Origin of the sequence: Sphingomonas sanxanigenens DSM 19645 = NX02, from assembly GCF_000512205.2 — a bacterium.
Classification (GTDB): Bacteria; Pseudomonadota; Alphaproteobacteria; order Sphingomonadales; family Sphingomonadaceae; genus Sphingomonas_D; species Sphingomonas_D sanxanigenens.
In genome coordinates, this window is the sequence record NZ_CP006644.1 from 1 (window position 1) to 55719 (window position 55719).

The 55719-nt window shown below is 67.4% G+C and carries 57 protein-coding genes (1 of these 57 only partly in view); 30 read left to right on the forward strand and 27 right to left on the reverse strand.

The genetic code is table 11. The features are described 5' to 3' along the window. The first annotated feature begins 70 nt into the window (after window positions 1-70). The gene (gene dnaA, locus NX02_RS00005; RefSeq protein ID WP_039996333.1) at window positions 71-1465 is read left to right on the forward strand and encodes a chromosomal replication initiator protein DnaA; all 1395 of its coding nucleotides are present in this window, start codon (window positions 71-73) and stop codon (window positions 1463-1465) included. Window positions 1466-1567: 102 nt separating this feature from the next. Here the strand turns inward: dnaA and NX02_RS00010 are convergent, their stop codons facing one another. The 4 genes from NX02_RS00010 to secB all read right to left on the reverse strand — a co-directional run bounded on the left by NX02_RS00010 (window position 1568) and on the right by secB (window position 5499). Continuing rightward, window positions 1568-2221, reverse strand: a complete 654-nt coding sequence (locus NX02_RS00010; protein ID WP_025290161.1) for a DUF4136 domain-containing protein — start codon at window positions 2219-2221, stop codon at window positions 1568-1570. A 115-nt stretch (window positions 2222-2336) separates the two neighbouring features. Then, window positions 2337-3344: a tryptophan--tRNA ligase gene (trpS, locus tag NX02_RS00015; RefSeq protein WP_025290162.1), complete on the reverse strand. Its 1008-nt coding sequence runs from the start codon at window positions 3342-3344 to the stop codon at window positions 2337-2339. Between the two features lie 9 nt (window positions 3345-3353). Beyond that, window positions 3354-4934, reverse strand: a complete 1581-nt coding sequence (gene murJ / locus NX02_RS00020) for a murein biosynthesis integral membrane protein MurJ (RefSeq protein ID WP_025290163.1) — start codon at window positions 4932-4934, stop codon at window positions 3354-3356. Window positions 4935-4992: 58 nt separating this feature from the next. After that, window positions 4993-5499, reverse strand: coding sequence for a protein-export chaperone SecB (gene secB, locus NX02_RS00025; protein ID WP_025290164.1), 507 nt, complete (start codon window positions 5497-5499; stop codon window positions 4993-4995). A gap of 213 nt (window positions 5500-5712) precedes the next feature. Here secB and NX02_RS00030 point away from each other — a divergent pair, with 213 nt between their 5' ends. From NX02_RS00030 to NX02_RS00045, 4 genes are all read left to right on the forward strand, one after another. Then, a complete protein-coding gene (locus NX02_RS00030; protein WP_025290165.1) occupies window positions 5713-6366 on the forward strand; it encodes a Tim44/TimA family putative adaptor protein in 654 nt (217 codons plus the stop codon). 200 nt (window positions 6367-6566) lie between these two features. Continuing rightward, window positions 6567-7673, forward strand: coding sequence for a murein transglycosylase A (gene mltA, locus NX02_RS00035; RefSeq protein WP_047099872.1), 1107 nt, complete (start codon window positions 6567-6569; stop codon window positions 7671-7673). After that, on the forward strand, window positions 7670-8239 hold the full coding sequence (locus NX02_RS00040; protein WP_025290167.1) for a Smr/MutS family protein: 570 nt from the start codon (window positions 7670-7672) through the stop codon (window positions 8237-8239). Before mltA ends, NX02_RS00040 begins: the two co-directional genes overlap by 4 nt. A 108-nt stretch (window positions 8240-8347) precedes the next feature. Continuing rightward, window positions 8348-9394, forward strand: a complete 1047-nt coding sequence (locus NX02_RS00045; protein WP_025290168.1) for an alanine racemase — start codon at window positions 8348-8350, stop codon at window positions 9392-9394. 157 nt (window positions 9395-9551) lie between these two features. Here NX02_RS00045 and NX02_RS00050 read toward each other — a convergent pair whose 3' ends face one another. Together NX02_RS00050 and NX02_RS00055 are read right to left on the reverse strand one after the other, a co-directional pair. Further along, window positions 9552-10724 (reverse strand): acetyl-CoA C-acetyltransferase, encoded by a 1173-nt coding sequence (locus NX02_RS00050; RefSeq protein ID WP_025290169.1) that lies wholly within the window; start codon window positions 10722-10724, stop codon window positions 9552-9554. Window positions 10725-10776: 52 nt separating this feature from the next. Continuing rightward, window positions 10777-11637 (reverse strand): alpha/beta fold hydrolase, encoded by an 861-nt coding sequence (locus tag NX02_RS00055; protein WP_245648721.1) that lies wholly within the window; start codon window positions 11635-11637, stop codon window positions 10777-10779. A gap of 227 nt (window positions 11638-11864) precedes the next feature. On the opposite strand from NX02_RS00055, the gene phaR reads away from it, so the two are divergent. From phaR to NX02_RS00095, 8 genes are all read left to right on the forward strand, one after another. Beyond that, window positions 11865-12440: a polyhydroxyalkanoate synthesis repressor PhaR gene (gene phaR / locus NX02_RS00060; protein ID WP_025290171.1), complete on the forward strand. Its 576-nt coding sequence runs from the start codon at window positions 11865-11867 to the stop codon at window positions 12438-12440. 58 nt (window positions 12441-12498) lie between these two features. Then, complete coding sequence (nagZ, locus tag NX02_RS00065) at window positions 12499-13503, forward strand: beta-N-acetylhexosaminidase (protein ID WP_025290172.1); 1005 nt, start codon at window positions 12499-12501, stop codon at window positions 13501-13503. 49 nt (window positions 13504-13552) lie between these two features. Beyond that, entirely contained in the window at window positions 13553-14332 is a 780-nt protein-coding gene (locus NX02_RS00070; protein ID WP_025290173.1) for a segregation and condensation protein A, read from the forward strand. Between the two features lie 11 nt (window positions 14333-14343). Continuing rightward, window positions 14344-14940 carry an SMC-Scp complex subunit ScpB gene (scpB, locus tag NX02_RS00075; protein WP_425424051.1) on the forward strand — a complete coding sequence of 199 codons (597 nt, stop codon included), beginning with the start codon at window positions 14344-14346 and terminating at the stop codon, window positions 14938-14940. 70 nt (window positions 14941-15010) lie between these two features. Further along, window positions 15011-15241, forward strand: a complete 231-nt coding sequence (locus NX02_RS00080) for a twin-arginine translocase TatA/TatE family subunit (protein ID WP_025290175.1) — start codon at window positions 15011-15013, stop codon at window positions 15239-15241. An 89-nt stretch (window positions 15242-15330) separates the two neighbouring features. Beyond that, window positions 15331-15858, forward strand: a complete 528-nt coding sequence (gene tatB / locus NX02_RS31115) for a Sec-independent protein translocase protein TatB (RefSeq protein WP_025290176.1) — start codon at window positions 15331-15333, stop codon at window positions 15856-15858. Then, on the forward strand, window positions 15855-16619 hold the full coding sequence (tatC, locus tag NX02_RS00090; protein WP_025290177.1) for a twin-arginine translocase subunit TatC: 765 nt from the start codon (window positions 15855-15857) through the stop codon (window positions 16617-16619). Before tatB ends, tatC begins: the two co-directional genes overlap by 4 nt. Beyond that, window positions 16616-18340 carry a phospholipase D-like domain-containing protein gene (locus NX02_RS00095; protein WP_025290178.1) on the forward strand — a complete coding sequence of 575 codons (1725 nt, stop codon included), beginning with the start codon at window positions 16616-16618 and terminating at the stop codon, window positions 18338-18340. The genes tatC and NX02_RS00095 overlap by 4 nt, the downstream gene beginning before the upstream one ends. A gap of 85 nt (window positions 18341-18425) precedes the next feature. Here NX02_RS00095 and NX02_RS00100 read toward each other — a convergent pair whose 3' ends face one another. Continuing rightward, on the reverse strand, window positions 18426-18527 hold the full coding sequence (locus tag NX02_RS00100) for an entericidin A/B family lipoprotein (protein WP_425424052.1): 102 nt from the start codon (window positions 18525-18527) through the stop codon (window positions 18426-18428). A 285-nt stretch (window positions 18528-18812) separates the two neighbouring features. Then, complete coding sequence (locus tag NX02_RS34045; protein ID WP_425424024.1) at window positions 18813-19841, reverse strand: sensor histidine kinase; 1029 nt, start codon at window positions 19839-19841, stop codon at window positions 18813-18815. Here NX02_RS34045 and NX02_RS34050 point away from each other — a divergent pair. After that, a complete protein-coding gene (locus NX02_RS34050; RefSeq protein ID WP_425424025.1) occupies window positions 19743-20057 on the forward strand; it encodes a hypothetical protein in 315 nt (104 codons plus the stop codon). The two genes, NX02_RS34045 and NX02_RS34050, sit on opposite strands and share 99 nt — an antisense overlap. Window positions 20058-20435: 378 nt before the next feature. Here NX02_RS34050 and NX02_RS33425 read toward each other — a convergent pair whose 3' ends face one another. Further along, on the reverse strand, window positions 20436-20633 hold the full coding sequence (locus NX02_RS33425; RefSeq protein ID WP_025290181.1) for a NepR family anti-sigma factor: 198 nt from the start codon (window positions 20631-20633) through the stop codon (window positions 20436-20438). A 247-nt stretch (window positions 20634-20880) separates the two neighbouring features. On the opposite strand from NX02_RS33425, the gene NX02_RS00115 reads away from it, so the two are divergent. The 3 genes from NX02_RS00115 to NX02_RS00125 all read left to right on the forward strand — a co-directional run bounded on the left by NX02_RS00115 (window position 20881) and on the right by NX02_RS00125 (window position 22623). Continuing rightward, window positions 20881-21681 (forward strand): response regulator, encoded by an 801-nt coding sequence (locus NX02_RS00115; RefSeq protein WP_025290182.1) that lies wholly within the window; start codon window positions 20881-20883, stop codon window positions 21679-21681. 67 nt (window positions 21682-21748) lie between these two features. Beyond that, the gene (locus NX02_RS33045; RefSeq protein WP_025290183.1) at window positions 21749-21889 is read left to right on the forward strand and encodes a hypothetical protein; all 141 of its coding nucleotides are present in this window, start codon (window positions 21749-21751) and stop codon (window positions 21887-21889) included. A 2-nt stretch (window positions 21890-21891) separates the two neighbouring features. After that, window positions 21892-22623 (forward strand): sigma-70 family RNA polymerase sigma factor, encoded by a 732-nt coding sequence (locus NX02_RS00125; protein WP_025290184.1) that lies wholly within the window; start codon window positions 21892-21894, stop codon window positions 22621-22623. Between the two features lie 31 nt (window positions 22624-22654). On the opposite strand, the gene NX02_RS00130 is transcribed toward NX02_RS00125, so the two are convergent. The 6 genes from NX02_RS00130 to NX02_RS00155 all read right to left on the reverse strand — a co-directional run bounded on the left by NX02_RS00130 (window position 22655) and on the right by NX02_RS00155 (window position 27406). After that, window positions 22655-23194: a hypothetical protein gene (locus tag NX02_RS00130; RefSeq protein ID WP_025290185.1), complete on the reverse strand. Its 540-nt coding sequence runs from the start codon at window positions 23192-23194 to the stop codon at window positions 22655-22657. Window positions 23195-23317: 123 nt separating this feature from the next. Beyond that, window positions 23318-24406: a sulfotransferase gene (locus NX02_RS00135; protein WP_158013836.1), complete on the reverse strand. Its 1089-nt coding sequence runs from the start codon at window positions 24404-24406 to the stop codon at window positions 23318-23320. Next, window positions 24360-24743: a hypothetical protein gene (locus NX02_RS31950; RefSeq protein ID WP_025290187.1), complete on the reverse strand. Its 384-nt coding sequence runs from the start codon at window positions 24741-24743 to the stop codon at window positions 24360-24362. Before NX02_RS31950 ends, NX02_RS00135 begins: the two co-directional genes overlap by 47 nt. A gap of 7 nt (window positions 24744-24750) precedes the next feature. Next, window positions 24751-24993 (reverse strand): hypothetical protein, encoded by a 243-nt coding sequence (locus tag NX02_RS00145; RefSeq protein ID WP_211258265.1) that lies wholly within the window; start codon window positions 24991-24993, stop codon window positions 24751-24753. An 8-nt stretch (window positions 24994-25001) separates the two neighbouring features. Further along, entirely contained in the window at window positions 25002-26402 is a 1401-nt protein-coding gene (locus NX02_RS00150) for an arylsulfotransferase family protein (RefSeq protein WP_025290189.1), read from the reverse strand. Next, on the reverse strand, window positions 26402-27406 hold the full coding sequence (locus NX02_RS00155; protein ID WP_245648722.1) for an NAD(P)H-quinone oxidoreductase: 1005 nt from the start codon (window positions 27404-27406) through the stop codon (window positions 26402-26404). The genes NX02_RS00150 and NX02_RS00155 overlap by 1 nt, the downstream gene beginning before the upstream one ends. 66 nt (window positions 27407-27472) lie before the next feature. Here NX02_RS00155 and NX02_RS33430 point away from each other — a divergent pair, with 66 nt between their 5' ends. The 5 genes from NX02_RS33430 (at window position 27473) to NX02_RS30460 (ending at window position 32443) form a co-directional block, all read left to right on the forward strand. Then, the gene (locus tag NX02_RS33430; protein WP_025290191.1) at window positions 27473-27670 is read left to right on the forward strand and encodes a DUF1192 domain-containing protein; all 198 of its coding nucleotides are present in this window, start codon (window positions 27473-27475) and stop codon (window positions 27668-27670) included. 145 nt (window positions 27671-27815) lie between these two features. Further along, complete coding sequence (gene clpA, locus NX02_RS00165) at window positions 27816-30140, forward strand: ATP-dependent Clp protease ATP-binding subunit ClpA (RefSeq protein ID WP_025290192.1); 2325 nt, start codon at window positions 27816-27818, stop codon at window positions 30138-30140. Window positions 30141-30224: 84 nt separating this feature from the next. Next, window positions 30225-31247 carry a phosphoenolpyruvate carboxykinase (ATP) gene (locus NX02_RS00170; RefSeq protein ID WP_158013837.1) on the forward strand — a complete coding sequence of 341 codons (1023 nt, stop codon included), beginning with the start codon at window positions 30225-30227 and terminating at the stop codon, window positions 31245-31247. 55 nt (window positions 31248-31302) lie between these two features. Next, window positions 31303-31989, forward strand: a complete 687-nt coding sequence (locus tag NX02_RS30455) for a glycosyltransferase family 2 protein (protein ID WP_158013838.1) — start codon at window positions 31303-31305, stop codon at window positions 31987-31989. 22 nt (window positions 31990-32011) lie between these two features. Further along, the gene (locus tag NX02_RS30460) at window positions 32012-32443 is read left to right on the forward strand and encodes a PqqD family protein (protein WP_025290195.1); all 432 of its coding nucleotides are present in this window, start codon (window positions 32012-32014) and stop codon (window positions 32441-32443) included. On the opposite strand, the gene NX02_RS00185 is transcribed toward NX02_RS30460, so the two are convergent. Beyond that, complete coding sequence (locus tag NX02_RS00185; protein ID WP_025290196.1) at window positions 32419-33495, reverse strand: glycosyltransferase family 4 protein; 1077 nt, start codon at window positions 33493-33495, stop codon at window positions 32419-32421. The genes NX02_RS30460 and NX02_RS00185 overlap by 25 nt on opposite strands. Window positions 33496-33597: 102 nt before the next feature. Between NX02_RS00185 and NX02_RS31955 the strand changes: the two genes are divergently transcribed. Genes NX02_RS31955 through NX02_RS00200 form a run of 3 tightly spaced genes read left to right on the forward strand, consistent with a single transcriptional unit; the run spans window position 33598 to window position 36583 of the window. Further along, entirely contained in the window at window positions 33598-34377 is a 780-nt protein-coding gene (locus NX02_RS31955; protein ID WP_025290197.1) for a sulfotransferase family protein, read from the forward strand. Beyond that, a complete protein-coding gene (locus NX02_RS31960) occupies window positions 34374-35546 on the forward strand; it encodes a nucleotidyltransferase family protein (protein ID WP_025290198.1) in 1173 nt (390 codons plus the stop codon). The genes NX02_RS31955 and NX02_RS31960 overlap by 4 nt, the downstream gene beginning before the upstream one ends. Beyond that, window positions 35546-36583, forward strand: coding sequence for a nucleotidyltransferase family protein (locus tag NX02_RS00200; protein WP_025290199.1), 1038 nt, complete (start codon window positions 35546-35548; stop codon window positions 36581-36583). Before NX02_RS31960 ends, NX02_RS00200 begins: the two co-directional genes overlap by 1 nt. On the opposite strand, the gene NX02_RS00205 is transcribed toward NX02_RS00200, so the two are convergent. The 8 genes from NX02_RS00205 to NX02_RS00240 form a co-directional block, all read right to left on the reverse strand. Further along, window positions 36546-38264, reverse strand: coding sequence for an ATP-binding cassette domain-containing protein (locus tag NX02_RS00205; RefSeq protein ID WP_025290200.1), 1719 nt, complete (start codon window positions 38262-38264; stop codon window positions 36546-36548). The two genes, NX02_RS00200 and NX02_RS00205, sit on opposite strands and share 38 nt — an antisense overlap. Before the next feature lie 47 nt (window positions 38265-38311). Further along, the gene (locus NX02_RS00210; protein ID WP_025290201.1) at window positions 38312-39490 is read right to left on the reverse strand and encodes a vWA domain-containing protein; all 1179 of its coding nucleotides are present in this window, start codon (window positions 39488-39490) and stop codon (window positions 38312-38314) included. A gap of 163 nt (window positions 39491-39653) precedes the next feature. Next, window positions 39654-40499, reverse strand: a complete 846-nt coding sequence (locus tag NX02_RS00215) for an AAA family ATPase (RefSeq protein WP_025290202.1) — start codon at window positions 40497-40499, stop codon at window positions 39654-39656. A gap of 90 nt (window positions 40500-40589) precedes the next feature. Beyond that, complete coding sequence (locus NX02_RS00220; protein ID WP_084718157.1) at window positions 40590-41213, reverse strand: DUF6975 family protein; 624 nt, start codon at window positions 41211-41213, stop codon at window positions 40590-40592. 141 nt (window positions 41214-41354) lie between these two features. After that, complete coding sequence (gene rpoD / locus NX02_RS00225; RefSeq protein ID WP_025290204.1) at window positions 41355-43388, reverse strand: RNA polymerase sigma factor RpoD; 2034 nt, start codon at window positions 43386-43388, stop codon at window positions 41355-41357. 5 nt (window positions 43389-43393) lie between these two features. Beyond that, window positions 43394-45232 (reverse strand): DNA primase, encoded by a 1839-nt coding sequence (gene dnaG / locus NX02_RS00230; RefSeq protein WP_025290205.1) that lies wholly within the window; start codon window positions 45230-45232, stop codon window positions 43394-43396. A 2-nt stretch (window positions 45233-45234) separates the two neighbouring features. Next, window positions 45235-45645: a GIY-YIG nuclease family protein gene (locus NX02_RS00235; RefSeq protein WP_047099709.1), complete on the reverse strand. Its 411-nt coding sequence runs from the start codon at window positions 45643-45645 to the stop codon at window positions 45235-45237. A gap of 170 nt (window positions 45646-45815) precedes the next feature. After that, window positions 45816-46268 (reverse strand): GatB/YqeY domain-containing protein, encoded by a 453-nt coding sequence (locus NX02_RS00240; protein ID WP_025290206.1) that lies wholly within the window; start codon window positions 46266-46268, stop codon window positions 45816-45818. A 137-nt stretch (window positions 46269-46405) separates the two neighbouring features. On the opposite strand from NX02_RS00240, the gene carA reads away from it, so the two are divergent. From carA to greA, 3 genes are all read left to right on the forward strand, one after another. Then, a complete protein-coding gene (carA, locus tag NX02_RS00245; RefSeq protein WP_025290207.1) occupies window positions 46406-47569 on the forward strand; it encodes a glutamine-hydrolyzing carbamoyl-phosphate synthase small subunit in 1164 nt (387 codons plus the stop codon). Between the two features lie 63 nt (window positions 47570-47632). Continuing rightward, entirely contained in the window at window positions 47633-50968 is a 3336-nt protein-coding gene (gene carB / locus NX02_RS00250; protein WP_025290208.1) for a carbamoyl-phosphate synthase large subunit, read from the forward strand. 80 nt (window positions 50969-51048) lie between these two features. After that, complete coding sequence (greA, locus tag NX02_RS00255; protein WP_025290209.1) at window positions 51049-51525, forward strand: transcription elongation factor GreA; 477 nt, start codon at window positions 51049-51051, stop codon at window positions 51523-51525. Window positions 51526-51728: 203 nt separating this feature from the next. Here greA and NX02_RS00260 read toward each other — a convergent pair whose 3' ends face one another. Beyond that, entirely contained in the window at window positions 51729-51959 is a 231-nt protein-coding gene (locus NX02_RS00260) for a DUF4170 domain-containing protein (RefSeq protein WP_025290210.1), read from the reverse strand. 45 nt (window positions 51960-52004) lie between these two features. After that, entirely contained in the window at window positions 52005-53312 is a 1308-nt protein-coding gene (gene purB, locus NX02_RS00265) for an adenylosuccinate lyase (protein ID WP_025290211.1), read from the reverse strand. Window positions 53313-53504: 192 nt separating this feature from the next. On the opposite strand from purB, the gene NX02_RS00270 reads away from it, so the two are divergent. Beyond that, window positions 53505-53924, forward strand: coding sequence for an EF-hand domain-containing protein (locus NX02_RS00270; RefSeq protein ID WP_025290212.1), 420 nt, complete (start codon window positions 53505-53507; stop codon window positions 53922-53924). Window positions 53925-54003: 79 nt separating this feature from the next. Here the strand turns inward: NX02_RS00270 and radC are convergent, their stop codons facing one another. Next, a complete protein-coding gene (gene radC / locus NX02_RS00275; RefSeq protein WP_025290213.1) occupies window positions 54004-54717 on the reverse strand; it encodes a RadC family protein in 714 nt (237 codons plus the stop codon). Between the two features lie 198 nt (window positions 54718-54915). Here radC and NX02_RS00280 point away from each other — a divergent pair, with 198 nt between their 5' ends. Continuing rightward, a protein-coding gene (locus NX02_RS00280) for an intermembrane phospholipid transport YdbH family protein (RefSeq protein WP_025290214.1) crosses the window boundary here: on the forward strand, window positions 54916-55719 show its start. 2367 nt of this gene lie beyond the right edge of the window; 804 of the gene's 3171 nt are visible here — the first part of the coding sequence; it begins with the start codon at window positions 54916-54918; the stop codon falls past the right edge of the window.

Sequence of the window (55719 nt, forward strand, 5' to 3'; positions counted from 1 at the left end):
GCATTCGAACCGGGGTATGGCGCCGCGTTGTTGGCGTGCGGGTACAAGGGGTGATTTAAGGGTGGCAGAGTTGCGTAGCGTTGTGGTCGAGCCATCCGAAGACCCGGAACTGGCACGTGCCTGGTCCGCCATCCGCGAAGGGTTGCGGCGTGACTGCGGCGCGCGCCTGTTCGATCATTGGCTGAAGCCGCTGGCGCTCGCCGGTTTCGCGTCGCCCGGCGTGGTGCGGCTCGTCGTGCCCTCGGACTTCATGGCGAACTGGGTGAACACCCATTATGCCGAGCGTCTCGCGCTTGCCTGGCGCGCGGCGAACCCCGCGGTGCGCGACGTGCAGATCGAGCGCGCCTCCCCCTCGGCGACCCGCCTCTATTCGGTCGAGGCCGAAGCGGCGGCGGCGACCGAGACGCCGGCGCCGGCGGTCTCGGAACGGCCGCGCCTCTCTTCCACGTTCGAGGCGCGCTACACCTTTGAGCGATTCGTCGTCGGCGGTTCGAACCAGGTCGCGCGCACCGCGGCGGAGACGATGGCCTCGCCCGCGCGGCTGCCGTTCAGCACGCTCTATCTTCAGGGCGCAACGGGGCAGGGCAAGACGCACCTGATGCATGCGATCGGCAATGCGCGCCTGGCGCATGATCCCGACGCCGTCGTCCTCTATATGTCGGCCGAGAAGTTCATGGTCGAGTTCATCGCCGCGATGCGCGCGAACGACACGCTGAGCTTCAAGACCCGGCTGCGCTCGGCGGATCTGCTGCTGATCGACGACATCCAGTTCATCGCCGGCAAGGATTCGACGCAGCAGGAATTCCTGCACACGATCGACGAGCTCATCGCGATGGGCAGCCGGCTGGTGGTGAGCGCAGATCGCAGCCCGCATGCGCTGGCGGATATCGACGCCAAGCTGCAGTCGCGGCTGGCGCAGGGGCTGGTGGTCGATCTCAAGCCGGCGGATCTGGTGCTGCGGCGCGCGATCCTGGTGGCCAAGGCGGCGGCGTTGCCCGGGGGTATGATCGTACCCGATATCGTGCTGGATTGCCTCGCGCAGCGCATCTCGTCCAACGTCCGGGAGCTTGAGGGCGCGCTCAACCGGCTCGTCGCCTATGCGACGCTTACCAGCCGGCCGATCGATCTCGCCTTCACCGAAGAGGTCCTGGCCGAATCATTCAGCGCCAATCGCCGCCGCGTGTCGATCGAGGAGATCCAGCGCAAGGTTTCGGAGCATTTCGAGATCCGGTTGGCGGAAATGACTTCGGCGCGCCGCGCTCGCGCCGTCGCGCGCCCGCGCCAGATCGCGATGTACCTTGCCAAGCGCCTGACCCCGCGCTCGCTGCCCGAGATCGGCCGGCGTTTCGGCGGCCGCGACCACACGACCGTGATCCACGCCGTGCGGCAGGTGGAAAAGCTGCGCGCGAGCGACGCGGAGATCGATGCCGACGTGCGCACACTACTCCAGGCGCTGGGCGGGTGAGCCTGTGTTCCCCGCCGCTTGCGGGGAGCGGACCAACGAAAAAGGGCCCCGTGCGCTTCCGCCGGGGCCCTTTTTCTATTCGGGCGGATCGCTCCGCCGCAGTCACTTCTTCTCGGGGGCGATCGAGATCCGCACGGTCTCGCCGCTGTTGCCCGGGAAGCCGGTGAACATCGCATCGACGAGGTTCGGCACGATGTAGGTCAGGTTGTTGTCGCGCGAAACCGCCTTGGCGGTGCCCTCGAACAGGCGCTGGCCGTCGCGACGTTCGATCTGCATGTCGAGTTCGCTCGAGAAGATCGTGTAGCTGCTCACCTGGTTGTTCCAGCCCGCGCCATAAAGGAACGGGTCGTTGAAGCCGTAGATGAAGCCGCGCCGGCGCGGACCGTAGAAGCCGCCATAGGGCCAGCCGCCGCCCCAACCGCCACCCCAGCCACCGAAGCCGGGTTCGCTGACCACGCGTTCGCGGCCATTGTCGACGTCATAGTCCATCTTCACGATCAGGCTCGCCTGCGACGGATCGGATGCGGCGCGATAGCCGACCGATTCGAGCCGCTGCGCGACGAGCGATGCATATTGACTGAACTCCAGGCCACCCTGCAGCTTGGGATCGCTGGCGACGATGGCGAAGGTTTCGCCTTGCGGCGCCGGCAGCCGCTGGAAGCGCGACACGTCGGCCTTGAACGGCGTGGCGCAGGCGCCGAGCGACAGCAGCGCGACCGGAGCGGTCAGAGCGAGCAGGGTTTTGCCGATGGACATGAGAACGGACCCTCGAAAATTGGATCGGCAGAAGGCCGACATCTTTATGACGTTACCTAACGGCCGATCACTGAACCACGCTTGAACGCTTGGCCGACGATATCGCTCCGTTGGTCTATTTCGCAAGGCCTAGAGCGGCATAGGCGGCGGTCAGCGTCGGTTTTGCGATCGCTGCGGCACGCTCCGCCCCGTTTGCGAGGATGACATCCAGCGCCGCAGGATCGCGCCCCAGATCGTCGAGCCGTGCCTTGATCGGGCCCAGCGTCTCCACCATCAGTTCGGCCAATGCGGGCTTGAACGCGCCGAAGCCCTGCCCCGCGAACCGTGCGAGCACCTGCTCGCTGGTCCCGTCCGACAGCGCGGCGAAGATGCCGACGAGGTTCTTCGCCTCCGGCCGGCCCTCGAGCCCGGCCGGTTCCGAAGGCAGCGGTTCCGGATCGGTCTTTGCCTTGCGGACCTTCTGCAGCACCGTGTCGGCATCGTCGGTCAGGTTGATGCGGCTCATGTCCGACGGGTCGGACTTGGACATCTTGGCGGTGCCGTCGCGCAGGCTCATGATCCGCGCGGCGGTCGCGCCGATATAGGGATCGGGCAAGGTGAACAGCTCGACGCCATAATCGGCGTTGAACTTGATCGCGATGTCGCGCGCCAGCTCCAGATGCTGCTTCTGGTCGTCGCCCACCGGCACGTGGGTGGCGTTGTAGAGCAGTACGTCGGCGGCCTGCAGCACCGGATAGGCGAACAGGCCGACGCTGGCGCCCTCGCGGTTCTTGCCGGACTTTTCCTTGAACTGCGTCATGCGGTTCAGCCAGCCGATGCGCGCGGTGCCGTTGAGGAGCCAACACAGCTCGGCATGGGCGGGCACCATCGCCTGGCGGAACAGGATCGACTTGGCCGGATCGATGCCGCAGGCGATCAGGGCCGCAGCCATCTGGCGGATGTTGGAGGCGAGCGCCGCCGGATCGTTATAGACGGTGATCGCGTGGAGATCCGCCAGGAAGAACAGGCAATCGTCGCCGGCCGCGGCGGCCGCGTCCTGCATCTTCACCCAGTTGCGGATCGCCCCAAGATAATTGCCGAGATGGAGGTTTCCGGTGGGCTGGATGCCCGAAACGATGCGCATGTCTTCCTCTTAACCCTTCCTCAGAATTTCACGGCGCAGCTCGCCGGGCTTCACCGCGCCAAGCAGCACCGCCGCCGCGGCGTAGACCAATCCGCCCGCGCCGCACAGCAGGATCAGCGCGACCACGCGCTCGACCGTTCCTCCGGCCATGTACGGATCGAAATAGGGGTTGAGCAGCCACAGCACCGCGCCCATCGCGGCGCTGGCGGCGATGATGCGCAAGCCCCGCGCCTTCAACCGCGCGTCCATCTGCAGATGCTCGCGGCGGTGGAGCGCGACATAGAGCCAGATCAGATTGACCCAGGCGGCGGCGGCGGTGGCGATCGCGACGCCGACATGGCCGAACGGCCAGATCAATGTGAGGTTGCCGACGAGGTTGACCAGCATCGAGTACATCGCGATGCGCACCGGCGTCTTGGTGTCCTGTCGTGCATAGAAGCCCGGGGTCAGCACCTTGATCAGCACATAGGCGGGGACGCCCAGCGAGAAGGCGGCGAGCGCGCCGGCCGCGCCCAGCGTGTCGGCGGCGGTGAAAGCCCCATGCTGGAAGACGCCACGGATCAGCGGAGTCGCCGAGACCACCAGCGCGACCGCGGCGGGAAGGCCGAGCAGCAGCGCGAGTTCGAGCGCACGGTTCTGCGTGCGCGCCGCCGCCGCCTCGTCGCCCCCGCCGATGTTTCGCGAAAGCGTCGGTAAAATCGCGGTGCCCACGCCGATGCCGATCAGCCCCAGCGGCAACTGGTTCAGCCGGTCGGCATAATAGAGGTAGGAAACCGCACCCTGCGGCAGGAAGCGCGCGGCGAGCGAGGTGGAGATCAGCAGGTTGATCTGGATCGCCCCTTGGCCGATCGCGGCGGGGCCGATCAGCGCCAGCATCCGCTTCACGTCGGGAGAGAGGCGCGGCCAGCGCAGCGTGAGGACGATGCCCGCCCGCCGGCAGGCAAAAATCAGCCAGGCGAGCTGCAGCGCGCCCGAGATGGTGACGGCGATCGCCTGCGTCTCGGCGGTATCGACGCTGTTGTCGCCCCGGAAGAACAGAATTGCGCCGATCATCGTGATGTTGAGCAGGATCGGCGCCGCGGCATTGACCCAGAAGCGGCCGATCGAATTGAGGATGCCGCCCAGCAGCGACACCAGCGAGATCAGCGCCAGATAGGGAAAGGTGATGCGGGTGAGATGGGTGGCGAGCGCGAGCTTGGCTTCGCCGCCGCCCTCGGGGAACCCCCCGGTCATCGCCAGCACGACCGGAAGCGCCGCTGCCATCATCACCACGGTGAACAGCGCCAGGAAGGGGAACAGCACCGAAAGCACCTGGCCCGCGAAGGCGGTCGCCACGGCCATGCCGGTGCCGGGCTCCGCCGCATCGCCCTCGGCGATGCGGCGGTTGAACAGCGGCACGAACACCGAAGCGAACGCGCCTTCCGCGAACAGCGCGCGGAACAGGTTGGGCAGGCGCCACGCGATCAGGAAGGCGTCCGACGCGAAGCCGGCGCCCACATAGGCCGCCATCATCATGTCGCGGGCCATGCCGAGCAACCGGCTGACGAGCGTCAGCCCGCCGATCGTGCCCATCGCGCGAACCAGATTCATCGCCGGCCCCGTCCTGCCGGCCGCGCCGGCCTTGCGTCAGCCGCCCCCCCGAGCGTGATCACGCGCGCCCGACGACCTCCAGGTCTTCCATCTGGTTGGCCTGTGCCTGCTGCAGATAGAGACCGGTGAAATCGATGGGTTCGAGCATCAGCGGCGGGAAGCCGCCGTCGCGCACGGTGTCCGCCAGGATGCGGCGGGCGAAGGGGAAGATGATCCGCGGCGCTTCGGCGAGCAGGAAGGGCTGGAGCTGGTCAGCCGGGATGTTGCGCAGGCCGAAGAGGCCGGCATAGGAAAGGTCGACGAGGAAGGCGACGCCATTGTCGGTGTCGGCGCGCACCTCGATCTTGAGCACGACCTCGAACACGTCGTCGGCAACCGCCTGCGAACCGATGTTGAACTGTACGTCGATGCGCGGCTGGCCCTGCCACTGATAGACTGCCGGAGAATTCGGGTTCTCGAACGACAGATCCTTGACGTATTGCGAAATCACGCCGACCTGCGGCGTCGTGTCGGCGCCGTTGGACTGCGGTTCGTTGCCGGCGGTGAAGCCTTCTTCCTCGGCCATGAGAACTACCTTTTCATGCGGTTTCGGGTGCCGGTTCGGGCCGGCATGCGCGTCGGCGCGCCTAGCAGGGGGGCGGGGGCAGGGCAATGGTTCGGGGCACCGCGCAACGCTTCCGCACTTTCACGCGTTGTCGGGGCGGGTCGAGATGGGTCGCGGCATTTGAATCCTGACGCAAGCAGGCCTATGTTACCTCCATAGGTTCGGAGAATGATGTTGTACCTCGAGATCATCCTGCTGGCGGTGATTGCCGGTGTTCTGGCAGTCAGGCTGTATTCCGTGCTGGGCAAGCGCACCGGGCACGAGCAGCAGGTCGCCAAGCCGGCCGAGGAGCGGCTCGGCATGGGCGCGCCGCCGCGGCAGACGCCAGAGGTTCAGCCCGAACCTTCGAGCCTTGCCGACAGCATCATCGAGCCGCCGGCGCGCGCCGGCGTGCGTGCGGTGGTCGCCGCCGAGCCGGGCTTCGACGTCGCCCGCTTCCTCGATGGCGCGCGCGAAGCCTATCGGATGGTGCTCGAAGCCTATTGGAAGGGCGATGCCAAGGAATTGGGCTGGCTGGTCAGCGACGATGTCGGCAGCAGCTTCGCTGCCGCGATCGCGGAGCGCGAGGCCGCCGGCCACCGCCTCGACAATCGCCTGATCGCCATCGAGCGCGCCACCATCGCCAACGCCGTGGTCGAGGGCCGGATCGCGCGGATCACCGTGCGCTTCGATGCCGATATCGCCGCGGTGACGCGCGATGCCGAGGATCATGTCGTCGCGGGATCGATGACCGACGCGGTGCAGACGCACGATATGTGGACCTTCGAGCGGACCTTGCGCGCCGCCGATCCGAACTGGACGCTGGTCGATACCGACGAGGCGGCGTGACGCCCCTCTCTCGCGGGGCAACAGCCCTCGCGCTTGCTCTCCTTGTCGGCGCTTGCTCGGGCGGCATCGTTCCCCCGGGCGGTGCGCCGCGGGCGCCCGACGCGCCGCCGGCTGCCGCGCAACCCCGTCCCGCACCGCCGCGGCCCCGGCCATCGACCGCCTTACCCTCGACCGAAGTGCCGGATCCCGTCATCCGGCCGATGCCTGCGCGGCCGCTGCCGGCGGTGCCGGCGACCGAGATCCAGGGGGCGGCCAATGCCCGTGCGGCGGGTGTCGTCGCCGGCCCGCCGGTTTCCAGCCTGCGCATCGACGCTGCGCGTGCGCGCGCGGCGCTGACCGCGTTCAGGCTGAGCTGCCCGACTCTCGTCCGCCGCACCGATGCGTCGGGGCTGACGACGCAGGACGAATGGAAGCCCGCCTGCGACGCCGCGCAGCGTTTCACCGGCAGCGACGCGGCCACCTTCTTCGCCACCTGGTTCGAAACCGCGCAGATCGGCACCGGCGCGGCGCTCGCAACGGGGTATTTCGAGCCCGAGATCGCCGCCTCACTGCACAAGCGCGCCGGATATGATGTCCCGATCTATCGTCGCCCGCCCGACCTGATCGAGGCCGATCTCGGCCAGTTCAGCGATAGCCTGCGCGGCAAGAAGGTACGCGGCCGCGTCGAGGGGAGCGCGCTCGTGCCCTATTATGATCGCGGCCAGATCGAGGATGGCGCGCTCGCCGGCCGCGGGCTCGAACTGGCCTGGGCGGCGGATCCGGTCGAGCTGTTCTTCCTCCAGATCCAGGGATCGGGCCGGCTGCGCCTGCCTGACGGAACGATCGTCCGTATCGGCTATGACAGCCAGAACGGCCGCGACTATACCGGGATCGGCGCGCTGATGCGCGAGCGCGGGCTGCTGCAGCCCGGCCAGGCCTCGATGCAGGGGATCATGGCGTGGCTGCGCGCCAACCCGGCGGAGGGCGATGCGCTGATGCGCGAGAACAAGAGCTGGGTGTTCTTCCGCACATTGACCGGTGCGGGGCCGCTGGGTGCGCTCGGGCTCCCCGTCACCGGCAGGGTCAGCGCGGCGGCAGACCCTGCCTTCGTGCCGTTGGGGGCACCGGTCTTCCTCTCGCTCGATCGTACCGATGCGGCCGGGCTGTGGGTGGCGCAGGATACGGGCGGCGCGATCAAGGGCGCCAACCGTTTCGACACCTTCTGGGGCGCCGGGCCCGAGGCGCGCGCGACGGCCGGCGGCATGTCGGCACGCGGCACCGCCTTCCTCCTGCTTCCGAAGGGCAGCCTCGCCCGCATGGGCCGGTGAGCGGCCGGCGGCTGGACGCCGAGGAACGCGCGCTGTGGGCGCGCGTCACCCAGTCGGTCCGCCCCATCGATCCCCGCCGTGCCCGGCCCGCCATCCCTGCGGTGCCCGAGGCCGAACCCGCCCCCGCGCGCCGCGCCGCGCCGCCACCTGCCCGACCGCCCGCGCCGGCCGTCAAGCCGGTCGCTCCGCCGCCACGACCCGGCACCACGCTCGATGCCGGCTGGGACAAGCGGCTGCGCCAGGGCAGCGTCGCGCCCGACCGGGTGATCGACCTGCATGGCTATACCGTGGCGGATGCGCATGACCGGCTCCAGCAGGGGCTCGAGGAAGCGATCGCCAGCGGTGCGCGGCTGGTGCTGCTGATCGCGGGCAAGCCGCGGCCGGTGGTGCGGGGCGGACCGGGCGTCGCCGCGCGCGGCACGATCCGCGCCAAGCTGCTCGACTGGCTGGAGGTCTCCCGCCACGCCGGCGCCATCGCCGCCATCCGCGCCGCGCATCCCAGGCATGGCGGCGCGGGCGCGCTCTATCTGGTGCTGCGCCGGCCGAAGGAAGATCGGCGGCGCTAGGCCGTGAAGAGCCTCTCAGCCCCCGGATACGGCGGGCTGCCGACTGCGATCGCCGATCGCCGATCGCGCGCCTTGCCGTGCGGACGGGTGCGGCGTAGGCACCGCCGCGTGTTCCAGACGCCTCCCGCACCGCTCCGTCTCCGCCTCGATTCCGCAGCGCTCACCGCCAATTGGCGATGGCTGGCCGAGAGGAGCGGGGCGGCGCGCTGCGGTGCGGCGGTGAAGGCAGACGGTTACGGCCTGGGTGCCGCCGGCGTCGTCGAGCGGCTCGCGGCGGCGGGCTGCCGGGATTTCTTCGTGGCGACCTGGGGAGAGGCGGTGCAGATCGCCGATGCTGCCGCCGGGCTGTCGGTCGCGGTTCTGCATGGCGTGCGGGACGAGGATATGGCGACCGCGCGCGCGATGCCCGTACGCCCCGTGCTCGCCACGCCCGAACAGGTGCGGCGCTGGCGCGACGCGGGCGGTGGCGCGTGCGACGTGATGGTCGATACCGGGATGAACCGGCTGGGCGTGTCGGCTGCGGATATCGCGGCCGGGCTGCTCGACGGCCTCGCCATCGACACGCTGATGAGCCATCTCGCCTGCGCCGATGAAGACGTGCCGCTGAATGCTGCGCAGCGAAGCGTCTTCGCTGCGCTCGCCGGGCGCACCGCCGCCAGGCGGCTGAGCCTCGCCAATTCGGCCGGCATCTGCCTGGGGGCGGACTATGCGTTCGATCTCACCCGGCCCGGCCTCGCGCTCTATGGCGGCGTGCCGCGCGGCGAGGCGGCGGGCGCGATCCGCCAGGTGGTGACGCCCGAGGCGCAGATCCTGCAGCGGCGGCGCATCGGCCCCGGCGATCCGGTGGGCTATAATTCCACGTTCGTGGCGGACCGGCCGATGGAACTGGCGGTGGTCAATCTCGGCTATGCCGATGGCTATCTGCGCGGCTTCTCGGGGACCGGCGCGGCGCGCGCGGGCGATGCGCGGCTGCCTGTCATCGGCCGCGTCTCGATGGATCTCACCACCTTCTGCGTCGATGACGCGCCGGAGCTTGCCGAGGGTGACTGGCTGGCGATCGACTTCGACCTGCCGACCGCGGCCGCGCAGTCCGGCCAGTCGCAATATGAACTGCTGACGGTGCTCGGCCGGCGCTATCGGCGGCTGTGGGGGTAGAAAAAAAGCCCCTCCTCTTCAGAGGAGGGGTTGGGGTGGAGGCGAGCGCAGCGAGCTTCCGACAACGCCGGAAACAGCGTTGCGGAGGGCATTGAGCCCTCGCCAACGCTTCCCCACCCCCGGTCCCCTCCCCTGAAGGGGAGGGGCGATTGTCAGCTCAGCGCTCCACGCACATGGCGATGCCCATGCCGCCGCCGATGCACAAAGTGGCGAGGCCCTTCTTCGCGTCGCGCTTTTCCATTTCGTAAAGCAGCGTCGTCAGCACGCGTGCGCCCGAGGCGCCGATCGGGTGGCCGATGGCGATCGCGCCGCCATTGACGTTGACCTTGTCGGGATCGAGGCCGAGTTCCTTGCCGACTGCCAGCGCCTGCGCGGCGAAGGCTTCGTTGGCTTCGATCAGGTCGAGATCGCCGACCGTCCAGCCGGCCTTTTCCAGCGCGCGCTTGGTGGCGGGCACGGGGCCGAGGCCCATGATCGCCGGATCGACGCCGGCCGATGCCCAGCTGGCGATGCGCGCGAGCACCTTGGCGCCGCGCTTCTCGGCCTCCTCGCGGGTCATCAGCACCAGCGCCGCAGCGCCGTCGTTGAGGCCACTGGCGTTGGCGGCGGTCACCGAACCGTCCTTCTTGAACGCCGGCCGCAGGCCCGACATCGTCTCGATCGAGGCGTTGTCGCGGATATATTCGTCATTCTCGACCACGGTGTCGCCCTTGCGGCCCTTCACCGTCACCGGCGCGATCTCATCCTTGAAGCGGCCCGCGGCGCGCGCCGCCGACGCGAGGGTCTGCGAGCGGACGGCGAACGCATCCTGCTGTTCGCGCGTCACCTGGCACTGCTCGGCGACATTCTCGGCGGTGATGCCCATGTGGTAATTGTTGAAGGCGTCGGTCAGGCCATCGACGATCATCGTGTCGACGAGGCTGACGGCACCCATCTTCTGGCCGGCGCGCAGCGCCTGCGCATGGTTGGACAGCGACATGCTCTCCTGGCCGCCGGCGACGATGATCGTGGCATCGCCGTTCGCGATCGCCTGCACCCCGAGCGCGACCGCGCGCAGGCCCGAACCGCAGACCTGGTTGACGCCCCAGGCGGGGACTTCCTTGGGAATGCCGGCCGCCATCGAGGCCTGGCGCGCCGGGTTCTGACCCTGCGCGGCGGTGAGCACCTGGCCGAGAATCACTTCGGAGACCTCTTCTGGCGCCACACCCGCCTGTTCCAGCGCCGCGACGATCGCGACGCGACCCAGCTCGTGCGCAGGGACCGCGCCGAACGCACCGAGGAAACTTCCCACGGGCGTGCGCTTGGCGGCGGTAATGACGATGTCGGGCATGCGGCAAATCCTTTCCAGGTACGGGAAGCGGAAGGTCCAATGCGCCGCGCTCCTAACAGCTAGCCGGTAGCTGCGAAAGCCACTGCAGCAGCGGATGCCAAAGCTGCTCGCGCGCGCGCCGCCCCACCACCATCCCGACATGGCCGGTATTGAGCAGCCGCGTCGTGCCCCGCCCGAGCGCGGTGGCGGCGGGCACGATCCGGTCGCAGGTGGAGACGATGTCCAGAATCGGCGCATCGATTCCGGACGGATCGACGAACGCACCGCCGACCCGCCAGCGGCCGCGGCCGGGCAGATCGGCATAGATCAGGTCGTCGAACAGGTCGCGCCCCGCCGCCCAGGTGAGCGGGGCGCCGGCGTTCGCCCAATCCTCGAGCGTGACGAATGCGCGCGCGGCATCGCTCGCGGGGTCCAGTTCGGCGAATCCGGCGAATTTCTGCATCACCCGATCGGGATCGAGCCGCCAGAACGCGGCCTGCAACACCTCGATCGGCAGGAGCCCCATCGCGTCCGCCGCGTCATGCACGTCGGACCACAGGGCCGACATCTCCTCGCGGCTCCGTTCGGGGAAGCCGGCGAATCGCCACGGCGCGGCGATCAGCGCCAGCCCGCGGGGACGCAGCATCGTCGCCGCGGCGACCGCCATCGTTCCGCCCAGGCAATAGCCGACCAATGCCGGGCGCTCGCCCAGCGCGGCGATGAGCGGCACCAGCAGATCCTCGACGTGGCCTGCGATATCGCGGCCCGATTCTGCCGGGGTCGGCGTGCCCCAATCGACCAGCAGAGGACGGATTCCGTGCGCGCTCAGCCAGCGCAACATTGAATTGTGCGGCGCGATGTCGAGGATATGGGCGGGATTGATCAGTGATGGAATGAAGACCACCGGCGGCCCGCTGCCGCCATAGTCGAGCAACGATGCTCGTTCCGCCCGGGCAACGATATCCGTTTTTCTATGGATTTCATTGCGTTCGGCGTGTTGATACGCTGCAACGCCGGCCAGCACCTTGCCCGCTTGCTGCGGGTCTTTCGCAGCCAGTGTGCGCACCATGTCCAAAAACAACGGCAAGGGGCGGGGGCCGTGTTGCGGTGCGGCATCAACTGATGTTATGTTTATCATGTACACCGCGGGAGAGAGAGAAAATGTCCAAAGCCGCCGCTGCCCGCGCTTCGGGCGAGTCGGATGTCGTCATCATCAAGAAGTACGCCAATCGTCGCCTCTACAATACCGAGACGTCCAGCTACATCACCCTCGATCATCTCGCGGCGATGACCCGTGAGGGCCGGGAATTCAAGGTGGTGGACGCCAAGAATGACGAGGATATCACGCATAATGTCCTCACCCAGATCATCATGGAAGAGGAATCGCGGGGGCAGAACATGCTGCCCGTCAGCTTTCTCCGCCAGCTGATCTCGATGTATGGCGATTCGATGCAGGCGATGGTGCCGCAATATCTGGAAGCCTCGATGGAGGCGTTCCGCCGCAACCAGGAACAGTTCCGCAGCGCAATGGAAGGCGCGTTCGGGGGCGGCCCGTTCGCGGACCTCGCCAAGCGCAACATGGCGATGTTCGAGGCCGCGACCAGCGCCTTCTCTCCCAAGCGCGGCGGTGCCGCGCCCACGGGCGCTGGTGCCGCTGAGGCCAAGGATGGCGAGATCGACGCGCTGAAGGCGCAACTCGCCAGCCTGCAGGCGCAGATCGAGAAGCTCGGCCGCTGATTCCGTCCGCCGGACGCGCCCCTCGACAGGCGCGCCCGGCGGCGGCTATCGCCGCGCCATGAAGCCAGTCATCTTCGGCCTCGCCGGCGACACCCTTACCGCGGACGAGCGTGCGCTGTTCACCGATGCGCACGCCGCCGGCTATATCCTCTTCAAGCGCAACATCGTCGACCGCGCGCAGCTCCGCGCGCTCACCGACAGCCTGCGCGATCTCCATGGCCGCGCCGATCTGCCGATCCTGATCGACCAGGAAGGCGGCCGCGTCGCGCGGATGCAGCCGCCCGAATGGCCCGCTTTCCCGCCGCAGGGGCGCTTCGATGCGCTCTACGATGTCTCACCGCTGGCGGCGATCGAGGCGGCGCGGGTCAATGCGCAGGCGATCGCGCTGATGCTCGCCGAATGCGGCATCACCGTCGATGCGCTGCCCCTGCTGGACGTGCGCCGGCCCGAGGGCAGCCCTGTGATCGGCGACCGTGGCCTGGGCGCGGAGCCGATGCGCGTTGCGGCGCTCGGCCGCGCGGTGATCGACGGGCTCCGGCGCGGCGGCGTCGTCGGCATCGTCAAGCATATGCCCGGGCACGGTCGCGCGCTGGTCGACAGCCATCTGACGCTGCCGGTGGTCGACGCGCCGGAAGATGCGCTGGCGGAGGATCTGGCGCCGTTCGCGCGGCTGGCGGACGCGCCGATGGGGATGACCGCGCATGTCGTCTACACCGCCTGGGATGCCGAGCGCTGCGCGACAGTGTCGCCCACCGTCATCGGCGACGTCATCCGCGGCCGCATCGGCTTCGACGGTTTCCTGATGAGCGACGATATCGACATGAAGGCGCTCGCCGGCACGCCCGCGCAAAAGGCCTGTGCGGCGGTCGCGGCCGGCTGCGATGTCGCGCTCGACTGCTGGGGACGGTTCGACGAGATGGTCGCGATTGCCGAGGCGCTGCCCGAAATGGCGGACGAATCGGCGGCTCGGCTCGCGCGCGCAATGGCCACCGTGGCGGGCGGCGCGGCCGGGGATTTCGCGGCGTTGGTCGCCAAGCGGGACGCGTTGCTGGCGGCGGCATAGCGAAGAGCCTCGCCTCGACTTCCCGTCCCCACCACGGCAGACTCCCGCGATGGCGCAACAGGACGATTCCTTCGACTTCGGCGAAATGCCGCCCCGCGCCGAGCCGCCGGCGGAAGATCGCCTCACGATCGACATCGATGGCTGGGAAGGCCCGCTCGATCTGTTGCTGGCGCTCGCGCGCACGCAGAAGGTGGATCTGCGCGAAATCTCGATCCTGGCGCTGGTCGAGCAATATCTGGTCTTCATCAACCAGGCCAAGGCGCTCAAGCTGGAGATTGCCGCCGACTATCTGGTGATGGCGGCGTGGCTGGCCTATCTCAAATCCTGCCTGCTGCTGCCCAAGGATGCCGAGGCGGATCCCAGCCCCGAGGAACTGGCGCTGCGGTTGCAGCTGCGGCTCCAGCGTCTCGACGCGATGCGGGAGGCGGGCGCGCGGCTGCTCGCGCGCGACCGCCTGGGCCGCGACGTTTTCCTGCGCGGTGCGCCCGAAGGGCTGCGCACCGTCCGCCGGCTCGCCTGGGATGCCGATCTGTTCGAACTGATCCGCGCCTATGGCATGATCAAGGCGCGGACCGCGCCCGTCGTCCACATGGTCTCGCGCCGCCCGGTAATGACGCTGGAGCAGGCGTTGCTGCGGATCGAATCGCTGCTCGGGGTCCGCATCGAATGGTCCGAGCTGCAAAGCTTCGTCCCCGACAGCCCGGACCCCGAATATCGTCGTTCCGCGCTCGCTTCGAGCTTCCTCGCCGTCCTCGAACTCGCGCGCCTCGGCAAGCTCGACCTGCAGCAGGACGGCGCCTTCGCGCCGCTGATGGTGAAGGCGGCGTGACCGGCGGGGCACTGTCGGCAACGCCGGACGACGATGCGTTCATCGCGATCGACCGGGCGGTCGAGGCGGTGCTGTTCGCCGCGTCCGAGCCGCTGACCACCGGAGACATCGCCTTCTATCTGGGCGAGGGGCTGGATATCCGCTCGGTACTCAGGCGACTCGCTGCCCGCTATGCCGGGCGCGGCTTCGAACTGGTCGAGCGCGGCGGGCGCTGGCATTTCCAGACGGCCGGCGATCTCGCGCATGTGCTGCGCCGCGAGCGGGAGGAACCGCGTCGCCTCAGCCGCGCCGGCGTCGAGACGCTGGCGATCATCGCCTATCACGAACCCGTCAGCCGCGCCGAGATCGAGGCGATTCGCGGCGTGCAGACCGCCAAGGGCACGCTCGACGTGCTGATGGAGGCGGGGTGGATCCGTCCGGCGGGGCGGCGGGAATCGCCCGGCCGACCGCTGACTTATGCGACGACCGCAGCGTTCCTGTCACATTTCGGGCTCAAGAGCCGACGCGACCTTCCCGGGATCGACGATCTGAAGGCGGCGGGGCTGCTCGACCCGCTCGATCTGGCGCTCGAATCGCGGGAACTGGAAAGTCCGGACGACAGCGACTAGATAGGGCGCATAACACGGGCTGATTTGGGCTTGAAATACGGCGGCGAGGCTGCCGGCAAAGGAGATTGTTATGGGTGGTCTGAGCCTCTGGCATTGGCTCGTCGTTGGCGTCGTGATCCTGCTGCTGTTCGGCAAGGGGCGCTTCTCCGACATGATGAGTGACGTCGCCAAGGGCCTCAAGAGCTTCAAGAAGGGGCTCTCCGAGGAAGATGAAGCGGCCAAGCCGACCCAGATCGAAGGCCGTCCGGCGGGCGAGTTCGCCGCGGACCGCGAGCGTGAGCCGCTGAAGCGCGACGCCTGATCGGGTGGAAGCTTTAGGTTTTGAGCGCCGGGCCGTGTCCGGCGTCGGTTTCGGATGTCCATCGCCCGGAAAGGCATTAGAAGCGCGCGATGTTCGACGTCGCTCCCACTGAACTCCTCCTCGTCGCGTTCGTCGCGCTGATCGTGATCGGTCCCAAGGATCTGCCCAAGGCGATGCGGGTAGTCGGCTATTGGGTCGGCCGCGCGCGCGGCGTCGCGCGCCAGTTCCGCTCTGGGTTCGATGCGATGGTGCGCGAGGCCGAGCTGGAAGAGATGGAAAAGAAGTGGAAGGACGAAAATGAGCGGATCATGCGCGAGCATGCCGCCGCAACCTCCTTCCCCGAGTTGGACGACACCGCGCCGCGGCCGCTGGCATTGACCGCGGATCCGGTGCCCGACGCACCGTCGCTGGAAAAGGGGGCGTCGCTGGAAAAGGGGCCCTCGCTCGAAAAGGGGCCCTCGCTCGAAAAGGCAGGGGATAGTGCCCAGGCCGGCGCGGATCCGGCGCCTGAGCCGGCCGTACCCGAACCCGAACCCGCTGCGGAGTCCTCCGACGCGACGCCCCCGCCGGCTGCAGCCCCCGAAGAACGCCCGTATTGGCTCGACAAGCGCGCATGAAGGACATCGACGAAAGCCGCGCTCCGCTGCTCGACCATCTGATCGAGCTGCGCAGGCGCCTTCTCTGGTGCGTCGGTGCCTTCGCCATCGGTTTCGCGCTGTGCCTCTATTTCGCCGAGCCGATCTTCGCGGTGCTGGTGCAGCCGCTGCTGAGGGCGGGGCAGGGCAAGCTGATCTACACGGACATTTTCGAGGCCTTCTTCGTCAATGTGAAGGTGGCGTTCTTCGCCGCCATCATGCTCGCCTTCCCGGTAATCGCCACGCAGCTCTGGCGCTTCGTCGCGCCCGGCCTCTACGCGAACGAGAAGCGCGCCTTCCTGCCCTTCCTTCTGATGACGCCGATCCTGTTCGCGATGGGCGCGTCGCTCGCCTATTTCTTCGCGATCCCGGTCGCGCTGCACTTCCTGCTGGGCGGGTTCGAGGGCACGGTCGGCGGGGTCGAGCGCGAGGCGCTGCCGGCGATCGGCAATTATCTGAACTTCATCACCAAATTCCTGTTCGGCTTCGGCGTGAGCTTCTTGCTGCCGGTGGTGCTGATGCTCCTGGAACGCGCCGGCATCGTCACCCGCGCGCAACTCGTCAGCGGCCGGCGCTATGCGATCGTCGGCGCCTTCGCGATCGCCGCGGTGCTGACGCCGCCCGATATCGTGTCGCAGCTGCTGCTCGCGATCCCGCTGATGCTGCTCTATGAGTTCGCGCTGATCGCGATCTGGTTCACCGAACGTCGCCGCGTGCGCGCCGAGGCGGTCGGCGACGCATGACGGGCGTGGCCGCGCCGTTCATCGACGCGGCGAACGCGATGCGGGTCGAAGGGCCGGAATGCCCGCCCTTTCCGGTGCGGGACGGTTGCGCGGTTGAGCCGCTGGTCGAGGCGGCGGAGATGTATCCGGCGATGGAACGGCTGGTGCTCGACGCGCGCAAGAGCGTGTGGCTGGCGTTTCGCGTATTCGATCCCGATACGCGCACGCGTTCGGCGGAAGCGAAGGCGCGGGGCCTGGCCGACTGGACGGCGCTGATCATCGATGCCGTGCAGCGCGGCGTTTCGGTGCGCGTGATGATCGCCGATTTCGAACCGGTGATGGCCGACTATCTCCACGCCGGATCCTGGGCGAGCTTCCGCCGGCTGCGCGATGCGGCGGCACCGCTCGACGCCGCGATCGCCACGCGGCTCGAGATCATGATCGTGATGCACGAGGGGGAACTCGGCTGGGTGTGGCGGCAGGCGCTGCGGCTGGCGGTGGGTGCGCGCGCGCGCAAGGTGGTGGCGAAGCTGCTCGATGGCGATGCCGCCGATGGCGGGCTCAGCGTACGGCCCGGGCTGTGGCGATACGTGTTGTGGCGTTCGGGCAAGCCGGCGCGGATCCGCGCGGTGCCGCAACTGCCCCGGCTGTGGCCGGCGACCTACCATCAGAAATTCGCGGTGATCGACGGCACGACCGCGGTCGCCGGCGGTCTCGATCTCGACGAGCGCCGCTGGGACGATCGTCGCCACCGCCAGCGCGCCGACCAGACCTGGCACGATGTGTCGGCGATCGTGCGCGGACCCGCCGTGGCCGATGCCGCGCGCCATTTCGCGACCTTGTGGAACGCCGAACTGCCGCGCTACCGCGCCGTCGTCGCCGAATGGTCGAACGGCACGGGAGAGACGCTGCAGCTCGATCCGCTGACCGATGCGGTGGAATTGCCGCCGCCGGCGCCGGGCGGCCAGGCGCGCGTGCAGTTCCTCCGCACGCGTTCGCGCCTTTCGACCTCGCCGGTCGCGTTCGGCCCGCGGGCACATGTGCGCGAACTGAAGGCGGCGCATCGCAGCATGATCATCGGCGCGCGCCGGCAGCTCTACATCGAGGCGCAATTCTTCCGTTCGGCCGTGGCGGCGCGCTGGGTGGTACAGGCGTTGCGCGCCTCTCCCGGACTCGAAGTGATCATCCTCGTCGCCAACGTGCCCGAGGAAATCGCGTTCGAGGGGCAGGGCGACAATCCCGCGCACCGCCATGGCGAATATCTCCAGGCCCGCGCGCTCAAGCGCGTCGTGCGCGCTGGCGGCCGCGATCGGGTGGGGCTGTTCACGCTCGCCAAGCGTGAGGCCGTGCGCCGTGACGAGGAAGATTTCGTCGAGGATCGCGGCACCGCATTCGGTTCGGGGCTGATCCACATCCATGCCAAGCTGCTGATCGCCGACGGCGAAAGCTGCCTGCTCTCGTCCGCGAACATCAACGGCCGCAGTTTCGAGTGGGATACCGAGTTCGGACTGTTGTGGGCGCATGACGATGCCGGCATCGCTGCCTTTCGCGACCACCTGTGGCGGCAATTGTTCGCAGGCCATCTCGATGGCAGCGCGACGCTCGACGACTGGCGACGCGCGGCGCTCGCCAATGTCGACGCCACGCCCGAGACGCGCAAGGGGTTCGTCGTGCCCTACCAGATCGGCCGCGCGCGCCGCTTCGGCAGGCCCTACTGGTTCGTACCCGACGATCTGGTGTGACAATGCGACAACGGCCGCGCGACGTCGTGTCACGCGGCCGTTGTGATCGGCTTGTTCGGATCATCCCGTTCCGGGAGAAATCTGATCAATCGGCAGCGTCTTCCACTGCCTGGCCGGCCGACTGGACGTCGCGGCCGGCGCCCTCAACCGTATTGCAGGCGCTGACCAGCAGCGCGCCGGCCACCATCACGATGCCAAGATATTTACGAACCATCCGACGTCTCCTGAAACAATAGACGCGCGCTCTGGCACGCGACCGCCAGACTCAATGCGCAACCGCGATGGATGTTCCACTGCGGAAACGATCAACACATTGATGAGATTTGAAAAAATAAGGCCCGGATGCGTTTCGGGGGGGGGAACGCATCCGGGCCTATGTCGTGGATAGCGAGAGCGGGGGGGCAAAAGGTCGCTATCCGAAGAGTAGAACCATCACTGTAGGGATCGGTTCCGCGAAAAATTCGGGGTGCGATTATTTTTTTGCGTCGTCGTCAAGCACCGCGATCTGGATCGCGAAGCTGCCCGTTTCGGCATCGCGGGCGATGGGCGAACGGAGCTGTCGCGAGAGGCCCTCGATGACGCGGCCGAAGCCCTGCGCGTTGATTTCATCCAGGCGCTGGGTGGCGATCAGTGCGCGCGAACGGATGCTCAGCGTGATCCGTCCCGGCACGTCGGCGCGGGTGGCGGTGATCGCGATCGCGGCCGCGCGATCGACCAGCAACGCGAGTTCCAGCAGCTCGGTGATGAGAAAGGCGATCGCCACCGCGACATCCTGGCTGACGTGGAAGGGGTTGATCTCGAGCGTGATCGTCGGCTTCGGGCCGGTCTCCGGCGCGCTCGCACGGAAGTTGGACGCGATCTCGGCGATCAGCGGGCGCAGCGCGAGGCCCAGATTTTCTTCCAGCTCCGCATAATGATTGCGGTGGACGACCGAAAGCGCATCCACGCGCCGCTGAATCGATGCATAGGCCGCCGTCGCCTCATCGGACTTGGCGGCGCGCGCATGCAGATTGATCAGGCTGGCGACCACCTGGAGGTTGTTCTTGACGCGGTGGTGGACCTCGCGCGTCAGCTTGGTCTGGCGGGCGAGCCCGGCCGCCATCTCCGCCTCGTGCGCTGAAACTGCATCTCCCAGCGTCCGGAAGCTCTGTCCCAGTTGGCGAAGCTCTTCCGACGGTCCCTTGACGCGGTCGAACGCCACCGTGCCGCCGGGCTGATAGGCGGAGACCTCGCCCTCCAGCCGCTTGAGCGGCGCGATCAGCAGCCGGTCCACAACCAGCCAACCGATCGTTGCGGCGGCGAGCCACATCAGCAACGGCGTCAGCAGCGAGAGGATTTCGGCGGAGGTGAAGGGAACCCGGCCCACCGTCATCACCAGCGCGAGGTCGGCGATGCCGGTGGCATGGACCACGGTGTCGGTGCGCATCAGCGGGGTGCGGGCCAGATTGTCGCTGAGGTCGATCGACGCGCCGTCCCCTTCCTCCTCGGCCAAGGTCAGCATGTGCGGCGGTACATAGCCCACCGGACGGACCGTCTCGGTCAGCTGCGCGCGCGGATATTCGGCCACGGCGACCGCTGCGCCGCTGCCGCTGCGAATCACCAGTCGCAGCGACTCCGTCGCTGGGTCGATCATGGCGGTGAGAGGAGGATCGCGCGTCGTCACCAGCGGTCGGGGCGGGGAAAAGCGCGGGCTGGCGCAGCGGAGCTCGCCCAGTGACGTGAAGACGGCAAAACGCGGTGCCCGTCCGCTCTGCGTCCGCAGCACCGACATCGTCAGCGCGCAGGCTTGCGGGTTCAGCGGATCGGCCTGGATCGAATCGGCCGCCTGCTGCAGCGCGGAAACATCGGCGGCGATTTCCGCCCCCAGCGTGCGTGCGCTCTCGGTGAGCGCAATGCGCACGATCGAGCGCCGCTCGAGATCGGTCGTCCGGCTGGATTGGGCGGATGCAAGAAAAGCAATGATCCCCAGCGGCAACAGCGCGACGCTGAGGATGACGAACATCTTGAAACCGGTCGATATCCGGCTCAGGCGCCCACCCAGCGATGGTGGAGCCGCTCCATCATCGCGCGGAAGGGGCACCGTCATCTCAAACCATCAGTCGAGCTTGCCCAGAAGATCGAGCATTTCCTTCGGAACCGATTCGCCGAGCGCGCTGTCGTAAACGGTGCGCAGCGCGCGACCCACATCCTTGCTGTCGCCCTTGCCGCGCTTGGCGCCAGGCGAGTTCGAGGATGCATCCGGAGCCGCGTCCTGCGGACCCCGTGATACTGTATTGTCCGTGCCCGATCCCAAGCCGTGCCCCCCTCAACAACAATGCACGCCCGCTCGCGACTGCGGGACCGATTGATCCTTGATCGCGCACGGCCCATCCGCGCTGCGACATGCGTATAAAGTCCACATCGGCGTATGAAACAAAAAAGTCGTTCGTTGGTTCCCGGTGCAGGTCGCTCTTTCTCAGTGGCCTGCGCGGGGGCGGGGGGTTGTCATGTGGCTTCCAGGCTCCCACACAGTTTTTGGAACCGCAGGAGTTATCCATCCCATGTCGCTCGGTCAGCAGTTGGTCCCCCATCTTCCGTTCCTGCGCCGTTATGCGCGCGCGCTGACGGGCAGTCAGGGCCATGGTGATGCCTATGTGCGTGCCACGCTCGAGGCGATCGTGGAGGCTCCCGACCAGTTTCCGCGCGACGTCGATCCCCGCATGGGGCTCTACCGTACCTTTCAGGCGATCTGGGCGTCGACCAACATCGACATCGACGGTGAGGTCGGCAACCCGGTGCACGCGCCGGAAACGATCGCGTCGGCCCGTCTTGCGCGCGTGACGCCGCTGTCGCGGCAGGCGCTGCTGCTGACCGCGATGGAGGGGTTCTCGCCCGAGGATGCGGGCTATCTGATCGACGCATCGCCCGAGGATGTCGACTCGCTGGTCGCCGAAGCGCTCGCCGAGATCGAATCGCAGACGCGTGCCGAAGTGCTGATCATCGAGGATGAGCCGATCATCGCGATGGACCTGGAAACGATCGTGCGCGATCTGGGGCATGACGTCAGCGGTGTTGCCGTCACGCGGGAGGAAGCGGTGACGCAGGCGCTCGCGCAGCGCCCGGGGCTGGTGCTCGCCGACATTCAGTTGGCCGATGACAGCTCCGGCATCGACGCCGTGAAAGACATTCTGGCCGAATTCAACGTGCCGGTGATCTTCATCACCGCCTTCCCCGAACGCCTGCTGACCGGCGAGCGGCCCGAGCCGACCTTCCTCATCACCAAGCCGTTCCAACGCTCGACGGTGAAGGCCGCGATCGCGCAGGCGCTGTTCTTCGATCAGGCGACGGTGCCGGCAAACTGAGGCATCGGCGGGAACCGACCTTGCGGCCATTGCGTTCTGGTAACGACAAATGGCCGGGAGGCGGATCATGGCGAACGAAGAGATTCATGTCGACAAGGAAGACGCGCGGGCGGGGAGCACACCTCATGTCGTGCGCTATATCCTGATCATTTCGCTCGTACTTGTGATCCTGGCGTTCATCGGTATCACAATGTGGGGCGGCAACTGAATATGGCGACGGCGGCTTCGCTGGTCATCTCCGATGCGGGCGGCTACTCTGCCGAGCGCGCGAACTACCCCGGGGGACTTACTGCTTTGAACCAATCGCGCGGACATGATGAGGATGACGGGCAGGGCGAGGGCGTCGCGCCCGATCCCGTCCCGCTGTCCGATGCCGAGTTCAAGGACGAGTTGGCGCGGGTCATCCCGCACCTGCGCGCGTTCGGCCGCTCGGTCTCGGGCAGTCGCGACCTCGCGGATGATCTCGTCCAGGAAACGCTGATGAAAGCGTGGGCCGCGCGTCACCGCTTCCAGGCCGGCACCAACATGCGCGCCTGGACCTTCATCATCCTGCGCAACCTCTATCTCTCTCAGATGCGCCGCGCGCGCTTCAAGGGCGAATGGGACGATCTGACCGCGGACCGCCTGCTGGCAGCGCCTGCCGGGCAGGACAAGCATGTCGAACTGGGCGACATCCAGCGCGCGCTGATGCACCTTCCGGAGGCGCAGCGCGAGGCGCTGATCCTCGTTGGCGCCGGCGGCTTCGCTTATGAGGAAGCCGCGGAAATCTGCGGCGTCGCGGTCGGTACGATCAAGAGCCGGGTCGCCCGCGGCCGCGCCGCGCTGGAATCGCTGATGACGGATGGCGCACTGCCCTCCCGCCGCACGCACTCCAACGCCCCGGGCAAGACCGCGCTCGAGGCGATCATGGACGATGTGGACAGCCTCAGCCGCGAGAATTGAGGAACATCCCTCCCCCTCGCGGGGGGGGTGTTCAGATGATCCCGGCCTCATCCTTGCGCCGTTCGGCATCGCGCCATTCCCACCACGCCCATCCGATCCCGATCGCGAGCACCAGCCACCCCCAGATGTGCATCCAGAAGGGGAAGAAATAGCCGCGTGTGGCGGTGAGCTTGGTGCCCATCACCTCTTCCAGCACGTCGAGCTTATCGAGATTGAGCGGCGAGAAATCGATCCGGTCGTGGCCGCGCGCGTAGAGCCCGACCCCATATTCCTTGTAGGCGAAGAAGGGCAGGCCGAGCATGCTCATCTCGCGATAGGAATAGCCGATCGCCGGCAGCGTCGGTTTCTCGCCCTTCTCCGGATCCGGTCCGCCCTTGACCGGCATAATCACGCCGCCGCCATAGTCCATGATGAACTGCAGCCTGGCGAAGTCGGTGCCCGGCGCGAGATCCTCGATATGATGCACCGCCGGCGCATCGGTGCGTAGCAGCGGCAGCGGATGCAGCGCGAACGACAGGATGATGATCCCGAAGAACAGGGTCGCGAAACCCCAGCGGATGATGGTGCTCAAGCTCTTCCCCCGAAGAATCCCCGCGATATGGCTAGCCGGCCACCATGGGGGGTGGTCAAGACCTATCCCTCGCCGGCAGGCTCCTGCAGAGCCAAAAAATTCCTCCGCGAACGCGGGGTGGCGCTATGCCCCGGGCGGCTGATGACCGAAGGTGAGAAACCGTTCGGACAGGTCGCGATAGAGCCGGTTGGCCGTGGCGAGCAGGTGCGGATCGGCGTCATGCACCACATGCTGTGCCGACGGGCGAAGCGCGTCGCCGCTGATGCTGCCGGGTGCCATCCCCAGCCTTTCGGCGAGGCGGGCAAGGGTGGGGATCGGCGTCGTGCACAACGCCCGGTGATCGACGAAGATCTGCCGCTTGGCCACGGCAGCGGTCTGCGCTGCAAGATGACGATAGGCGCCGATCCAGCATTTGAGCCAATAATCGATGCCGTCGCGGTCCTCGTCGGGCGCCGGTCCGCCTTCGAACAGGAAAGGGCGCTGGTCGGCGCCGAATTCATGGTGGCCAAGCCAGGTCATGAAGTGGCCGCGGAACGGATCGTCCGCCGCGAGCGCGGATGCGCGACGGTGCATTGCGCGCAATGATGCCGCCTGCTGCAGCGGCTCGCGGATCGGATGCAGCAGCGTCGCGTCGGGGAAGGCGGCAACCAGATAGGGCAGTCTCAATATGTTGTTGTTGTTCTTCGACAGATACCGGTTGCGGCCATAGCGCAGCAGCACGAGCCGCATGAAGTCGCCGAACGCCGCCATCGTCTCCGTCGATGGCGCAATTGCCTTCAAGCCTGCCTTGCCGCGATACTGCGATCCTTCGCGGGCACGCCAGAAGACTTCCTCGATCGCCTCGGGGCTGTCGAGATCGTGCGCGATGCCGTCGCCGTGGCCGCGCTCGGTCGCGGCTACGCTGCGCGCCTCGCCCCTGGAAAGCCGTGCCCAACTATTGGGTGCCAGCGGGAAGGGCATGTCGCGAAACGACAGCGAGGCGAAGACGCCGGTATCGTGCAGCAGACGGGTCATCATAGATGTGCCTGCCCGCGCAAGCCCGATGACGAACACCGGCGCGGTCGGCGTATAGGCGGCGGCGGCCCGCGCGAACCGCCTGCGTTCGATGTCGAAACTCAGATCGAGCAGTGGCGTGAAGCCGAGCGCCAGCCGATGGAGCAACCGGTCAGTGCGGCTGTAGCCGCTTTGCGAGACGATGTCTGACGAGGGCATAGCTGATCGTAGCGGCGAGAATGATCAATCGCGACTGCCAATCCGTCAACGCGGTGAGCGCGCCCAGCCGCCGGCCGAGCAGCAGGTCGGTAACGATCGCCGCGGCGAGGGGGGCGGCGATCAGCAAGATCAGCAGCCCGGCGCGCAGCGACGATCCGAACAGCCGCGCCGAAAGGATGCGCGCGCCGCGGCCTTTGGACCAATCCGACGCGCCCCTGTGCGCGAGCAACGCAGACGATCGCCGGCCGAGCGCGGCGATCGTGCGAAAGCTGGCGATGAGCGGCAGGCGCCGGACGGTTTCGATCGCGATCAGGATCGCAAGCAGCAGTGCGATCACTCGCGGATCAGTCCGTACCGGCGTCTTCCGGCGTCGGTGCGGCGGCGGACCGTCCGCGCAGGCGCCGCAACAGCCGCTTGATCGGATACCAGACGACCGCGAGGATCCCCATGAAGACGGATCCGACCACGCCCAGCGCCACGCCGATCGCGCCCATGCCGAGGCCCGGTCCCAGATAGGCCTGCGCGGTCTGCGGTGCCGCAACAAGCAGCGCCAGCGCCATCCATAGTGCCAACCGTCGACCGTTCATTCGACCGTTCATTCGCATCGGGCCCCCTGCGCGCGAGCAATCCCCTGGGCGTCGGTATCGCCGAGATAGCGGCTCCAGCCTAGCATATACCGATCACCCTTCGCATCCGCAGCAACATAGCGCCAGCGCACCGTGCCATCCGGCGCGATGCGCAGCAAACGGCCGCCGACGGTTTCCTCGACCATCATGTCGCCATTGTCGGGCAGCGGCGTGGCCCGGCCCTGCCAGCTGGTCTGGATCTTCTCGCGGGTCATCGCCCTGGCGAAGGGCTGCTCGAACCGGTCGGTACGGAAATCATAGACGAGCACGCGGTTGGGGCCGAGCGGCGTGTTGCCCGGCGCGCCCGCGCTCGCATGATTGTCGAAGATCGATATGCGGCCGTCGTCCAGCACGTTGATGTCGTGCTGGAACGAGAACGGCCTGTCGCGCCACCAGAGGATGCGGTTGGTCGAGGGGCGGTACAGCATGACGAGCGAGAGGTTGCGCATGCTGAGGAACAGGTCGCCGCGCTTCCAGAAGGCGGAATCGTGCCGCACCGGCTCGACGTCGTTCAGGTGGAAGGGGTCGTCGGTATAGGGGCGCGACCGCCACAGATGGCCGAGCCCGTTGGCGTCGAGGATCTCGGCGATGCGCGTGCGGCCGAGCATGCGCCCATCCTCCGATACATGGGCGATGGCATCGTCGCGGAAAGTGCGCCGCACATGGCGCTCGCGCGGCTGGGGAAAGGTGTAGGCGGCCCAGAGATCGCGATCGAGGCCGCGCTCGAGCGAATGGTGGAAAACGCCGTCGATCGTCCACAGCACGCGGCCGCAGGCGTCGACGCGGAACAGCGGCGAGCCATGCTGGAGGATCAGCCCGCCATCCGCCATCAGCAAGGGGTGGAGGAGGCGATTTCGGCTCGCGTTCCGGTCGCGGGGCAGATCGACCAACGCCGTCTTCATCTTCGAACGGCGGATCATCTCCTCCGCATCCGGCCGATATTCGTGGAGGATGCGGCCGTCGTCGAGCCGCATCAGCCGCACGACATAGCGTCCGGCCTCGGCGGAATAGTGCGACACCAGCACATGGCCCTTGTCGACATAGGGTTGGCGGGTGTTGCGGCGGAAGCCGGTGGGCAGCTTTTGCTGCGGCGTGGTCACCGGCGCATTGTCGGGCTTGAAGACGCGCTGGATCGTGTTCGGAACGTCCGACAGCTCGAGAGCGACGGCGCCGATCCTGCCGTGGCCGGAGGGGTATCGCGCCATCCAGCTGAACCAGATCAGGATCACGAGCGCCGCGATCGCGAGAAGCGCGACGATCCGGAAGGGCACCGGCCAGTCCATCAGCCGCTCGAAACGGCCGCGCGCGGTCACGGCTGCGGGCGCGTTTGTCGTCTTCGCCGGCGTAACGCCCGCCCCCTTCCGGGGCATCAACGCGCGCCGGCCATAGTCAGTACGATCTTGCCGACATGATCGCCGGCCTCCATCCGGGCGTGCGCGGCGGCGGCGTCCGCCAACGGGAAGCTGCGGTCCATCACCGGCCGCAGCCGCCCTTCGGCGATCAGCGGCCAGACGCGCTGCCGAAGTTCGTCGGCCACCGCGGCCTTGAACGCCGGCGGCCGCGCGCGCAGCGTGGAGCCGGTCAGCACCAGCCGGCGCATCATCACCTCGGCGATGCTGATCTCGGCCTTGGCGCCGCGCTGCACCGCGATCGAAACGTGGCGGCCATCGTCGGCAAGCGCCTTCATGTTGCGCGGCAGATAGTCGCCGCCGACCATGTCGAGCACCACCTGCACACCGGTGCCGCCGGTGATGTCCTTCACCACGGCGACGAAATCCTGCGCCGAATAGTCGATCGCATGATCGGCCCCCAGCGCTCGCGCCGCATCGCATTTGGCGGCCGAGCCGCAGGTGACGATCATCGTCAGCCCGAACATTTTGCCCAGGCCGATCGCCATCGTGCCGATGCCGCTGGTGCCGCCATGGACGAGGACATGCTCGCCGGTCACCGCGCGGGCGCGCTGGAACAGGTTGCTCCATACGGTGAACAAGGTCTCGGGCAGCGCCGCCGCCTCGACGATATCGAACCCCTCCGGCACCGGCAGGCACTGCGCTGCCGGCGCCACGCAGAACTCGGCATAGCCGCCGCCTGCGACGAGCGCGCAGACGCGGCTGCCGATCAGCACCGAATCGACGCCTGCACCCACCCCGACCACCTCGCCCGCGACTTCGAGGCCGAGGATCGAGGGTGCGCCCTGGGGCGGCGGATACATGCCGCGGCGCTGCAGCACGTCCGGCCGGTTCACCCCCGCGGCGGCGACTCGGATCAGCACCTCGCCCTCGCCGGGCAGCGGCACCGGCCGCTCGACCACCACGAGCACCTCGGGGCCGCCCGCCGCGACGGGATCGATCGCCTGCATCGTCTGGCCCTGCATCACTGCTCCTGTTTTTGCACGCAGGGGCTTATTGACAGGACGGGCGGCACGATCAAGGTTGCGCATATGGATCTGGACGATCTCGCCGCGCGGCGGCCCGACGACCCCCTGGTCGTTCTGGTGCGCCAGGATCTCGACCCGCTGTCGGTCGACGAACTGCGGCTTCGCATCGCGGCGCTGGAGGCGGAAATCGCCCGTACCAGGCGCAAGATCGAGGGCGCGATCAGCCATCGGTCCAGCGCCGAGGCGCTCTTCAGGCGATGAGTGTCGCCGGATCCGGGTGCGCCGCGTGCGCCTCGACCGGATCCGGTTCGTCTGCGATCGAACGGGCCGCGCTTGATGTCGCGGCACCGGCATACAACATAGTTGTCACGGGCCGCCCGTCTTGCGGCCTGCTTGGAGTGATTTGATGCCTTCATTCGCCACTGAGCTCGAAACCACTTTGCACAACGCGCTGCGCCATGCCTCCGATCGTCGCCACGAATATGCGACGCTCGAGCATCTGCTGCTCGCGCTGATCAGTGACGAGCATGCCTCGAAGGTGATGGGCGCGTGCGGCGTGAACATGGGCGAGCTCAAGGATGCAGTGACGCTCTACCTCGATACCGAGCTCGATTCGCTCAAGGTCGAGGGGCAGACCGATCCGTCGCCCACCGCCGGCTTCCAGCGCGTCGTCCAGCGCGCGATCCTTCACGTGCAGTCCTCGGGCCGCGACGAGGTGACCGGCGCCAATGTGCTCGTCGCCCTGTTCAGCGAGCGGGAGAGCTATGCCGTCTATTTCCTGCAGCAGCAGGACATGAGCCGCCTCGATGCGGTGAGCTTCATCAGTCATGGCGTCGGCAAGGGCGGCAGCGCCCCGGAGCCGCGCGAGGTCAAGGGCGCCGAGGAGGAAAAGACGCAGAAGTCTGAGGCCAAGGGCGGCAAGGCCGAAAGCGCGCTCAAGCAGTTCACCGTGGATCTCAACGAGAAGGCGAAGAAGGGCAAGGTCGATCCGCTGATCGGCCGCGGGCCGGAGGTGGACCGGACCGTACAGATCCTGTGCCGCCGCTCGAAGAACAACCCGCTCTATGTCGGCGATCCCGGCGTGGGCAAGACCGCGATCGCCGAAGGTCTCGCGCGCAAGATCATCGAGGGGGACGTGCCCGAGGTGCTGCAGCAGGCGGTGATCTACTCGCTCGACATGGGCGCGCTTCTCGCCGGCACCCGCTATCGCGGCGACTTCGAGGAGCGGCTGAAGGCCGTCGTCTCGGAACTCGAGAAGCTTCCGCACGCGGTGCTCTTCATCGACGAGATCCACACCGTGATCGGCGCGGGTGCAACGTCGGGCGGCGCGATGGACGCGTCCAACCTGCTCAAGCCCGCCCTGTCCGGCGGCACGATCCGCTGCATCGGTTCGACGACCTACAAGGAGTTCCGCAACCACTTCGAGAAGGACCGCGCGCTGCTGCGGCGCTTCCAGAAGATCGACGTCAACGAGCCCAGCATCGAGGATACGATCAAGATCCTGGCGGGCCTGCGCTCCGCGTTCGAGGGGCATCACAACGTCAAATACACGCCCGACGCGATCAAGTCGGCGGTGGAACTGTCGGCGCGCTACATCAACGACCGCAAGCTGCCGGACAAGGCGATCGACGTGATCGACGAGGTCGGCGCGATGCAGATGCTGGTGGCGCCGAGCAAGCGCAAGAAGACGATCACCTCCAAGGAGATCGAGGCGGTGATCGCGACGATGGCACGCATTCCGCCGAAGTCGGTCTCCAGCGACGACAAGAAGACGCTCGAGACGCTGGATACCGATCTGAAGCGCGTCGTGTTCGGTCAGAATCTCGCGATCGAGAAGCTGTCGAGCGCGATCAAGCTCAGCCGTGCCGGCCTTCGCGATCCGGACAAGCCGATCGGCAACTATCTGTTCACCGGTCCGACCGGTGTCGGCAAGACCGAGGTCGCCCGTCAGCTCGCCACGATCCTGGGCATTCCGCTCCAGCGCTTCGACATGTCCGAATATATGGAGCGCCACTCGGTCAGCCGGCTGATCGGCGCGCCTCCCGGTTATGTCGGCTATGATCAGGGTGGGTTGCTGACCGACGCGATCGACCAGCAGCCGCATTCGGTGCTGCTGCTCGACGAGATCGAAAAGGCGCATCCGGACCTGTTCAACATCCTGCTCCAGGTGATGGACAACGGCAAGCTGACGGACCACCACGGCAAGACCGTCGACTTCCGCAACGTCATCCTGATCATGACGACCAATGCCGGCGCCGCCGAAATGGCGAGCGAGGGCATCGGCTTCGGGGCGATGAGCCGCGAGGATGCGGGTGACGAGGCGATCAAGCGGATGTTCACGCCGGAATTCCGCAACCGTCTCGATGCGGTGGTGCCGTTCGGCTACCTGCCGCCGGAAGTGGTCGCCCGCGTGGTCGACAAGTTCATCCTCCAGCTCGAACTGCAGCTGGCGGACCGCAACGTCCACATCAACCTCGACGACGACGCCAAGGCTTGGCTCACCGCCCGCGGCTATGACAAGCTGTACGGCGCCCGCCCGATGGGGCGCCTGATCCAGGAGAAGATCAAGCAGCCGCTGGCCGAGGAGCTGCTGTTCGGCAAGCTCGTGCATGGCGGCGAGGTGAAGGTCCACCTCAAGGACGATGCGCTGGCGTTCGAGATCGTGTCCGCTGCTCCCAAGGCGCCCAAGAAGGGCGGCGGGAAGAAGGTGGAGACGTCGAAGGCCAAGTGACGCGGCCGCCGCTCCTGTCCTGCCGCGGCCCCGGCCATCCTCCCGCCGATGGCTGATCCGTGGCAGGATCCCGACGCGGATCGCGTGATCGATGTTGTCCGGCGCCGGTTCGACCTCATCCGCGCTACGCGCGGCGAGGCGGACCGGCGCCGGCGTCGTTTCTGCCTTCCGGGATATGATCTCGACATGACATGCGCCGGGGTCGCCGCCGGCGACCTTCTGTGCCTGGCGTTCGATCATCGTCGCTGCGAGACGCTGGAGGGGCGGAACCCCGCGCTGCAGTGGCGCATCGGCGATGCGCACGGCATAGCCGGGCTGCCGCCACAGCCCGATCCGCCGACGGATCTCCATCCGCTGGGCAGCCTCCACAGAAACGCCGACAACACTGTGCTGATCGAGCGACGGCGCGGGTTCACCACCGTGTTCGACGTCGCGGCGATGGAACTGACGACGATCGTCGATGGGCCTTCGGCGATCGATACCGACCTGGTCGCCAAGCCGCTGCTGCGTTTCCTGCTGCCGCTGCTGATGCGGCAGGGCCTTGTCCTGTGCCACGCCGCGCTGCTGGGCGGCCGGGACGCGGGGCTGCTCGTAACCGGCCGCGGCGGCTCCGGAAAATCGACGATCTCGGCGGCGGCGCTGCTGGCCGGCGCCGGCTTCTGCAGCGATGACTTCGTGGCGCTGGAACGGCGCGGCGAAGCGCTGGTGGGCCACTGCATATATGCCAGCATCATGTTGGGCCGCGGCCAGATCGATCACTTTCCGGCGCTCGCGGCGCATGCACTGCGGCTGCGGCGCGACGTCTTCGAAAAGCATATGGTGCCTGTCGCGGCAGCCTTTCCGGGCCAGGTGCGCGACATGCTGCGCATCGATGCCGTCGCGGTGCCGGAAATCGTGGCAGCTCCCCGCTCCGAACTGGTGACGGGTTCGGTGGCGGACATGCTCCGCGCCGTCGCGCCCACCTCGGTCTTTTCCTCGCCCTGGCGCGAGGGGGAGCGGGTTCGCTTCCTGTTCGACACGATCAGCCGGCTCGAGCCGCTTGCTTACCGATCGGGTTCGGATTTTGGCGGCATCGCGGCACCGCTGCAGGCGCGCTATGGCTTCTGATGCGTCAGCCAGGCCGAGCGCGCCGCCGCCGCCGCCGTTGCGAGTGACCAGCATCATGCCGGTATTCAACGGTGCGGCCTATATCGGGGCGGCGATCGAAAGTCTCTGCCAGCAGACGCGGCCGCCGGTTCAGATCGTGGTCGTCGACGATGGCAGCACGGATGACAGCGCCGCGCGCGCCCTTGCTGCCGGCAAGGAATTGGTGACGCTGATCCGACAACCCAATCGCGGCTATCACGCGGCGCGCAATGCCGGCCTGGCGGCCGCGCAGGGCGACGTGATCCATTATTTCGATGCAGACGATATCGCACCCCCGCATGCGCTCGAGGCGATGATCGGGGCATTGTCGGCCAATCCCGGCTGGGATGCGGTGTTCGGCTGCTGGCGCAATTTCTGGATCGACGCGCTCGCCGCAGAGCGGGATGCGGACGCGAACCGCCACCTCGTCGGCGTCCAGCGCGGACTGGTGCTGATGGCGGCATTGTTCCGCAGGACACTGCTCGATCGCATGCCGCCCTTTCCGGAAAGCGGCGGCTGGGCCGAAGGGCCGCTCTGGACGGCGGAGCTGGTCCGCAGCGGCGCGAATTTGGGGCGCATCGGCGATGTCGTGCTGGAGCGCCGGATCCACCACGACAACGACAGTCGAAAGAAAACGCTGGACGGGCTCATCGACCTGGCGTTCAAGTTGCGCAAGGCGTCGCGTGCATCGACCACCAAAACGGATGGCGCTGCAAACAGCTGATCGTTGGCGTGGGAGTGGATCGATGAAGTATCGCTTGGCGTCCGACAAGGTGATCGGCAAGCTCGTCGACGGCGAGGCGGTGATCATCAATCTCGACACCGGAATGTATTTCGGGCTCGATGGCGTGGCAGCCGTGGCATGGGATCGTCTGTCCGCCGGCACTGCGCTCGAGGAGATCAGCGCGTCCCTGAAACTGCGATTTCCGGCCGAGAGGCTGATCGACGAGGAACTGGCGGCATTCGCCCGCGCGTTGTGCGAGCAGGGGCTCCTCGCCGAAGCGGATGCCGCGCACCCGTCTGCATCGGGATCGGCCGTCGACGTCGACTGGCCGCCGACCTATGCCGCGCCGGCGATGGATGCCTATGACGATGTCGCCGAAATGGTGGCGCTCGATCCGCCCTTGCCGGAACTGTCCCACCAGATGATCGATCAGCCGCGCCGCGCGCACTCATAGGCCGAGACATAGGCATCGACCATTCTGCCGAAGTCGAAATGCGCCGCCATGCGTTGCCGGGCGCGGCATCCGGCTGCTTCGGCCGCCGCAGGGTCGGCGAGAAACCCGATGAGGGCGTGCGCGAGCGCTTTTGGATCGTCGGGCGGCACCAGCCGGCCGGTTTCACCGTCAACGATGATCGAGGGCAGTTCGCCGACGTGCGCCGCCACGCAGGGGCGTGCCGCATGCCCCGCCTCGAGCGCGACGAGGCCAAACGGTTCCTGCCAGCGGGACGGCATCGCCACCACGGCTGCGGACGCGAGAGCGGCGGGCACGTCGCCCGGCTCGATCCAGCCCGGAAAGGCGACCGCGTCGGCAATGCCGCGCGCCGCCGCGCGTGCCTCCAGCGCCGACCGTATGGGGCCGTTGCCGGCAAGCGTCAGGACCGCGCCGTGATGGGCTTGCACAACCGACGCGAAGGCATCGATCAGCGTGTCGAACCCCTTTTCCTCGACCATCCTGCCGAGCGCGAAGACATGCGGGCGGGCAGGGTAGGGCCCGGGCGCGGCGCGTGCCGGGACAGCGTTCGGGATGAGCCGGATCCGGCTGCGTATCGCCGCGTCCGGAATCGTCGCGTGAAGATAGGCGGATACGATGGTCACCACGTCGGAGCGAGACAGCAGGCGCGCGCCCGTCGACTGTCCCTGCGACAGCAGCGTGTTGTGCAGCGTCGCCACCGCCGGAATCCCGGCCGACTGCATCACCTTGTCGAACAGCATGCATTCGGCTGCCGCCACATTGTAGTGGATGATGTCCGGCGCGAAGGCGGTGATCGCCTGGCGGATCCCCCGAATGGCATCGAGGATGGCCGCAGGATCGCCGGCCTTGATCGGTTCGACCATCGGTACGCTCCAAACCGGCGCGCCGTGGGTCGAGACGGTTCGTCCGGCCGGGGCATCGGACAGCATGGCCACGGCATGGCCGCGGTCGATCAGCGCTTCGGCGAGATGGCCGACGAATGTTTCGATCCCACCGATCCGCGGATAGCAATTTCCCCAGATCAGGATGCGCATATGCTGAAACCCCACAGCCTCTTGATTTTAGAACCGGCATCGAGACCATCACGGGATGGATAGCGCCGATCGGGCAGGCATGTGAAGGAGGGGGCGCGAGCGGTGCGTGCCACACGGCTCGCGCGCCGCGCCGCTGCCTATCTGCGCCGGCTGGCGATCGCGGGTGGCCGGCGCGACTATCGCCGCTTCATCATCCTTTCGCCGGGCCGTGCCGGATCGACGCTGCTCGTCGAGCGCTGCGCCTCGCATCCGGCGATCTGCTGTTTCACCGAACTGCTTCATGCCGGCCGCAGCTTCGCCGATCCGCTGCGCGACCCGATGCTGTTCCTCCGCCGCTATCCGTGGCGCCGGCATCCGCGCGGCATCGGGGCGGTGGGCTTCAAGCTGCTCTACGAACAGTTCATGCGCCACCGCGAGGCGCTGCGACCCCTTGTCGACGATCGAGACCTTCACATCATCTGGCTCGATCGTCGCGATCGACTGGCGCATTACCTGTCGTCGGTGGCGTTGCAGGCGACGGGCGTGGCGAACGTATCGCGCGATGCCGACGTTCCGCCGACCATGGCCCACGCCATCGATCCCGAGCATTGCCGGCGCTTCTTCATGGGCAATGCGCTCATGTCCGATATCGTCACCGAGAGCTTCCGCGGCCATCCGATGCTCCGCATCCTCTACGAGGATCTGGTGGCCGATCCGCCGGGCGTCGACGCCAGCCTCTGCGCCTTCCTCGGCGTGCCGCCACGTCCGCTCAACCACAACACCCGCAAGCTGGCGCGGGGCAGCCTGGCCCAGCGTGTGACCAACCGCGAAGACCTGCTCGCCCATTTCCGCGGTACGCGTTGGGAAGAAGAGATCGCTGCTGCTCTGGGCGGCGGCCGGTGACCCCCGGCGGCCGGACGCGTCCGTCCCGGCCGACGGCGGCGGACGGCCATGGCGGCGTGCTGGCGGCCGGGCGTCTCGCTGACCTCGTCGACGCGGCGACCGGGCCGCACGATGCGATGGCGGCCTGGCTGCGCTATCGCGCCGCACTGGGTGATGTCGTTGCGGACGAGGGCGAGCGGCGGCTCTATGCGCTTGTCGCGCACCGCATCGACGCCGCCCGGCTGCCACCCGCCGACCTTGCGCTGATCCGCGCGCAGCGGCGCGGCGCCCGTGCCCGGCACGAACTGCTGTTCGACGCCGCCGGGCAGCTTGCGGACCTGTTCGCCGGCGCCGGCATCACACCGGTGTTTCTCAAGGGCATCGCGCTGCAGATCCGGGTGTTCGGCGACACGGTCATCCGCGCGTCCTCCGATATCGACATCTTCGTCGATCGCGCGGCGCTCGCACCGTGCCTCGCGCTGATCGAGGCTGCGGGCTGGACACGCAAGGAGGATCGGCCGCGGACCGACGATCCGGACCGGATCGCGGCGATGCGCGTCAAGATCACCTACCGAATGCCCGGTGGCGTCTTCGTCGATATCCACTGGGTCGCGCGCGAGCCGCTCGAATTCGATGCCGCATTGTCGGCGGCGTTTGCCGGCGCGACGGTCATGCGCGCCTATCGCGGGCGGCAATGGCTTATCCCCTCCGATCTGTGGCTGCTGTTCGAGACGATCGAGCACGGCATCAACTGGAACGAGGTCGTGCCGATTCGCTGGCTGGTCGATGCTCTCGCGCTGCTCCGTCTGGACGATGCCGATATCGACTTCGACCGGCTGTGCACGCTCGTGGAGCAGGCCAGGCTCGAACGCATATTCTCGATCGGCCTCGGCGAGATCGCGCGTGTCGGCGGGAAGGGCGAGATCGTGCCGCCGGCGGTGCTGGATCGGCTTGCGGGCGCGCGGCGCGGGTCGCGGGGACGCCTCGACCTGCGCGCACGGCTGACGCGCCCAAGCCCGCTGGTCACGATCGGCGCCAGCCTGTCTCACTACCTCTTGCGGCATCCGGCGCCCCCGCTGCTCCGTCTGCTCGGCTATCCGGCCTATTATCGGATGCGTGCGCTCCGCTGCATGACCTGGGCAGAGGTCATCGGTCGCGCGGTCGCGCGGATCCGGCCGGGCACGCGCTGATGGAGGGGCTTGCGGATGCGCTGCTGCCGCTGGCGCTGGCCCATGACGGCGCCGCGCCGGACGCGGCGTTGCGGGCGGCGGCGGCGCGCCTCGCCGCCCGACTGTCGCAGCGCGACGGTGGCCCGGTCCCCAATCCCGCCGTGCTGGCCGGCAACCTGCGCCTGCTGGGTCTGTCGCTGCCGGTTGCCGCGCACCGTCGCCTGACCGCGCTCGCGCTGCGCGAGGAGAAGCGATCGGCGATGGCGGCCGAACAGGGCGAGGCGCTCGAGGCGCTGTTCCGCGCACACGGACTTTCGGTGCAACCGGTGCGTGGCTGGGATTTCGCGCGCCGCTATTATGCCAGGCCGCTGGATCGACACTGCCACGCGCTGCGCTGGCTGGTCGATGACGAGGCCGCCGGCGACCGGGTTGCGGCGCTCGTGCGCGCCGAGGGCTGGACATCGATCGTTGCCGCCCCGCGGCTCGCGCCGCACAAGCGCATTTTCTCCGGGCCGGATCGCATCGCCGTTGAGGTGCATCTCCGCCCGTTCGGCTGGACGATGCTGGCGATGGAGCCCGATGCGCGTGGCGGGGCGGCGTTCGCCGCGGTCGAACTCATCGGATCCAGCCTGGTCGAGATGTCGCTCGCGGCGCGCTGGCCGATCGATCTTGCCGCGCTGCTTCGGCATGCGGCACCGGATCCGGACGGCTTCGTCCGCCAGGTCCGGCGTTTCGGCTTTGCCGGTCATGCCGATCGGTCGCTCGCGCATTTGGCGCGGCACGTTCATAGCGACGATGTGGTGCTGGCGTCCCGCATCGCGCTCCTGCGCACCGCGCTCGCGCGGACCGGCGCGCGGGACGATGCGGCGATTCGCGATGTCCGCTATCTCCGGGCGATGGCGACGGCGGGCCGCGCCGGCTTCCTGCTGCGGGCTTGCGGCCGGCCCGATCTTGTCGGCGCGGCGCGCGCGATCCGGGCGGAACGCCATGCGCAACGGAGCGCGCGGGCGGCGGTGCGGGCTAGCCTCGTGCGGCGGGTGCGCATCCGATCGCACTGAGCCGGCCATGGTCCAGCCGATAGCGGTGCGCATCGAGCAGCGCGGGCAGCGGACGGTGCGCGACCATCACGATCGTTGCATCGGCGCATTCCCGCTGGATGCAGGCGCAGGTGCGCCGTTCGGTTTCCGGATCGAGCTGTGACGTCGCCTCGTCGAGAATCAGCAGGTCGGGCGCGCCGCAGATCGCCCGGGCGATGGCCAGGCGCTGGCGTTCGCCCCCGGACAGCCGCTGGACCGTCTCGGCGCGGTCGTCGTCGAGCGAGAAAGGCAAGCCGAGTTCGGCGATGACCCGTTCCGCCCGTGCGCGGTCGAGCGTCTCGATCGGGTGCGGGAAGGCGAGATTGTCGATCGGCGGGGCTGCGAAGAGGAACGGATGCTGCGCGACGAGCGCCACGCGGGCACGCCGCATGCGCCCGATGACATCGCCGCCCTCGCCATCGATCAGGACCTGCCCGGCGGTCGGCTTGATCAGCCCGCACAAGAGCAGCACCAGCGTCGATTTTCCGGCACCCGACGCGCCCGATATCTCGATGCGGTCGCCTGGTCGGATGGTCAGCGACACACCGGCGAAGATCGGCGTCGCGGCGCCCGGCCGTGTCAGCGAGACCGCGTCGAGTGCGATCGAGCGCGCGAACAGCGGCTCCACCGGTTGCTCCGGCCGCGGCTCCAGCACCTCCACGGGCAGGTTGCGATCCGCGATGATCCTCGCAAGATCGGGCGCGTGCGCGTTGACCTTCTGCGCCATCGTCGCCGAGCGCTGCAGCGCCGGCAGCAACCGTACGGAGGCGGCGGCGAAGATCGTCAGCGCCTGAACCAGCGTGGCACCCGATCGACCCTGCAGCAGCAACGCCACGGTCAGCACGCCGATCGCGGAGACGAGCACCAGTTCGCGCATGTGCGCCGGCCATTGTCCCAGCGCATGCTCGTCGGCGACGGCGTTGGCATGCGCGGTGGCGGCCTGGTCGAACATTGTCGAGAAGGCGTTCTCGCTGGCGCTCAGCTTGATCGCGCCGGCGTCGCCCAGCGCACCGTCCGATATCCGCCGCATCTGGTTGAGCGCGTCCCATCGCCTTGCCCCGTGACGAAGCGCGTGACGGCGGGCCCATGCGGTCTGCAGGCCGTAGACCGCGGCCATCCAGCCGACCGCGGCCAGCGTTGCCACCGGCTCCAGCCAGAGCAGCACCGCGACGAGCGCAAGCATCACCAGCCCGTCGACCATCAACTGGGCGGCCGGCAGCAGGAGCTGGTGGACCAATGCGGTTGCCGAGACGAACATGGTCTGGCGCTGTTCCGACCGGTCGCTGACCACCTGGAGGTCATGGGATTGGCCGAGATAGGTTCTGAGCAGGTCCCTGGTCAGCCTGACCTGTTCGGCCATCGTTCGGCGGAAGATCGATCGACTGATCTGGCCCACCGCCACGAAGCGCGCTGCGAGGAACAGTGCAACAGCGGCGGCGAGGGCGAGGCCGTCCACCAGCGCCGTGCCGGTGCGCAGCCCGGCCGGCCAATAATGATCGACGCCGGCCGGGCCGGCCAGCCCATAGAGCAGCAGCAGCAGCCAGCGCAGCACGAGCAGAGTCGCGATCTCGATCAGCGCCAGCGGCAGGACGTGAAGCGCTTGTTCGATGAAAAAGCGTGGCCCGATCAGGCGGTAGAGCTGGCGGAGCTTGCCGGCGACCATTCTACGCGCCGATCAGTGCGATGGCGGTGGCGGAACGGCCATCGCCATCAGCGCTTTCGGGTGAGTTCGCGCATGGCGTCGTCGAGCCCGCCGAGGGTCAGCGGATACATTCGATCATTCATCAACTCCCGCACCAGCCTCGTCGAATGCGCATAGCCCCAATGCGACTCCTCCACCGGGTTCAGCCACACGGTCGCCGGATAGATGCCGGTTACGCGCTGCAGCCACGCCGCGCCCGATTCCTCGTTGAAATGCTCCACCGATCCGCCGGGGTGGGTGATCTCATAGGGGCTCATCGCGGCGTCGCCGACGAACACTACCTTATAGTCATGGCCATATTTGTGGAGCACGTCCCAGGTCGGCGTGCGTTCCGCGAAGCGGCGGCGATTGTCCTTCCATACGCCTTCGTAGAGGCAGTTGTGGAAATAGAAGAATTCGAGATTCTTGAACTCGGTGGTCGCGGCCGAGAACAATTCCTCGCACAGTTTCACATGCGGATCCATCGATCCGCCGATATCGAGGAACAGCAGCAATTTCACCGCATTGTGCCGCTCCGGCCGCATCCGGATGTCGAGCCAGCCCTGCCGCGCGGTGTCGTCGATCGTGCCGTCGATGTCGAGTTCGTCCGCGGCGCCCTCGCGCGCGAAGCGGCGCAGGCGGCGCAGCGCGACCTTGATGTTGCGCGTGCCCAGTTCGCGGGTGGAATCGAGGTTTCGGAAGTCGCGCTGTTCCCACACCTTGATCGCGCGGCCCTGCCTGCCCTCGCCGCCGATGCGCACGCCCTCGGGGTTATAGCCCGAATGGCCATAGGGGCTGGTGCCGCCGGTGCCGATCCACTTGCTGCCGCCCTGATGCTTGCCCTGCTGTTCCTCGAGCCGCTTCTTCAGCGTCTCCATGATTTCGTCCCAGCTTCCGAGCGCCTCGATCTCCTTCTTCTGCTCGTCGGTGAGATACAGTTCGGCGACGGCGCGCAGCCATTCCTCGGGGATGTCGGCGGGGGTGGCGCCGAAGCTGGTCTCGATCCCCTTGAAGACTTTCGCGAACACCTGGTCGAACCGGTCGAGCAGGCTCTCATCCTTCACGAAGGTGGCGCGGGCGAGATAATAGAAGTCCTCGGGCCGACGCTCGATCACGTCGCGGTCGAGCGCTTCGAGGAGGATGAGATGCTCCTTGAGCGAGGCCGGGATGCCGGCGGCGCGGAGCGCATTGAGGAAGGCGAGGAACATGTTTAAAAGCCCCTCCCCTTCAGGGGAGGGGTTGGGGTGGGGGCGATCGAAGCGAGCCCTGATACGGTCCCCGAAAGCCTCACCGGGAGCGTCGAGCCCCCGCCGGTGCTTGCCCCACCCCGACCCGTCCCCTGAAGGGGAGGGGCTAAAAGGCGCCTACCCCTCACCCCTTCTGCCGCCGCGCCATGAACGCGAGCCGTTCGAACAGCATCACATCCTGTTCATTCTTCAGCAGTGCGCCGTGGAGCGGCGGGATCGCCTTGGTCACGTCGCGCGATTGCAGCACGTCGAGCGGCAGGTCCTCCGCCAGCAGCAGCTTGAGCCAGTCGAGCAGTTCGGAGGTAGAGGGCTTCTTCTTGAGCCCCGGCACCTCGCGCACGTCGTAGAACAGCTCCAGCGCCTTCTGGACGAGGATCTTCTGGATGCCGGGGAAGTGGACCTCGATGATGTCGCGCATCGTCTCGCGATCAGGGAATTTGATGTAGTGGAAGAAGCAGCGGCGCAGGAAGGCGTCGGGCAATTCCTTCTCGTTGTTGGAGGTGATGACGACGATCGGCCGCTCCACCGCCTTCACCGTCTCGCCGGTCTCGTAGACGTGGAACTCCATGCGATCGAGTTCCTGCAGCAGGTCGTTGGGGAATTCGATGTCGGCCTTGTCGATCTCGTCGATCAGCAGCACCGGCAGTTCGGGGGCAGTGAACGCCTCCCATAATTTGCCGCGGCGGATATAATTGCCGATATCGTGCACGCGCGGATCGCCGAGCTGGCCGTCGCGCAGCCGCGCCACCGCATCATATTCGTAAAGGCCCTGCTGCGCCTTGGTGGTCGACTTGATGTTCCATTCGATCAGCGCCGCGTTGGCCGCCTTGGCGATCTCCTGCGCGAGCACGGTCTTGCCGGTGCCGGGTTCGCCCTTCACCAGCAGCGGGCGCCTGAGCGTCACTGCGGCGTTGACCGCGACCTTCAGGTCGTCGGTGGCGACATAGTTGCTGGTGCCTTCGAACCGCATCGCGTTCCTCTCGCCGGCCATTCCCCCTTTTCGGGATAGGGTGCCGGTGTCGGGCGCGCAAGCATACCGCGCATCCGATCGGAGGGGCGGTCAGCCGCGGTCGCGGGCGTCCCGGCGCGCTTCGAGCAGATCCCACAGGCCGCGCTGCTGCCCCAGGATCTGGCGCGCACCGAAGGTCATCGCCCGCGTGATGATGGGGGTTTCGGCGGCGGCGTCGATCACGGCCAATGTGGCATCGACGCCCGGCAAGGTGGCGGGGAGGGGAGGCACGCCCAGCCGCTCGGCGGCATCGTCGAGCAGGATGCGGATCGCCGCCCAGTCGAGCAGCAACGCGGCGGCGGCGCCGATCGCGCAGCCGACGCGGCCGGATTCGGCAAGCGTGGCAAGCGCATGGCGCTGGCCGTTGATCGCAGCCTCGCATTCGGCCTGGCCCGGCGTGCTCGGCATTGGCCCGGCCGCGACCGCGAGATTGGCGAGATTGTTGCGCTCTATGGCGAAGCCGGCGACGGCCGCTGTCAGCCACTCCGCCGCGGCGGGGTGCACCGCATGCGCCGGCACCTGGTCGATCAGCGCCGGCTGCGTGCCGTGCAGCAGGCAGAGATAATGGATCGCGTCGGAAAGGTTGCGCGCGGCATGGCGCCCACTGGTCAGCGCGGGCGACCGGAACCAGCGATGCGCGGCGCTGCCGTCGTCACGCACCAGCGCAGACAGCATGGCGCCCGCGCCATCGTCCAGACCATATTTTCGAATCGCCTCGATCACCATGCGGGGATGGTTAGGCCGGTTGCGTAAAGGCGGAGTTTACGCGGGTCGTGGATATAGCCCTCTCCCTTTACGGGAGAGGGCCTGAATGGCTCACTGATCGAGGAAGCTGCGCATCTTGCGGCTGCGGCTCGGGTGCTTGAGCTTGCGCAGCGCCTTCGCCTCGATCTGGCGGATGCGTTCGCGGGTCACCGAGAATTGCTGGCCGACCTCTTCCAGCGTGTGATCGGTGTTCATGCCGATGCCGAAGCGCATGCGCAGCACGCGTTCCTCACGCGGGGTGAGCGAGGCGAGCACGCGGGTGACCGTTTCCTTGAGGTTGGCCTGGATCGCGGCATCGACCGGGATGATCGCGTTCTTGTCCTCGATGAAGTCACCCAGGTGCGAATCCTCCTCGTCGCCGATCGGCGTTTCGAGGCTGATCGGCTCCTTGGCGATCTTCATCACCTTGCGCACCTTCTCGAGCGGCATCGAGAGCCGCTCTGCCATCTCCTCGGGCGTGGGCTCGCGGCCCTGCTCGTGGAGGAACTGGCGGCTGGTGCGCACCAGCTTGTTGATCGTCTCGATCATGTGCACCGGAATGCGGATCGTGCGCGCCTGATCGGCGATCGAGCGGGTGATCGCCTGCCGGATCCACCAGGTGGCGTAGGTCGAGAACTTGTAGCCGCGGCGATACTCGAATTTGTCGACCGCCTTCATCAGGCCGATATTGCCCTCCTGGATGAGATCCAGGAACTGCAGGCCGCGGTTCGTGTATTTCTTGGCGATCGAGATCACGAGGCGGAGATTGGCCTCGACCATCTCCTTCTTCGCGATGCGCGCCTCGCGTTCGCCCTTCTGCACCATGTTGACGATGCGGCGGAACTCGGCGAGCGCCATGCCGGTCGCCTGCGCGATTTCCCCGATCTCGGCGCGAATGCGGTCGACCGCGGCGCCTTCGATGGCGACGAAATTGCCCCATTTCTTGTCGATCGTCGCGACCGCGGCGGTCCAGCCCTCGTCCAGTTCATGGTCGAGATAGCGGTCGAGGAAGTCCTTGCGCGGCACCTTGTGGCGCTCGGCAAGGCGCAGCATCTGCCCGCCCAGCGCGGTCAGGCGGCGGTTGTAGCTGTAGAGCTGGTCGACGAGATATTCGATCTTCGCGCCGTGGAACTGCACGCTCTCCACCTCGGCGGTGAGATCCTCGCGCAGCTTCTGATACTTCTTTTCCTCGGCCGCACCGAAGTCGTTGCCCACGCCGAGCACTTCGATGCGCGCGGCCTGCAGCTTGGTGAACTTCTTGTAGAGCGAGGTAATCGTCGCGAACTTTTCGAGCGCGGCCGGCTTCAGCGTCTCTTCCATCTGCGCGAGGCTGAGGGTGTTGTCCTCTTCCTCGTCGTCCGACGGGCGCTTGGCGCGGCGCTCGGTCATCGACTCGTCGTCGTCTTCCGCCGGGGCTTCCTCGACGTCCTCTTCTTCCTTGTACGACGGGCCGGCGGTCTTCTCGGAAATCTCGCCGTCGGCTTCCTCGCCGTCCTCGGTCAGGCTTTCGGGCGCCGGATCCTTGGAGAGCATCGCGTCGAGATCGAGGATCTCGCGGAGCTGCATCGTGCCTTCGTTGAGCGCGTTCGACCAGTCGATGATCGCGTTGAAGGTGATCGGGCTCTCGCAGAGACCCAGGATCATCGTGTCGCGGCCTGCCTCGATACGCTTGGCGATGGCGATCTCGCCCTCGCGGCTGAGCAGTTCCACCGCGCCCATTTCGCGCAGATACATGCGCACCGGGTCATCGGTGCGATCGACGCTCTCGCGCTTCTTTTCGGCGACATTGGCCGACGGGCCGTCATTGGAATCCGGCGTTTCGGCCTCGTCGTCGGCCTGGTCCTCGGGCTCCGCGTCCTCGCCGGCGTCCTCGTTCTCGACGATGTTCACGCCCATTTCGTTGAGCGCCGACATGACGTCTTCGAGCTGGTCCGACGACATCTGATCCTGCGGCAGCGCCTCGTTGAGCTGATCGTACGTGATGTAGCCGCGCTTCTTGGCGCGGGCGATCAGCTTCTTGAGCGACGCTTCGTTGAGGTCGATGAGCGGCGCATCGCCGCTACCGTCGGTCTTGTCCGTCATTTCCTGGGAGTTCGCCTTCGCCATACGTTCTAAACCTGTTCCTCGGGGCCGGACCCAATTTCATAGGCCCTGCCTAGAAGCGCCGCCCTCGCTTCGCGTAACGCCTGACGCCGGGATTCTAACGCCTCGTAGTTCGACGGCGATAAATCTTCAATCAGACGCTGCGCGACTCGTTCAAATTCCTGCGTCAGAGCCTGTTCCCGGGCCAGCAGTTCCACCAGTTCGCGCAGCTGATATTCTGCCGATTCGCTGTCGTCCGCCGATTTGAGAAACGCATAGCCGAGCTCCGGCGCCGCACCGCGATCGCCTTTCGGGGGCATTCGCAGCATGTCCAATATGGATCTGAGGGCGCCATCATCAAGGGTTGGCCGGGTTATCGCGGTGCTGAGCAGTTCGTCGCGGACCTCCGAAAGCTGCGGATCGTCGATCAGCAGGTCGGACAAGGGCTCGGCCACCGCGGCGATCGCGCGCGGCCACAGCGCGAGCCCGACGAGCACCGCGCGCAGCACCGCTTCCTCCACCGCGCGCTGGCCGGGCGGCAGTCGGCGCGGGCCGCCGGCACCGCCGCCCCGGCCATCGCGGTTGCCGTCGCGGTCGCCGCCGCGCTTCCAGCCGAAATCCTGGTAGAAGCGGTCGCGGAAGGCGCGGCGATATTCCTCCGCGATCACCCTCACCGTGTGCGCGTTCGCCACCTCGTCCAGGCGGTGGCGCAGCGCCGCGCGGCCGTCGGGACCGGCAAGGTCGAGCCCCGCCGCCGCCGTTTCCCACAGCAGGTCGACGAGCAGGCGCGGGGTGGCTGCCACCGCCTCGAACGCCGCGGCCCCGCCCTCGCGGATCACGTCGTCCGGGTCCTTGCCGCCGGGCAGGCTCACGAAGCGCAGCGACTGGCCCGGGACCATCGCGGCATAGGCGCGCTCGGCAGCGCGCATCGCCGCCTTCTGGCCGGCATTGTCGCCGTCGAAGCACAGGGTCGGCACGTCGACGATCTTCCACAGCCGTTCGAGCTGCGCCTCGGTGAGCGCGGTGCCGAGCGGCGCCACCGCCTCGTCGATGCCGGCCTGCGCCAGCGCGATGACGTCCAGATAGCCCTCGACGACGATCACCCGGCCGGCGCGGCGCGCGGCGGGCGCGGCGCGATCGAGATTGTAGAGCGTGCGGCCCTTGTCGAAGAGCGCCGTCTCCGGCGAGTTCAGATATTTGGGCTCGCCCTGGCCGATGATGCGGCCGCCGAACGCGATCGTCCGTCCGCGCTGGTCGCGTATGGGGATCATCAGCCGGCCGCGGAACCGGTCATAGGGCTCGCGGCTGTCCTCCGGCGCGATGAGCAGGCCGCAATCGACCAGCATCTGGTCCCCGAAGCCGTCCAGCGCCTTGCGCAGCTTGCCGCGGCTGTCGGGTGCGAAGCCGATGCCGAACGCCTTGATCGTCGCGGCGGCGATGCCGCGCTTCTCCAGATAGGCGCGCGCCTCGCTGCCATCGATGCCGGCAAGCTGGTCCTGGAACCAGCGCGCGGCGGCCTCCATCGCATCGGTCAATCCCACCGCCCGTTCCGCCCTGGCGGCGGCGCGGGGATCGGGCGCGGGCACCTCCATGCCGGCGGTCGCGGCGAGTTCCTTCACCGCATCCATGAACGGCAGGCCGCGCGCCTCGGTCAGCCACTTGATCGCATCGCCATGCGCCGAGCAGCCGAAGCAATGGTAGAAGCCCTTCTCGTCATTGACGTAGAAGCTCGGGGTCTTCTCCTGGTGGAACGGGCAGCAGGCCGAATATTCGCGGCCCTTGCGGGTGAGCTTCACCGTGCGCCCGATCAGCGTCGACAGCGTCGTGCGATCGCGCAGCTCGTCGAGGAATTGCGGGGAAAGCGCCATGATTACTCCCCTCCCGCAGAGCGGGAGGGGTTGGGGGAGGGCCTGTCCGAATCGCCGCGCGGACCATCCCCCTCACCGTTCGTCCCGAGCGAAGTCGAGGGACATGGGGGAAGAGAAGGAAGCGTAGAACGCTCCCCGGGCGGGCGGGAAAAGAATTTCAACGCGGTCCAATCCTGCCGGATCAGCGCGTCCTTCTTGGCGCGCGACCAGGGTTTGATGCGGCGCTCGGCTTCGAGCGCCTCGATGCGAGTCGGAAAACCCTGCGCCCAGACAAGCTCGACCGGCAGGCGCTGCGACGTGAAGAGGCAGAACCCGCCGGTCTGATGCTCGGCTATCCGGCGATCGAGCGCATCGGTGTGGCCGGTGTAATACCGGCCATCGGCGCAGCGCAGGATATAGGCCCAGAATGCCACGCGGTCTTCGTGTCCCCTCGTCCCTCGACTTCGCTCGGGACGAACGGAGGAGGGGGAGCGAGCCTAGCGTGGTTGATGGATCGCCCCAAAGCCAAACTCACAAGAGCGGGGGCAAGTGGGCGCCGTTGGGCCTTATTCACAGGATACCCCCAACTTATCCACAGGAAAGCTCAGCTCAGCGCCGCCTTCACCGCGGCGCTCGCCTTGCTCATGTCCAGGGTGGTGCCGTGGCGTTCCTTCAGCACCGCCATCACCCGGCCCATATCCTTGACCGAGCTCGCGCCCAGTTCGGCCTTGATCGCCTCGATCGCAGCGCCGGTCTCGGCCTCGTCCATCTGGCGGGGCAGGAAGCGTTCGATCACGACGACCTCTGCCTTCTCGACCTCGGCCAGTTCGGCGCGGTTGCCCTTTTCGTAGAGCTCGATCGACTCGCGGCGCTGCTTCACCATCTTCTGCAGCACCTCCACGACGAGCGCATCGTCGTCGGCCGGCGCCTTGCCGGTGCGCGCCTCGATGTCGCGGTTCTTGATGGCGGCCTGGATCAGCCGGATGGTCGCGGTGGACGGCTTGTCGCCACCCTTCATCGCCGTCACGAGCGCGGCCTTGATATCGTCCCGGATCATGGGTCTCTTTCGCATCTTGCGGGTAAACGATCCCCATAGCGGCGGCGCGCAGATTTTAATAGATTGACCCGCCCGGGGGGCGTCCCTAGGTACCCCGCCGTTTGCCCGTCCGCAGTCTTTATGAGGAGCGCCAGTCCATGGCCGAATACACTTCCGCGCGTCCACCTGAAGGAGCGACGGGAGTCCTCGTTTTGGCCGATGGTTCGGTGATCTGGGGGCGAGGTTTCGGTGCCGAGGGCGCCGCGGTGGGGGAGCTGTGCTTCAACACCTCGATGACCGGCTATCAGGAGGTGATGACGGATCCGTCCTACGCGGGGCAGATCGTGAACTTCACCTTCCCGCACATCGGCAATGTCGGCACCAATGGTGAGGACGTCGAGGCGATCAACCCGCACGCGCTGGGCTGCCTCGTGCGCGAGGACGTGACCGAGCCGAGCAATTTCCGCGCTGTGCAACATTTTGCACAATGGATGGCGGTCAACGGCCGCATCGGCGTTTCCGGCATCGACACCCGCGCGCTGACCCGCACGATCCGCGTCAAGGGCGCGCCGAACGCGGTCATCGCGCACAGCGCCGCGGGCGAATTCGACATTCCCGCGTTGCTCGAACAGGCCCGCGCCTGGCCGGGGCTGGAAGGCATGGACCTCGCCCGGGAGGTCTCGACGCTGCAAACCTATGCGTGGGACGACGGGCTGTGGACGCTGGGGGCCGGCTATGCCACCCACGCCGCCAACCCCGATGGACCGCACGTGGTCGCGATCGATTATGGCCTGAAGCGCAATATATTGCGCAACCTCGTCGCCGCGGGTGCGCGGGTGACGGTGGTGCCCGCAACCGCGACGGTGGAAGACGTGCTGCGCCATGAGCCGGACGGCATCTTCCTGTCCAACGGCCCCGGCGATCCCGCCGCGACCGGCGAATATGCGGTGCCGGTGATCCGGGCGCTGCTGGATATGGCCAAGCCGATCTTCGGCATCTGCCTCGGCCACCAGCTCCTCGGCATTGCCGCGGGGGCGAAGACGATCAAGATGCACCAGGGCCATCGCGGCGCGAACCATCCGGTGAAGCGCACCGACGACGGCCGCGTCGAGATCACCAGCATGAACCATGGCTTCGCGGTGGATGCGGATACGCTCCCCGCCAACGCCCGCACCACCCATATCAGCCTGTTCGACGGCTCCAACGCCGGCTTCGAGCTGACCGACCGGCCGGCCTTCTCGGTGCAATATCACCCCGAAGCATCGCCCGGCCCGCAGGACAGCCATTATCTGTTCGAGAAGTTCGTGAATTCGCTCCGGTGAGGGACGGCGCCCGGCGCCTGTCTCGCTCATTCCCGTCCGCTCTCGCTGAAGTGACCCAATAAGATGCCCAAACGCACCGACATCTCCTCGATCCTCGTCATCGGCGCCGGCCCGATCATCATCGGCCAGGCCTGCGAGTTCGACTATTCCGGGACCCAGGCCTGCAAGGCGCTGCGCGAGGAGGGGTACCGGATCATCCTGGTCAACTCCAACCCGGCGACGATCATGACCGATCCGGAGATGGCGGACGCGACCTATGTCGAGCCGATCACGCCCGAGATCGTCGCGCGCATCATCGAGAAGGAGCGCCCCGATGCGGTGCTGCCGACGATGGGCGGGCAGACCGCGCTCAACACCGCGCTGGCGCTGTTCCGCGACGGCACGCTGGAGAAGTATGGCGTCAAGATGATCGGCGCCGACGCCGAGGCGATCGACAAGGCCGAGGACCGGCTGAAGTTCCGCGACGCGATGGACAAGATCGGGCTGGAGAGCGCCCGTTCGGTGATCGCCCACACCGTCGACGAGGCGATGGCCGCGCTCGAGCATACCGGCCTGCCGGCGATCATCCGCCCCAGCTTCACCATGGGCGGCACCGGCGGCGGCGTCGCCTACAACAAGGACGAGTTCCGCCAAATCGTGACCGGCGGCCTCGCCGCATCCCCCACCACCGAGGTGCTGATCGAGGAATCGCTGCTCGGCTGGAAGGAATATGAGATGGAGGTCGTGCGCGACAGGAACGACAACGCCATCATCATCTGCTCGATCGAGAATATCGATCCGATGGGCGTCCATACGGGCGATTCCATCACCGTCGCGCCGGCGCTGACGCTGACCGACAAGGAATATCAGATCATGCGCAACGCCAGCATCGCGGTGCTGCGCGAGATCGGCGTCGAAACCGGCGGCTCCAACGTCCAGTTCGCGGTCAATCCCAAGGATGGCCGCCTGATCGTGATCGAGATGAACCCGCGCGTCAGCCGCTCCTCGGCGCTGGCCTCGAAGGCGACCGGCTTCCCGATCGCCAAGGTCGCCGCCAAGCTGGCGGTGGGCTACACGCTCGACGAGATCGACAACGACATCACCGGTGCCACGCCGGCATCGTTCGAGCCGACGATCGACTATGTCGTCACCAAGATCCCGCGCTTCGCCTTCGAGAAGTTCAAGGGCGCCGAGGCGGTGCTGGGCACCGCGATGAAGTCGGTCGGCGAGGTGATGGCGATCGGCCGCAACATCCATGAAAGCCTGCAGAAGGCGCTGCGCGGGCTGGAGACCGGCCTGTCCGGCTTCAACCGCGTCGACCGGCTGGCGGGTGCGCCCAAGGACGACATCATCGCCGCGCTCTCCAAGCCGACGCCGGACCGGCTGCTGGTCGCCGCGCAGGCCCTGCGTGAAGGCCTGACGATTGCGGAGATCCACGCGATCGCGAAGTTCGATCCCTGGTTCCTCGAACGGCTCGCCGAGATCGTCGCCGCGGAAGAGCATGTGTGCCGCAACGGCCTGCCGCGCGATGCCGCGGCGATGCGCAAGCTCAAGGCGATGGGCTTTTCGGACAAGCGGCTCGCCTGGCTGGCGCTGCAATCCGCCAACGTCGCGCCGGGCATGGACCGGGCGATCGCCGGCGGCTCGGGCCTCGTCCGCGACGCCGTCGTCGCGATGACTGGCGGGGTGACCGAGGCCGAGGTGCGCGCGCTGCGCCACAAGCTGGGCGTGCGCCCGGTGTTCAAGCGCATCGACACCTGCGCGGCCGAGTTCGAGGCGAAGACGCCCTACATGTACTCGACCTACGAGGCGCCGGTGTTCGGCGCGCCCGAGTGCGAGAGCCAGCCGTCGGACCGCCGCAAGATCGTGATCCTCGGCGGCGGCCCCAACCGCATCGGCCAGGGCATCGAGTTCGACTATTGCTGCGTCCACGCTTGCTTCGCGCTGGCGGAGGCCGGGTTCGAGACCATCATGGTCAACTGCAACCCCGAAACCGTCTCCACCGATTATGACACCTCGGACCGCCTCTATTTCGAGCCGCTGACCGCCGAGGACGTGCTCGAAATCCTTCACGTCGAGGCGGGCAACGGTGAACTGGTGGGGGTGATCGTGCAGTTCGGCGGCCAGACCCCGCTCAACCTCGCCAAGGCGCTGGAAGCGGCCGGTATCCCGATCCTGGGCACAAGCCCCGACGCGATCGACCTCGCCGAGGATCGCGAGCGTTTCGCGGCGCTCGTCGAGAAGCTCGGCCTCAGACAGCCGCTGAACGGCATCGCGCGCAGCCGTGACGAGGCGGTCGCGGTGGCGGAGCGCATCGGCTATCCCGTGCTGATGCGGCCCAGCTACGTGCTGGGCGGCCGGGCGATGGAGATCGTCGACGGCCTCCAGCAGCTCGACGATTACATCCAGACCGCGGTGCAGGTCTCCGGCGAGTCGCCCGTGCTGATCGACCAGTATCTGCGCGACGCGGTGGAAGTGGACGTCGACGCGATCCGCGACGGCACCGACGTCGTCGTGGCCGGCGTGATGCAGCATATCGAGGAGGCGGGCGTCCATTCGGGCGACAGCGCCTGTTCGCTCCCGCCCTACAGCCTCTCCGCCGAGATCGTCGCCGAGATCGAGCGGCAGACGGTGGCGCTGGCCAACGCGCTGAACGTGATCGGCCTGATGAACATCCAGTTCGCGGTGAAGGATGGCCAGGTCTATCTGATCGAGGTCAACCCGCGCGCCAGCCGCACCGTGCCTTTCGTCGCCAAGGCGGTGGGCAGCCCGATCGCCAAGATCGCGGCGCGGGTGATGGCGGGGGAGAAGCTCGCCAACCTGCCGGCGATCAACCGCGACATCGCCCACATCGCAGTCAAGGAAGCGGTGTTTCCGTGGGGCCGCTTCCCGGGCGTCGATCCGGTGCTCTCGCCCGAAATGAAGTCGACCGGCGAGGTGATGGGCCTCGACCGCGATTTCGCTACCGCCTTTGCCAAGGCGCAACTCGGCGCCGGGCTGGTGCTGCCGACCGAGGGCGCGGTGTTCGTGAGCGTCAAGGATGGCGACAAGCCGGTGATCCTGCCGGCGGTGCGCGAACTCGTCGCGCTCGGCTTCACCCTCGTCGCGACCGACGGCACCGCGGCCTATCTGGAAGCGCATGGGCTGCCGGTGGAGCGCGTCAACAAGGTGGCGCAGGGCCGGCCGCATATCGTCGACCGGATGATCGATGGCGGCATCGCGCTGGTGTTCAACACCACCGAGGGCTGGCAGTCCCTGAAGGACAGCCAGTCGATCCGCGCGACAGCTGTGACGGGGAAGATTCCCTATTTCACCACGGCGGCGGCAAGCGTCGCCGCGACCCGCGCGATCGCGGCGCTGCAACAGCAGCCCCTTGAAGTACGCCCCTTGCAGTCATATTATTCGCTTTCGCACGGCTGATCCCGAAATTTCAGTTCAAGCCGAGGGCGCCTCTTTCAGGGAGAGGCGCTGAAAGTGGGTTTTTGACGAGGAAGAACTAGATGGCGACCGTCGACAAGATGCCGATGCTGGCCGAGGGCCAGCGGATGCTCAACGACGAGCTTGGCCGGCTGCGCGCCGAGCGCCCGATGATCATCGACGCGATCGAGGAAGCGCGCGCGCATGGCGACCTTTCGGAAAACGCCGAATATCACGCCGCGAAGGAGCGTCAGGGCCAGATCGAGGCGATGATCGCCGACATCGAGGACAAGCTCAGCCGCGCGCAGGTGATCGATCCCACCGAGCTGAGCGGCGACAAGGTCGTATTCGGCGCGACGGTGACCCTGCTGGACGAGGATGATCATCCCATCACCTACCAGCTCGTCGGCCAGACCGAGGCAGACGCGAAGACCGGCCGGATTTCGTACAATTCGCCGCTGGGCCGCGCACTGATCGGCCGCCAGGTGGGCGACGAGGTCGAGGTGACGGTGCCGTCGGGCGACCGCTATTATGTGGTCGACAAGATCGAGTTCAAATGAGGCTCATATCCCTCGCCCCTGGGGGCGAGGGTTGCGGCGCTTCCGCGCCGCGCGCTCGCTGCGCGAGCGCAACCCCTCATCCAACTCCGCCTAATTCGCTTCGCTCATAAGGCTTCGTATCCTTCTCCCCCAAGGGGAGAAGGTGGGGCGCTGCACCAATTTTCCTATCCTCCCCGAGCTCGGCCCGGGGAAGAAAGCAGGGATCAGTCCTTGCTGGGCGCCAGCACGTCCGGCTCGAGCAGGCGGTGGAGGTGGACGACGACATACTTCATTTCGGCGTCGTCGACGGTGCGCTGCGCTGCGGCCCGCCATGCCTTCTCGGCGCTGCTATAGTCTTCGAAGAAGCCGACCACGTCGAGCGACTTGAGGTCGGCGAAATCGAGGGTCTGGGGGTCCTTGACGCGACCGCCGAAAACGAGATGGATCTTGCTCATGGCGGACTGACTAGCAGCCCGCCGCGACGCAGCAAAGTCCGCCGTTCACGCCGCTTCGCCGAACACGCGTGCGAAAATGGTATCCACATGTTTGAAATGGTAATCGAGGTCGAACTTCTCCTCGATGTCCTGCGCGCCGAGCGCTGCGGTCACTTCGGGATCGGCCTTCAGCAGATCCAGGAGTGACAGTTCGCCGTCCGAATCCCACACCTTCATCGCGTTGCGCTGGACGAGCCGATAGGCGTCCTCGCGGCTCACGCCGGCCTGGGTCAGCGCCAGCAGCACGCGCTGCGAATGGACGAGGCCGCCCATCCGGTCGAGATTCTTCTGCATCCGCGCCGGATAGACGACCAGCTTGTCGACCACGCCGGTGAGGCGCGCGAGCGCGAAATCGAGCGTGATCGTGGCGTCGGGCCCGATATAGCGCTCCACCGACGAATGGCTGATGTCGCGCTCGTGCCACAGCGCCACATTCTCCAGCGCCGGGGTGACATAGCCGCGCACCATGCGCGCGAGGCCGGTGAGGTTCTCGGTCAGCACCGGGTTGCGCTTGTGCGGCATCGCGGACGAGCCCTTCTGGCCGGGCGAGAAATATTCCTCCGCCTCCAGAACTTCGGTGCGCTGCAGGTGGCGGATCTCGGTCGCGAGCCGTTCGATCGAGCTGGCGATGACGCCCAGAGTGGCGAAATACATCGCGTGGCGGTCACGCGGGATCACCTGCGTGGACACCGGCTCCACCGTCAGCCCCATCTTGTCGGCGACATGCGCCTCGACCCGCGGATCGATGTTGGCGAAGGTGCCGACCGCGCCTGAGATCGCGCAGGTCGCGACGTCGGCCCGTGCGGCGACCAGGCGGTCGCGGTTGCGTGCGAACTCGGCATAGGCCTGCGCCAGCTTGAGCCCGAAGGTCACCGGCTCGGCGTGGATGCCGTGGCTGCGGCCGATCGTCGGCGTCAGCTTATGCTCATAGGCGCGGCGCTTGATCACCTCGAGCAGCCTGTCCAGATCCTCCAGCAGGATGTCGGTGGCGCGGGCGAGCTGGACGGCGAGGCAGGTGTCGAGCACGTCGCTGCTGGTCATGCCCTGGTGCATGAAGCGCGCCTCCGGGCCGACATGTTCGGCGACGTTGGTGAGGAACGCGATCACGTCATGCTTCACCTCGGCCTCGATCGCGTCGATGCGATCGACCTCGAACGCGCCGCGTTCCCAGATCGCCGCGGCGGCTTCCTTCGGCACCACGCCCAGTTCGGCCAGCGCGTCGGTGGCGTGCGCCTCGATCTCGAACCAGATGCGGAACTTCGCTTCGGGCGCCCAGAGCGCGGTCATGGCCGGGCGGCTGTAACGGGAAATCATGGTCGAGACCTTGTGACAGGAGTGGAAGGTCGATCGGGCAGACCGACGCGGCGAGCCGCGCGCTAGCAGAGATGAACCGAGCCGGCAACCGAGTCGCCGATGGAACGGATTTGCTGCTGTCGGGGTTAATTACTTACAGTTTCGGTATCCCTTCACTGCCGGAACGGTGCGAAATTAACAGGAGTATTCTGTATGTTGCGTTATGCTCTTCTGGCCAGCGCCCTCGCCTTTTCTGCCCCGGTACTTGCGCAGGAAATGACCCCGCAGTCGGCTGATCCTGCAACAGCGGCGGCGACCGCCCCGCAGACCATGCCGGAAGCGGTTGCGCCGCAGGAAGCCGCTCCGGCAGCGCCCGCCGCGACGGCTCAACCGACGTCGGTCGCCGAGATCGTCAAGGCCGAGTTCCCGGCCTACGACAAGGACAGCACCGGTGACCTCAGCAAGACCGAATTCAGCACCTGGCTGATCGCGCTCAAGACCAAGTCGGATCCGGCCGCGGCCGCCGACCAGACTGCGCTCAGCACCTGGGCGGGCCAGGCCTTCGCCCAGGCCGATGCCGACAAGAGTTCGGCGGTCACCCAGACCGAATTGACGAGTTTCCTCGGCGGCTGACGCCGCCACCCTTTCGGTGTCGCAGCGAAAGGCGGGCCGGTCCTCCGGTCCGCCTTTCCTTTTTCAGCGTTTGCCGCGCTTAGATCAGGCCGAGCGCGCGCATGCTCGCATGCCCGTGCGCGCCGATGATGACATGATCGTGGACCTGGATGTCCATCCGCCGCCCCGCCTCGATGATGTCGCGGGTGAGGGTGATGTCGGCGCGGCTGGGCTGCGGGTCGCCGCTGGGATGGTTGTGGACGAGGATCAGCGCGCTCGATCCCAGTTCGATCGCGCGGCGGATCACTTCGCGGACATGCACCGCGGCCTGATCGATCGATCCTTCGCTCATCAGTTCGTCGCGAATCAGCATATTTTTGGCGTTGAGGTGGAGCACGCGGACGCGCTCGATCGCGCTGTGCGCCATGTCGACATGCAGATAGTCGAGCAGTGCCTGCCAATTGGAGAGGATCGGCCGCGCCTGCGCGGTGCTTTTCAGCATGCGTGCGGCGACCGCATTGACGATCTTCAGCGCGGCGATCGAGCTGTCGCCGATGCCGGTCACCCGGCGAAGCGATTCGGCGTCGGCCGCGAACAGCGGGCCGAGACCGCCGAATTCCGTCAACAGCCGCTTGGCGTGCGGCTTGGTGTCGATCCGCGGCATCGCCAGCGCGAGCAGATATTCGACCAGTTCATGATCGAGCAGCCCGTCGGCATCGGCGAGCAGCCGGCCGCGCAGCCGCGCGCGATGGCCTTCGCCATCCTTGCGCTCCGGCCCGTCCTTGTGCCCGGGTCGATCGCCTTTTTGCTCCATCGCGTCCCCCACACCGCCAGCATTTATGGGAGGCGGCGGGCCGCGTCCACCGCCCGGATGGCGGCACGCGGCCGCTTTCCCCGGCAAACGCATTGTGTTGCCACCAAAGAACCATATCCTTAGGCCTGCGTTGTGGGCGCATGACTGGGAGCCGCCGGGAAGGATGACCATATCGGAGCCTTCTTCCGCCGGGCGGCGATGAGCACCGTCCTGCGCCGTACGCTGCTGCTGGTCTTCGCGCTGCTGCTGGTGTCGCTGGCCGTGGTCTGGTTCCAGCGCAAGCCGATCGCGCGCAACTATATCGATGCCGAACTGGCGCGGCGCGGCGTGCGCGGCAGCTACGACCTCGTGGAGCTCGGCCCGGGGCGGCAGCGCATCGAGCATCTGGTGCTGGGCGATCCCGCGCAGCCCGACCTGACCGCGGATTGGGCCGAACTGCGCATCGCCTATCGGCTGGGCACGCCGCGCATCGCCGAGGTGCGCGCGGGCGGCGTGCGGCTGCGCGGCCGGATCGTCGACGGCACGCTCTCGCTGGGCGACCTCGACCGGCTGATGCCCGCGCCCAGCGGCGCGCCCTTCAGCCTGCCGGATCTGCGCGTCGTCCTGCAGGATGCGCGGATGCGGCTCGATGCCCCCACGGGGCCGGTCGGGCTGAAGCTCGAAGGCAGCGGCAACCTGCGCAACGGCTTCCGCGGCCGGCTGGCGGCGGTTGCGCCGCACCTCGCGATCGGCGGCTGCTCGCTGGCGCGGACCACCGCCTATGTCGATCTCAAGATCGTCGATCGCAGCCCAGCGCTGAGTGGCCCGGTGCGCACCGACACGCTCGATTGCCCCGCGCTGGCGCTGCGCACCGGCCATGCCGATATGCGTATCACCATGGCGCTGTCAGGGCCGCTGGATGCCTGGTCGGGCGATGTCCGGCTGGCGCTGGCCGCGGCGCGCTATGCCGACATCCGCTTGGCACGCATCGGCGGGAAGCTCGATTTCGCGGGCAAGGCGGCC

What these genes read in the sequence shown, in the direction of transcription:
- mltA (WP_047099872.1), top strand. Translation starts at nt 6,567, where the DNA reads ATGCCTGCGCGGCCGCTGCCGGCGGTGCCGGCGACCGAGATCCAGGGG.
- NX02_RS00205 (WP_025290200.1), bottom strand. Translation starts at nt 38,264, where the DNA reads ATGGTCGCCGGCAAGCTCCGCCAGCTCTACCGCCTGATCGGGCCACGC.
- purB (WP_025290211.1), bottom strand. Translation starts at nt 53,312, where the DNA reads ATGATTTCCCGTTACAGCCGCCCGGCCATGACCGCGCTCTGGGCGCCC.
- rpoD (WP_025290204.1), bottom strand. Translation starts at nt 43,388, where the DNA reads ATGGCGAAGGCGAACTCCCAGGAAATGACGGACAAGACCGACGGTAGC.
- NX02_RS34045 (WP_425424024.1), bottom strand. Translation starts at nt 19,841, where the DNA reads ATGCTGACCTTGGCCGAGGAGGAAGGGGACGGCGCGTCGATCGACCTC.
- NX02_RS00115 (WP_025290182.1), top strand. Translation starts at nt 20,881, where the DNA reads ATGTCGCTCGGTCAGCAGTTGGTCCCCCATCTTCCGTTCCTGCGCCGT.
- NX02_RS34050 (WP_425424025.1), top strand. Translation starts at nt 19,743, where the DNA reads ATGGACCACGGTGTCGGTGCGCATCAGCGGGGTGCGGGCCAGATTGTC.
- NX02_RS00135 (WP_158013836.1), bottom strand. Translation starts at nt 24,406, where the DNA reads ATGCCCTCGTCAGACATCGTCTCGCAAAGCGGCTACAGCCGCACTGAC.
- NX02_RS00210 (WP_025290201.1), bottom strand. Translation starts at nt 39,490, where the DNA reads ATGTTCCTCGCCTTCCTCAATGCGCTCCGCGCCGCCGGCATCCCGGCC.
- greA (WP_025290209.1), top strand. Translation starts at nt 51,049, where the DNA reads ATGGCGACCGTCGACAAGATGCCGATGCTGGCCGAGGGCCAGCGGATG.
- NX02_RS00185 (WP_025290196.1), bottom strand. Translation starts at nt 33,495, where the DNA reads ATGCGCATCCTGATCTGGGGAAATTGCTATCCGCGGATCGGTGGGATC.
- NX02_RS00050 (WP_025290169.1), bottom strand. Translation starts at nt 10,724, where the DNA reads ATGCCCGACATCGTCATTACCGCCGCCAAGCGCACGCCCGTGGGAAGT.
- NX02_RS00155 (WP_245648722.1), bottom strand. Translation starts at nt 27,406, where the DNA reads ATGCAGGGCCAGACGATGCAGGCGATCGATCCCGTCGCGGCGGGCGGC.
- dnaG (WP_025290205.1), bottom strand. Translation starts at nt 45,232, where the DNA reads ATGGCGCTTTCCCCGCAATTCCTCGACGAGCTGCGCGATCGCACGACG.
- NX02_RS00220 (WP_084718157.1), bottom strand. Translation starts at nt 41,213, where the DNA reads ATGCTGTCTGCGCTGGTGCGTGACGACGGCAGCGCCGCGCATCGCTGG.
- NX02_RS00270 (WP_025290212.1), top strand. Translation starts at nt 53,505, where the DNA reads ATGTTGCGTTATGCTCTTCTGGCCAGCGCCCTCGCCTTTTCTGCCCCG.
- NX02_RS00010 (WP_025290161.1), bottom strand. Translation starts at nt 2,221, where the DNA reads ATGTCCATCGGCAAAACCCTGCTCGCTCTGACCGCTCCGGTCGCGCTG.
- NX02_RS33430 (WP_025290191.1), top strand. Translation starts at nt 27,473, where the DNA reads ATGGATCTGGACGATCTCGCCGCGCGGCGGCCCGACGACCCCCTGGTC.
- NX02_RS00240 (WP_025290206.1), bottom strand. Translation starts at nt 46,268, where the DNA reads ATGATCCGGGACGATATCAAGGCCGCGCTCGTGACGGCGATGAAGGGT.
- carA (WP_025290207.1), top strand. Translation starts at nt 46,406, where the DNA reads ATGGCCGAATACACTTCCGCGCGTCCACCTGAAGGAGCGACGGGAGTC.
- NX02_RS00125 (WP_025290184.1), top strand. Translation starts at nt 21,892, where the DNA reads ATGGCGACGGCGGCTTCGCTGGTCATCTCCGATGCGGGCGGCTACTCT.
- NX02_RS00215 (WP_025290202.1), bottom strand. Translation starts at nt 40,499, where the DNA reads ATGCGGTTCGAAGGCACCAGCAACTATGTCGCCACCGACGACCTGAAG.
- NX02_RS00200 (WP_025290199.1), top strand. Translation starts at nt 35,546, where the DNA reads ATGGAGGGGCTTGCGGATGCGCTGCTGCCGCTGGCGCTGGCCCATGAC.
- NX02_RS33045 (WP_025290183.1), top strand. Translation starts at nt 21,749, where the DNA reads ATGGCGAACGAAGAGATTCATGTCGACAAGGAAGACGCGCGGGCGGGG.
- NX02_RS00080 (WP_025290175.1), top strand. Translation starts at nt 15,011, where the DNA reads ATGGGTGGTCTGAGCCTCTGGCATTGGCTCGTCGTTGGCGTCGTGATC.
- NX02_RS00070 (WP_025290173.1), top strand. Translation starts at nt 13,553, where the DNA reads ATGGCGCAACAGGACGATTCCTTCGACTTCGGCGAAATGCCGCCCCGC.
- NX02_RS00095 (WP_025290178.1), top strand. Translation starts at nt 16,616, where the DNA reads ATGACGGGCGTGGCCGCGCCGTTCATCGACGCGGCGAACGCGATGCGG.
- NX02_RS30455 (WP_158013838.1), top strand. Translation starts at nt 31,303, where the DNA reads ATGCCGGTATTCAACGGTGCGGCCTATATCGGGGCGGCGATCGAAAGT.
- tatB (WP_025290176.1), top strand. Translation starts at nt 15,331, where the DNA reads ATGTTCGACGTCGCTCCCACTGAACTCCTCCTCGTCGCGTTCGTCGCG.
- NX02_RS00100 (WP_425424052.1), bottom strand. Translation starts at nt 18,527, where the DNA reads ATGGTGGCCGGCGCGCTGCTGGTCAGCGCCTGCAATACGGTTGAGGGC.
- radC (WP_025290213.1), bottom strand. Translation starts at nt 54,717, where the DNA reads ATGGAGCAAAAAGGCGATCGACCCGGGCACAAGGACGGGCCGGAGCGC.
- NX02_RS30460 (WP_025290195.1), top strand. Translation starts at nt 32,012, where the DNA reads ATGAAGTATCGCTTGGCGTCCGACAAGGTGATCGGCAAGCTCGTCGAC.
- NX02_RS00150 (WP_025290189.1), bottom strand. Translation starts at nt 26,402, where the DNA reads ATGCCCCGGAAGGGGGCGGGCGTTACGCCGGCGAAGACGACAAACGCG.
- secB (WP_025290164.1), bottom strand. Translation starts at nt 5,499, where the DNA reads ATGGCCGAGGAAGAAGGCTTCACCGCCGGCAACGAACCGCAGTCCAAC.
- clpA (WP_025290192.1), top strand. Translation starts at nt 27,816, where the DNA reads ATGCCTTCATTCGCCACTGAGCTCGAAACCACTTTGCACAACGCGCTG.
- murJ (WP_025290163.1), bottom strand. Translation starts at nt 4,934, where the DNA reads ATGAATCTGGTTCGCGCGATGGGCACGATCGGCGGGCTGACGCTCGTC.
- NX02_RS00145 (WP_211258265.1), bottom strand. Translation starts at nt 24,993, where the DNA reads ATGAACGGTCGACGGTTGGCACTATGGATGGCGCTGGCGCTGCTTGTT.
- phaR (WP_025290171.1), top strand. Translation starts at nt 11,865, where the DNA reads ATGTCCAAAGCCGCCGCTGCCCGCGCTTCGGGCGAGTCGGATGTCGTC.
- NX02_RS00260 (WP_025290210.1), bottom strand. Translation starts at nt 51,959, where the DNA reads ATGAGCAAGATCCATCTCGTTTTCGGCGGTCGCGTCAAGGACCCCCAG.
- trpS (WP_025290162.1), bottom strand. Translation starts at nt 3,344, where the DNA reads ATGCGCATCGTTTCGGGCATCCAGCCCACCGGAAACCTCCATCTCGGC.
- tatC (WP_025290177.1), top strand. Translation starts at nt 15,855, where the DNA reads ATGAAGGACATCGACGAAAGCCGCGCTCCGCTGCTCGACCATCTGATC.
- nagZ (WP_025290172.1), top strand. Translation starts at nt 12,499, where the DNA reads ATGAAGCCAGTCATCTTCGGCCTCGCCGGCGACACCCTTACCGCGGAC.
- carB (WP_025290208.1), top strand. Translation starts at nt 47,633, where the DNA reads ATGCCCAAACGCACCGACATCTCCTCGATCCTCGTCATCGGCGCCGGC.